At 59.6% G+C, this 55880-nt stretch carries 58 protein-coding genes (2 of these 58 cut by a window edge); 27 read left to right on the top strand and 31 right to left on the bottom strand.

Annotated elements, in window-relative coordinates; genetic code table 11:
* Nucleotides 1–147 carry the 3' portion of a hypothetical protein gene (locus tag E6W33_RS18205; RefSeq protein ID WP_136418731.1) on the top strand. Its footprint begins 72 nt before the window's first position, so 147 of the gene's 219 nt are visible here — the last part of the coding sequence; its start codon lies off the left edge, out of view; it ends in the stop codon at nt 145–147.
* Between the two features lie 110 nt (nt 148–257).
* Here the strand turns inward: E6W33_RS18205 and E6W33_RS18200 are convergent, their stop codons facing one another.
* Nucleotides 258–917: a DsbA family protein gene (locus E6W33_RS18200; protein ID WP_136418730.1), complete on the bottom strand. Its 660-nt coding sequence runs from the start codon at nt 915–917 to the stop codon at nt 258–260.
* 282 nt (nt 918–1199) lie between these two features.
* On the opposite strand from E6W33_RS18200, the gene E6W33_RS18195 reads away from it, so the two are divergent.
* Nucleotides 1200–1910, top strand: a complete 711-nt coding sequence (locus tag E6W33_RS18195; protein WP_136418729.1) for a hypothetical protein — start codon at nt 1200–1202, stop codon at nt 1908–1910.
* A 49-nt stretch (nt 1911–1959) separates the two neighbouring features.
* Here the strand turns inward: E6W33_RS18195 and E6W33_RS18190 are convergent, their stop codons facing one another.
* From E6W33_RS18190 to E6W33_RS18175, 4 genes are all read right to left on the bottom strand, one after another.
* The gene (locus tag E6W33_RS18190; RefSeq protein ID WP_136418728.1) at nt 1960–2415 is read right to left on the bottom strand and encodes a DoxX family protein; all 456 of its coding nucleotides are present in this window, start codon (nt 2413–2415) and stop codon (nt 1960–1962) included.
* A gap of 4 nt (nt 2416–2419) precedes the next feature.
* Entirely contained in the window at nt 2420–4057 is a 1638-nt protein-coding gene (locus E6W33_RS18185) for a DUF692 family multinuclear iron-containing protein (RefSeq protein ID WP_136418727.1), read from the bottom strand.
* A 20-nt stretch (nt 4058–4077) separates the two neighbouring features.
* Nucleotides 4078–4335 (bottom strand): DUF2282 domain-containing protein, encoded by a 258-nt coding sequence (locus tag E6W33_RS18180; RefSeq protein WP_136418726.1) that lies wholly within the window; start codon nt 4333–4335, stop codon nt 4078–4080.
* A 188-nt stretch (nt 4336–4523) separates the two neighbouring features.
* The gene (locus tag E6W33_RS18175; RefSeq protein ID WP_136418725.1) at nt 4524–5531 is read right to left on the bottom strand and encodes a hypothetical protein; all 1008 of its coding nucleotides are present in this window, start codon (nt 5529–5531) and stop codon (nt 4524–4526) included.
* Nucleotides 5532–5864: 333 nt separating this feature from the next.
* On the opposite strand from E6W33_RS18175, the gene phaP reads away from it, so the two are divergent.
* Nucleotides 5865–6416, top strand: coding sequence for a TIGR01841 family phasin (phaP, locus tag E6W33_RS18170; protein ID WP_136418724.1), 552 nt, complete (start codon nt 5865–5867; stop codon nt 6414–6416).
* A 92-nt stretch (nt 6417–6508) separates the two neighbouring features.
* Here phaP and E6W33_RS18165 read toward each other — a convergent pair whose 3' ends face one another.
* On the bottom strand, nt 6509–7078 hold the full coding sequence (locus tag E6W33_RS18165; RefSeq protein ID WP_136418723.1) for a carboxymuconolactone decarboxylase family protein: 570 nt from the start codon (nt 7076–7078) through the stop codon (nt 6509–6511).
* 95 nt (nt 7079–7173) lie between these two features.
* Between E6W33_RS18165 and E6W33_RS18160 the strand changes: the two genes are divergently transcribed.
* Entirely contained in the window at nt 7174–7521 is a 348-nt protein-coding gene (locus tag E6W33_RS18160) for a helix-turn-helix domain-containing protein (RefSeq protein WP_136418722.1), read from the top strand.
* A gap of 3 nt (nt 7522–7524) precedes the next feature.
* Here the strand turns inward: E6W33_RS18160 and E6W33_RS18155 are convergent, their stop codons facing one another.
* From E6W33_RS18155 to E6W33_RS18115, 9 genes are all read right to left on the bottom strand, one after another.
* A complete protein-coding gene (locus E6W33_RS18155) occupies nt 7525–8958 on the bottom strand; it encodes a 3'-5' exonuclease family protein (protein WP_136418721.1) in 1434 nt (477 codons plus the stop codon).
* Between the two features lie 125 nt (nt 8959–9083).
* Entirely contained in the window at nt 9084–9302 is a 219-nt protein-coding gene (locus tag E6W33_RS18150) for an RNA-binding S4 domain-containing protein (RefSeq protein ID WP_136418720.1), read from the bottom strand.
* 50 nt (nt 9303–9352) lie between these two features.
* A complete protein-coding gene (locus tag E6W33_RS18145) occupies nt 9353–10216 on the bottom strand; it encodes a neutral zinc metallopeptidase (RefSeq protein WP_136418719.1) in 864 nt (287 codons plus the stop codon).
* Between the two features lie 95 nt (nt 10217–10311).
* Complete coding sequence (gene yegQ, locus E6W33_RS18140) at nt 10312–11676, bottom strand: tRNA 5-hydroxyuridine modification protein YegQ (RefSeq protein WP_136418718.1); 1365 nt, start codon at nt 11674–11676, stop codon at nt 10312–10314.
* Between the two features lie 108 nt (nt 11677–11784).
* Nucleotides 11785–12765, bottom strand: a complete 981-nt coding sequence (locus E6W33_RS18135) for a GGDEF domain-containing protein (protein WP_348983166.1) — start codon at nt 12763–12765, stop codon at nt 11785–11787.
* A 31-nt stretch (nt 12766–12796) separates the two neighbouring features.
* A complete protein-coding gene (locus tag E6W33_RS18130) occupies nt 12797–13171 on the bottom strand; it encodes a SirB2 family protein (protein ID WP_136418717.1) in 375 nt (124 codons plus the stop codon).
* Nucleotides 13172–13471: 300 nt separating this feature from the next.
* On the bottom strand, nt 13472–14374 hold the full coding sequence (locus E6W33_RS18125; protein WP_136418759.1) for an endo alpha-1,4 polygalactosaminidase: 903 nt from the start codon (nt 14372–14374) through the stop codon (nt 13472–13474).
* A gap of 295 nt (nt 14375–14669) precedes the next feature.
* A complete protein-coding gene (locus E6W33_RS18120; protein ID WP_136418716.1) occupies nt 14670–16541 on the bottom strand; it encodes a leucine-rich repeat domain-containing protein in 1872 nt (623 codons plus the stop codon).
* 58 nt (nt 16542–16599) lie between these two features.
* Nucleotides 16600–18876: a leucine-rich repeat domain-containing protein gene (locus tag E6W33_RS18115; protein WP_136418715.1), complete on the bottom strand. Its 2277-nt coding sequence runs from the start codon at nt 18874–18876 to the stop codon at nt 16600–16602.
* 296 nt (nt 18877–19172) lie between these two features.
* Between E6W33_RS18115 and E6W33_RS18110 the strand changes: the two genes are divergently transcribed.
* Nucleotides 19173–19442 (top strand): hypothetical protein, encoded by a 270-nt coding sequence (locus E6W33_RS18110; protein ID WP_136418714.1) that lies wholly within the window; start codon nt 19173–19175, stop codon nt 19440–19442.
* A 95-nt stretch (nt 19443–19537) separates the two neighbouring features.
* Here the strand turns inward: E6W33_RS18110 and E6W33_RS18105 are convergent, their stop codons facing one another.
* The 4 genes from E6W33_RS18105 to E6W33_RS18090 form a co-directional block, all read right to left on the bottom strand.
* On the bottom strand, nt 19538–20167 hold the full coding sequence (locus tag E6W33_RS18105; protein WP_136418713.1) for an alpha-ketoglutarate-dependent dioxygenase AlkB: 630 nt from the start codon (nt 20165–20167) through the stop codon (nt 19538–19540).
* A gap of 45 nt (nt 20168–20212) precedes the next feature.
* Nucleotides 20213–20650: a PaaI family thioesterase gene (locus E6W33_RS18100; RefSeq protein WP_136418712.1), complete on the bottom strand. Its 438-nt coding sequence runs from the start codon at nt 20648–20650 to the stop codon at nt 20213–20215.
* Between the two features lie 70 nt (nt 20651–20720).
* Nucleotides 20721–21185: a cupin domain-containing protein gene (locus E6W33_RS18095; RefSeq protein ID WP_136418711.1), complete on the bottom strand. Its 465-nt coding sequence runs from the start codon at nt 21183–21185 to the stop codon at nt 20721–20723.
* Between the two features lie 53 nt (nt 21186–21238).
* Entirely contained in the window at nt 21239–21649 is a 411-nt protein-coding gene (locus E6W33_RS18090) for a MarR family winged helix-turn-helix transcriptional regulator (protein ID WP_211097372.1), read from the bottom strand.
* 188 nt (nt 21650–21837) lie between these two features.
* Here E6W33_RS18090 and E6W33_RS18085 point away from each other — a divergent pair, with 188 nt between their 5' ends.
* Nucleotides 21838–22896: an alpha/beta hydrolase gene (locus E6W33_RS18085; RefSeq protein ID WP_247869688.1), complete on the top strand. Its 1059-nt coding sequence runs from the start codon at nt 21838–21840 to the stop codon at nt 22894–22896.
* A 10-nt stretch (nt 22897–22906) separates the two neighbouring features.
* Here the strand turns inward: E6W33_RS18085 and E6W33_RS18080 are convergent, their stop codons facing one another.
* Nucleotides 22907–23575 carry a general secretion pathway protein GspB gene (locus E6W33_RS18080; RefSeq protein WP_136418709.1) on the bottom strand — a complete coding sequence of 223 codons (669 nt, stop codon included), beginning with the start codon at nt 23573–23575 and terminating at the stop codon, nt 22907–22909.
* A 3-nt stretch (nt 23576–23578) separates the two neighbouring features.
* Nucleotides 23579–25276: an ExeA family protein gene (locus E6W33_RS18075; RefSeq protein ID WP_136418708.1), complete on the bottom strand. Its 1698-nt coding sequence runs from the start codon at nt 25274–25276 to the stop codon at nt 23579–23581.
* Nucleotides 25277–25429: 153 nt separating this feature from the next.
* Between E6W33_RS18075 and E6W33_RS18070 the strand changes: the two genes are divergently transcribed.
* Nucleotides 25430–25963 (top strand): DUF3617 domain-containing protein, encoded by a 534-nt coding sequence (locus E6W33_RS18070; protein ID WP_136418707.1) that lies wholly within the window; start codon nt 25430–25432, stop codon nt 25961–25963.
* Nucleotides 25964–26002: 39 nt separating this feature from the next.
* Entirely contained in the window at nt 26003–26329 is a 327-nt protein-coding gene (locus tag E6W33_RS18065; protein WP_136418706.1) for a hypothetical protein, read from the top strand.
* Nucleotides 26330–26339: 10 nt separating this feature from the next.
* Here E6W33_RS18065 and E6W33_RS18060 read toward each other — a convergent pair whose 3' ends face one another.
* On the bottom strand, nt 26340–27506 hold the full coding sequence (locus E6W33_RS18060; protein ID WP_136418705.1) for a CHRD domain-containing protein: 1167 nt from the start codon (nt 27504–27506) through the stop codon (nt 26340–26342).
* A gap of 400 nt (nt 27507–27906) precedes the next feature.
* Here E6W33_RS18060 and E6W33_RS18055 point away from each other — a divergent pair, with 400 nt between their 5' ends.
* Nucleotides 27907–29055 carry a YbfB/YjiJ family MFS transporter gene (locus tag E6W33_RS18055; protein WP_168798688.1) on the top strand — a complete coding sequence of 383 codons (1149 nt, stop codon included), beginning with the start codon at nt 27907–27909 and terminating at the stop codon, nt 29053–29055.
* 13 nt (nt 29056–29068) lie between these two features.
* On the opposite strand, the gene E6W33_RS18050 is transcribed toward E6W33_RS18055, so the two are convergent.
* A complete protein-coding gene (locus E6W33_RS18050; protein WP_136418703.1) occupies nt 29069–29734 on the bottom strand; it encodes a metal-dependent hydrolase in 666 nt (221 codons plus the stop codon).
* Between the two features lie 152 nt (nt 29735–29886).
* Here E6W33_RS18050 and E6W33_RS18045 point away from each other — a divergent pair, with 152 nt between their 5' ends.
* Complete coding sequence (locus E6W33_RS18045) at nt 29887–30249, top strand: hypothetical protein (protein WP_136418702.1); 363 nt, start codon at nt 29887–29889, stop codon at nt 30247–30249.
* Between the two features lie 540 nt (nt 30250–30789).
* Nucleotides 30790–32022, top strand: a complete 1233-nt coding sequence (locus E6W33_RS18040) for a malic enzyme-like NAD(P)-binding protein (RefSeq protein ID WP_136418701.1) — start codon at nt 30790–30792, stop codon at nt 32020–32022.
* 3 nt (nt 32023–32025) lie between these two features.
* Here the strand turns inward: E6W33_RS18040 and E6W33_RS18035 are convergent, their stop codons facing one another.
* A complete protein-coding gene (locus tag E6W33_RS18035; protein ID WP_136418700.1) occupies nt 32026–33183 on the bottom strand; it encodes a GGDEF domain-containing protein in 1158 nt (385 codons plus the stop codon).
* Between the two features lie 82 nt (nt 33184–33265).
* Nucleotides 33266–33886, bottom strand: coding sequence for a methyltransferase domain-containing protein (locus tag E6W33_RS18030; RefSeq protein WP_168798687.1), 621 nt, complete (start codon nt 33884–33886; stop codon nt 33266–33268).
* Between the two features lie 320 nt (nt 33887–34206).
* Here E6W33_RS18030 and E6W33_RS18025 point away from each other — a divergent pair, with 320 nt between their 5' ends.
* The 4 genes from E6W33_RS18025 (at nt 34207) to folE (ending at nt 37474) form a co-directional block, all read left to right on the top strand.
* On the top strand, nt 34207–35310 hold the full coding sequence (locus E6W33_RS18025; RefSeq protein ID WP_136418698.1) for a hypothetical protein: 1104 nt from the start codon (nt 34207–34209) through the stop codon (nt 35308–35310).
* A 140-nt stretch (nt 35311–35450) separates the two neighbouring features.
* Complete coding sequence (locus tag E6W33_RS18020) at nt 35451–35855, top strand: hypothetical protein (RefSeq protein WP_136418697.1); 405 nt, start codon at nt 35451–35453, stop codon at nt 35853–35855.
* 104 nt (nt 35856–35959) lie between these two features.
* On the top strand, nt 35960–36667 hold the full coding sequence (locus tag E6W33_RS18015; RefSeq protein ID WP_136418696.1) for an RNA polymerase sigma factor: 708 nt from the start codon (nt 35960–35962) through the stop codon (nt 36665–36667).
* 237 nt (nt 36668–36904) lie between these two features.
* Nucleotides 36905–37474, top strand: a complete 570-nt coding sequence (gene folE, locus E6W33_RS18010; protein ID WP_136418695.1) for a GTP cyclohydrolase I FolE — start codon at nt 36905–36907, stop codon at nt 37472–37474.
* A 22-nt stretch (nt 37475–37496) separates the two neighbouring features.
* Here the strand turns inward: folE and E6W33_RS18005 are convergent, their stop codons facing one another.
* The 4 genes from E6W33_RS18005 to E6W33_RS17990 form a co-directional block, all read right to left on the bottom strand.
* Nucleotides 37497–37964 (bottom strand): hypothetical protein, encoded by a 468-nt coding sequence (locus tag E6W33_RS18005; protein ID WP_136418694.1) that lies wholly within the window; start codon nt 37962–37964, stop codon nt 37497–37499.
* A 1-nt stretch (nt 37965) separates the two neighbouring features.
* Nucleotides 37966–38886 carry a hypothetical protein gene (locus E6W33_RS18000; RefSeq protein WP_247869687.1) on the bottom strand — a complete coding sequence of 307 codons (921 nt, stop codon included), beginning with the start codon at nt 38884–38886 and terminating at the stop codon, nt 37966–37968.
* A gap of 3 nt (nt 38887–38889) precedes the next feature.
* On the bottom strand, nt 38890–39675 hold the full coding sequence (locus tag E6W33_RS17995; RefSeq protein ID WP_136418693.1) for a hypothetical protein: 786 nt from the start codon (nt 39673–39675) through the stop codon (nt 38890–38892).
* A gap of 183 nt (nt 39676–39858) precedes the next feature.
* Nucleotides 39859–40356 carry a DUF6160 family protein gene (locus E6W33_RS17990; protein WP_247869686.1) on the bottom strand — a complete coding sequence of 166 codons (498 nt, stop codon included), beginning with the start codon at nt 40354–40356 and terminating at the stop codon, nt 39859–39861.
* 616 nt (nt 40357–40972) lie between these two features.
* Between E6W33_RS17990 and E6W33_RS27880 the strand changes: the two genes are divergently transcribed.
* From E6W33_RS27880 to E6W33_RS17955, 7 genes are all read left to right on the top strand, one after another.
* Nucleotides 40973–43702, top strand: a complete 2730-nt coding sequence (locus E6W33_RS27880; protein ID WP_168798686.1) for a LuxR C-terminal-related transcriptional regulator — start codon at nt 40973–40975, stop codon at nt 43700–43702.
* Between the two features lie 405 nt (nt 43703–44107).
* Nucleotides 44108–44872 (top strand): C39 family peptidase, encoded by a 765-nt coding sequence (locus E6W33_RS17980; protein ID WP_136418691.1) that lies wholly within the window; start codon nt 44108–44110, stop codon nt 44870–44872.
* 48 nt (nt 44873–44920) lie between these two features.
* Complete coding sequence (locus E6W33_RS17975; protein WP_136418690.1) at nt 44921–45940, top strand: transporter; 1020 nt, start codon at nt 44921–44923, stop codon at nt 45938–45940.
* A gap of 28 nt (nt 45941–45968) precedes the next feature.
* Nucleotides 45969–47582, top strand: a complete 1614-nt coding sequence (locus tag E6W33_RS17970; RefSeq protein ID WP_247869685.1) for an outer membrane protein transport protein — start codon at nt 45969–45971, stop codon at nt 47580–47582.
* 42 nt (nt 47583–47624) lie between these two features.
* Nucleotides 47625–48161: a DUF2059 domain-containing protein gene (locus tag E6W33_RS17965; protein WP_136418689.1), complete on the top strand. Its 537-nt coding sequence runs from the start codon at nt 47625–47627 to the stop codon at nt 48159–48161.
* 92 nt (nt 48162–48253) lie between these two features.
* Nucleotides 48254–49411 (top strand): AraC family transcriptional regulator, encoded by a 1158-nt coding sequence (locus E6W33_RS17960; RefSeq protein ID WP_136418688.1) that lies wholly within the window; start codon nt 48254–48256, stop codon nt 49409–49411.
* An 8-nt stretch (nt 49412–49419) separates the two neighbouring features.
* Nucleotides 49420–49728 carry a hypothetical protein gene (locus E6W33_RS17955; RefSeq protein WP_136418687.1) on the top strand — a complete coding sequence of 103 codons (309 nt, stop codon included), beginning with the start codon at nt 49420–49422 and terminating at the stop codon, nt 49726–49728.
* 19 nt (nt 49729–49747) lie between these two features.
* Here E6W33_RS17955 and E6W33_RS17950 read toward each other — a convergent pair whose 3' ends face one another.
* Nucleotides 49748–50599, bottom strand: coding sequence for an SMP-30/gluconolactonase/LRE family protein (locus tag E6W33_RS17950; protein ID WP_136418686.1), 852 nt, complete (start codon nt 50597–50599; stop codon nt 49748–49750).
* 307 nt (nt 50600–50906) lie between these two features.
* Here E6W33_RS17950 and E6W33_RS17945 point away from each other — a divergent pair, with 307 nt between their 5' ends.
* The 4 genes from E6W33_RS17945 to E6W33_RS17930 all read left to right on the top strand — a co-directional run bounded on the left by E6W33_RS17945 (nt 50907) and on the right by E6W33_RS17930 (nt 54586).
* A complete protein-coding gene (locus tag E6W33_RS17945; protein WP_136418685.1) occupies nt 50907–52064 on the top strand; it encodes an ATP-grasp domain-containing protein in 1158 nt (385 codons plus the stop codon).
* A 149-nt stretch (nt 52065–52213) separates the two neighbouring features.
* The gene (locus E6W33_RS17940) at nt 52214–52456 is read left to right on the top strand and encodes a GlsB/YeaQ/YmgE family stress response membrane protein (protein WP_136418684.1); all 243 of its coding nucleotides are present in this window, start codon (nt 52214–52216) and stop codon (nt 52454–52456) included.
* Between the two features lie 129 nt (nt 52457–52585).
* Nucleotides 52586–53239 carry a dienelactone hydrolase family protein gene (locus E6W33_RS17935; RefSeq protein WP_211097371.1) on the top strand — a complete coding sequence of 218 codons (654 nt, stop codon included), beginning with the start codon at nt 52586–52588 and terminating at the stop codon, nt 53237–53239.
* A 156-nt stretch (nt 53240–53395) separates the two neighbouring features.
* Complete coding sequence (locus E6W33_RS17930) at nt 53396–54586, top strand: acetyl-CoA C-acyltransferase family protein (protein WP_136418682.1); 1191 nt, start codon at nt 53396–53398, stop codon at nt 54584–54586.
* A 77-nt stretch (nt 54587–54663) separates the two neighbouring features.
* Here the strand turns inward: E6W33_RS17930 and E6W33_RS17925 are convergent, their stop codons facing one another.
* Complete coding sequence (locus tag E6W33_RS17925; RefSeq protein WP_136418681.1) at nt 54664–55176, bottom strand: DUF1993 domain-containing protein; 513 nt, start codon at nt 55174–55176, stop codon at nt 54664–54666.
* A 175-nt stretch (nt 55177–55351) separates the two neighbouring features.
* Here E6W33_RS17925 and E6W33_RS17920 point away from each other — a divergent pair, with 175 nt between their 5' ends.
* Nucleotides 55352–55880, top strand: partial view of a class I SAM-dependent methyltransferase gene (locus E6W33_RS17920; RefSeq protein WP_136418680.1) — the 5' portion only. Its footprint extends 284 nt past the window's final position; 529 of the gene's 813 nt are visible here — the first part of the coding sequence; it begins with the start codon at nt 55352–55354; the stop codon falls past the right edge of the window.

Below are 55880 nucleotides of genomic sequence, written 5' to 3'. Positions count from 1 at the left end.
GCTCCCGCAACGCCGGCTGCTCCGGCAGCTGCCGCGACTCCGGCGGAACCGGCAGCCAAGCCGGCCAAGAAGGTCAAGAAGGCGAAGAAGGCCAAGCACGTCAAGCATGTCAAGCACGCCAAGGCCAAGAAAGCCGCTGCCAAGTAAGCAGCGAAGCAAGCTGCAAGCAAGGCCCTCCGGGGCCGCACGCCGAACAGCAAAAAACCCGGCGCCACGAAAATGGCGCCGGGTTTTTTTATTGCCGCAGGAAGTTTCGATCAGCTCGGGCTGCCCGCCTGCGGCTGGTTCTTGTCCACGATCTCCTGCAGCAAGTCGATCAGTTTCGGCATCGAGACATAACCGGCCGTGACCATATCCAGTTGTCCGTCGCGTTCCAGCACCAGGGTCGGAAAACCGCTGACGCCCCAGCGTTCGGCCTGCAGGAAATCATCGCGCGTGGCCGTGATCGCGGCGTCCGAATTCCAGACTGTCAGGAAGGTCTCCTCATCCGTCGGAAATCCGGACTCGCTCAAGGCCTTGACGACAATCGATGCCAGAACCTTGCCCTGCGTCACATCCTGTCCTTCGGAATAGAAGGCGCGCTGGATTTCATGGAACGCGAACAGCGACGCTTTCGGCGCCAGCATGCGCGCTGCGACGACTGCCCGGCACGCCGGCTCGGTGTTATAGATAAAGCCTTCGCGTGACAAGCCGTCGTAGGAAAACGGCAGGCCGGTCTGGTCGGCCACCTTGTGCCAGTGTTCCAGCAGCGATTCCTTCAATGACGCATCCATCGGCTTCGTCGCATACGGCCGCAGTCCGCCGACCACGATTTCGATCGGCATGCCGGGCAAGCCTTCCAGCAGCGCCGCGAGCTCAGGCCCGAAGCCGTAGCACCAGGAACACATCGGATCGGCTATGTAAATGAGGCTCGGCATAGGGCTCTTTCTTTGAGTTGATAAGGAATGTCCAGCTTGCATACTACCCCGGCGTGCATCGCGTTCTAACGCCGAGTATCGCCCGAAATCCGTCCCTTTTCCGCGAAATACGCGCAAAATCCGCCGCCGCTTCCTGAACTAACTTCATGGACAAATGATCTACCCGCAAGAGGCCGGTGTCGTCGCATGCCGGTGATTCGGTATGCGCGGGCCTCGCACCCCTGTTTTTTTGCGAAATGGGTTCTACACTGAATTATTTGCAGGCGACTCTTGGAGAGCTTTATGCGGAGCGATTACATCCAGCGATTTGGTACCGAAATTGATGACGCGCATGAAAAATCACGCAAGGAAGTGATGCGGATGATTGAATCTCACGGCTCCCGGCCGATTTCCGACCTGGCCGAGATGAGCGAGGGCGAGCGGGTAAAGTGGTTTTTCTGGAATCTGCACGAAAATCTCGACGAATTCCGCAAGCTGGAACCGACGCTGATCGGGCAGGTCACCTGCACGCAGCTGACGGTGGCCGACGGCCTGTCGATGGCCACCGAAAAAGTGGGCATGGAAAAGAACATCACCCTGACCTGCCGATGGCATCTGCGGCTGGCGTATGCGACCTTCCAGAACGAGGAAGCCTTCCCGATCGGCGAGGGATCGGTCGAGCTGTCCGTCTCCAACAGTTTGCCGTCCAAGCCGCCGCTGCAGAAGAACCAGAAGGGCTACATTGAATCCGACAGCTCGCTGTATCCGCACCAGCTGTATCTCTACGGCTGGGTCACCGAGCCCGTCTGGGATGAAATCAAGCCGCACTTGTACAGCCCGACGCCCAACTGCCATACCGATTTGATGCTGCGCGACAACTGCCTGTTTCCGGTGAAGCAAGGCTTCGGTTTTGTCGCCGGCCCGCCCGGAGCAGTCGGCATCACCAACCTCGAATTCCGCGTCTCTTCCCATTCCGCCGATCGACGGGGGAACAGGCGTACCGAGACGCTGTAATCTCGATCGGTCACCACTGCCGGCCGGGCATCGAGCCCGGCCCGGGCTGCTATTTCCGCGACAGCCAGTCATCCAGCGAAATCCGTCCCGCCCCAAAGCCAACCAGCACCAGCAGCAGCGCACCCCAATAGAAGTGGTCATTGATCGCTGCCGGGCATTCAAATGTGAACAATGCCGGATACGACAGCACTGCCATCGCATTGACAACAAACAGGCCCAGCGCGGCGGGCCGCGTCAGCAGGCCGAGCGCGAGCAGCACCGGGAATACCAGTTCGCCCGATGCGCCCATCCATGCGGCCAGCGCGGGCGGCAGCAGCGGGACGTGATATTCATACTGGAACAGCGCAAGCGTCGCGTCCCAATCGCTGACCTTCACCATGCCGGCCTTGAAGAACTGCCAGCCGACGAACAGCCGAATCGCCAGGCTCAGCAGTGAGCCGGCCCAATCGGTGATCCGTGCATCGTATCGGATCACGTCGCGGTGCAATCGCAGAATCGATTCCATCCTCTCACTCCTTCACAGTGTGTTCGTTCAATTCGATATCGACCAGCACTTTATGCCGCAAGCACTGCTGCAGATATGCGCCAAAGTCGAAATCCGCATCCACCGCAAGCGCCGCATCGAGCGCCGTACCCAATGCGTGCCCTTGCTGCAGCGCCATCAGCGCGGCATGCTCGGCCTGCGTCAGCGGCAAGACACCGGCCTTCCATTGCGGCCGCACGATCAGCGCATGACTGGCATGCGCAATCTCGCGCGGAAATTCCGCATCCAGGTCTGTTTGGTGCGCCTGCCATAGTTCAACCACGGCCCAGGTCGAGGCGAACAGCCGGCATGCCGGATGCAGGATGAAGCGCGCGCCATCGAGCTGTTCGGGCTGCAGTTGCATCAACTTCCCCGGATCGATCGCATCCGCATTCGACGCATAATGCGCGCGGTGCAGCATCCACTCCAGGCGTGCCATGTCCGGGAAATACGGATAGTCGGCCACATGCGCAAACGTTTCGAGGAAGTGCGGGAACTCCGCACCGAACTGATTCAGGTCGCCCACTCTGGAGGGATAGGCCTTGCCATAGGCGCGCACGAGGGCAGTGAAGAACTCCTCGCCGACCAGTGTCTTCAGGACCGGATAGGCGGACGACAATGTCTTGTCCCAGTTGCCGGTGAGGTTGCCGCGATACAGGGCAAGACGCTGTTCCGCAAGCTGCGCATCGCCCTTGAACAGGGGCAGCACCAGTACTTCGGTCTTCGCGTCCAACAGCGCATTGGAAAATGCTTGTTGCGACAGCGCGATCCTTTCGGCTTCCATGCATTGCTGTACGGCGTTCGCGATATGCCGCGCATGCTGCGCTTCATCGAGCAGCACATCGAGTGCAGGAATGTCGGTATCCCATTCGATCAGGGTCGCTACCCGGCCGAAGCGTCGTACGGCCTTTTCATATAAATCCCATACCGAATCCGCCACACGGTCGCCGTGATGATCGATGACCGCATCGGGCGTTACGAGGTGCCCCGCCAGATGCATTTCGACCACGCTGGCCGGTGCGATCGACGCCATCGCCGCGATCGGGTCTTCATTGTGATTGCAAAGATTGACGTAGAGATTATTGATGTCGAGCAGAATGCCGCACCCGGTGCGCGCTGCGACCGCTGCAAGGAATTCCGCCTCGCTCATCGCATCATCGCGGTAGCGCAAATAGGTCGACACGTTTTCGAGCAGGATCTGTCTTCCCAGCACTTCCTGGATGCGATCGACGCGTTCGCAGATCAGCGTCAAGGCTTCGCGCGTCAATGGCATCGGCAGCAGATCGTTCAAATGACGGTCGTCCACCGCGCCCCAGCAAAGATGTTCGGATACCAGCGCTGGTTCAATGCGCAAAACGAGCTCGCGCACCTTCTCCAGATGGCGTTCGGAAAACCCGCGCGCCGAGCCGATACCCATGCCGACGCCATGCAGGCTAATCGGATAATCCTCGCGCAAGCGCTGCAGCACATGCGCATCCCATCCGCCTGCCTCGACATAATTTTCCGTATGGGCCTCAAGCCAATCGACCCTCGGTCGCTTGTCGAGAAATTCGCGGTAGTGCGGAGCCCGCAAGCCGACTCCGAAACCCAGCCGTGCAAGCGATGATTGGTCAGAATGCGGCATGGCGCGGCTCCGCACTGATATTACTTCGACGCGCTCATCTTGCCGCCCATCTGGGTGCAAGTGCCTTTGGCGACGAGTTTGAATTCAGTCGGATCCTTGTCCTTCTTGGCCTGACCCGCACAAGAATGCGTGCCGGTAACGCTGGCGCAATCGTTCTGGCCGGCCTTGGCGATGCCGAAGCATTTCTCCTTGTCGCTGTCGGCGGCATGGGCGGTGCCGAGACCGGCGATGCAAACGGTGGCAAGGGCGGTAGCGAGCAGGGCGTGGCGTTTGTTCATGGAACTCTCCTTCAATCAATAAAAATGGATCGGATATATAAAGAGCCGGTGATCCGGCTGAACAGTAGTCGCGCCAGATCCGGATTACTTACAACACCACCATTATTTTTTTCAGGAGAGCCGGCACCACCCAATGGACGGATGGTGCCGGCAGGGGAGCAGGGAGTGAGGAATGACGCGGTGCCGCTTTACTGGTTCGGGAACAGCCTGCCTTGTGCCAGCAGGATCAGGGTGCGCAAGCTGAGGAATGCGATAACCGTCGACGCCAGCACCAGCGCCAGGATGCCGATCCAGAGCGGCCAGCCGCCGCGGTGGACGGTTTCCAGCATCACGCTGGCCAGTGCTGCCAGTGGAAACGAGAACGACCAGAAGCCGATCGAGAAGGGAACCTTGGTCCACCAGTGATAGCGCACCATCACGCCGACAAAAGGACCGATCGACAGTCCCAATCCGATTGCCAGCGCTTCACCCGGCAACTCCGGCCAGATGGTCGCTGCCGTCAGGGTTGCAATGGTGGGCGGCGCCAGTTCCACGCCTATCGTAGGGCGCACCGCCTCCGGCATAGGGCCTTCAAACAAGGTGCTGAGAATGCGCGCTTCGAGCAGCGCCCAGCCCGATATCCCGGTGCCGAACAGCAGGGCGCCCCATCCCGGATAATGCAGCGCGCCCAGCGTCATGCCGCCGATCAGCGCGCCGCCGACGACAGGCAGGTAAAGTGCGGGTGTGACGGCATTGGAAGGCATCTGGCCCGTGGCGAGCACGGAGACGACGGGTAGCGCGATGATCAGGTTCAAGCCCAGCGCCAGCAGCGTCAATACCAGCCATACGTCCTGCCCGGGCTGCTTGAATTGGATGACGGCCAGCAGTATCGACAGCGGTATCAGTGCTTGCAGCGATCCGTGTACCGGATGCCTGTACTCGCGCATCACCGCCTTCGGATAGAACCTGCACTTGAGGATGTACAGCAGCAGGGATGCGCCCCAGATGGCGGTCACCGGCCAGATCAGCAGTTCACTGACATCTGCGGCGAAATCCCATCGGTAAGCGGCTGCCCGGCGCCATGCTGCGAGCAAGCCGAACAAGCCGACCGAGATTGCAAACAAACCAGCCGGCAAGCGTTCCAGCCATGAAGATTTCTGAGGGCTGTTTGCGCCAAACAGATAATAGAGGCGGGCGCGCGGATTTTCGTTGTCCATCTTTGCCTATCCCTGATAATTCGTTTCCGATGACTTCCGGGTGGACGAATCGACTGTACTTCGACGGAATTTTCATTTCATATTAGCCGGATTTTCAACAATGCGTATTGAAATGGTACGAAGAGAATGCGTCTTCATGACCAAGGATTATGCAGGTGACATCGAACATTATCAGGACGTACAGAATCGGGAAATAAAGTTCTGCATCGCACAAAAAGATGCTTGTACTTGCGGCGGTCGATCTCTAGAATTGTCGATGCTGCTTCGCAGCAAAGTTTGACAACATTTTTCGTCACGCCACCCGCTCGTTTGCACCACCGTTCAGGAGTTTTCATGTTTCCGATTCAAGACCAGATTTCCGTAGCAACCAAAGCCAACCTCGAAGCCAATCTCGCGCTGTACACCTCCCTCACCAACAAGGCGCTCGAGAGCGTCGAGAAACTGGTCAATCTGAATATCGCCACGGTTCGTATGTCGATGGAAGAAACTTCCGCCGCAACCCGCCAGATGCTGACCGCGAAGGATCCGCAGGAATTCCTGTCCATCCTCAGCTCGCAAGCCGCGCCGAAGTTTGAAAAGGCGGTCGCCTACGGCAACCACTTCGCCAGCATCACCGGCGCTGCCCAGGCTGAATTCACCAAGGCTGCCGAAGCGCAGGTTGCGCAAATCAGCCGCAAGATGAGCGAGCTGGTTGAAGAAGCAGCAAAGAAGGCGCCGGTCGGCTCCGAAAACCTCGTTACCATCGTCAAGACAGCGATCGGCACCGCCAGCAACGGCTACGAGCAACTGACCAAGACCGCCAAGCAGGCAGTCGAAGTCATGGAGTCGAACATGACGACAGCCGTGAACAGCTTGTCGCAAGTTGCCGCGGTCACCAAGAGCTGATGCGCTGACGCGTTTCAAACCTTGAGGAACGGGCCGCATTGCGGCCCGTTTTTCTTTGGCGCGGATGAATACCGGCGTACCGGTTCGTTCGTCTACGATGCAATGGCCGCAAATCGCGCGGCATCCGGCTCGAGTACGACGCGGAAGGCATTCGTCATGTACGAGATCGTGTGGTAAGCGCCAATCAACGCAACCAGCTCCAGCAATTGCTCCGGCGTGAAGTTGTCGGCCAGTTGTTCCCACAGCATGTCCGATATGCAGGCGCTATCGTGCAATTGGTCCGCCAGTTGAATCAGCAAGGCCTCGCCGTCAGTCCAGGCGTCGCTGTTGTCCGCGGCTGGAAGTGTCGCGGCAATCTGCTCCTTGCTCAATCCCGCACGCTTCCCAAAAAACGCGACATGCACGCCCCACTCGTATTCCGAGTTGCAGCGCGCGCAAGTGCGAAGAATCACGAGCTCGCGTTCGCGCAAGGATAGCGTACCTGGGTCAAGCAGACTTCCGGCAAAGATGCGTTGAAGGACGCGCGGATTGCGCGCCATCGTCCGAAACAGGTTGAGGGGCTCACGACCGGGCGGCATGATGCGCGCGAACGCGTCTGCAATGGATGCATCGTACGGCGCTTCCGCCGGGGCAATGCGTGGCGATGCGGGGAGTAAACTCATTATGTTCTCCTGATGGTGAATGGAAAGCGCATCCGTCTGGACGGAAAGCTACGTTTACTGTAGCATACGGCTACGGTTTATGTAGCGGAGGGGAGATGGCTTTACCGAAACCTGGAGTGCCGGTGCGCGGATCGCGTACTGGTCGCCCGATCATGGTGCTGCTCGATTTGCTCGGACGGCGCTGGGTGTTGCGCATACTGTGGGAATTGCGCGACGAGCCGCTGACATTTCGCGCGTTGCGCGAACATTGCGACGACATGTCGCCGACGGTGCTCAACCAGCGTCTGCGCGAACTGCGTGACGCGGACATCGTTGTGCTTGAAGAACCGGGCGGCTATACCTTGAGCGGGCAGGGGAGACAGTTGCTGGCGTCGCTGATGCCTTTGCATCAGTGGGCCGAGCAATGGCAGAAGAAGCAGCTGGCGAAGGCGCGCGGCAAGTAGGACTTATCGCGCGACGCGCGCAGCTTGCGAGGAATGGAGCGGACGCACTTCCACCTTGCCGAGTTTCAGTGCGCGCGACAGGATCTTGTAGTTGTCGAGATCGAAGTCCGGGCGGGCAGCGGCTTCCAGCAGCAGCTGCTGCACATCGTGTTCTTCATGCACGGTGCCGAGGCTGCTCCAGTGATCGACCACGTGCATATCACGCCGTCCATCGGCGCCGGCCTCTACGATAGCAACCGGACCGCCATAGGGCCAAGACTGGATGCGGATGGAAGACAGCGCCTGCAGCAGGCGTTCCTGCTGTCGATCGGGCCGGCCCCTGTCGACGCACTCCTGCATGCAGCGTTGGGAAAGGCTCCCGGCACAGGGCTGGCCGGGCTGCGGACGATGCGCAAGTCCGAGCATCGCCAGGCATAATCCGTGTTGCTCGGCCAGCGCACGCAAGGCCGTTTGTGCCTTTTCGCGCGATGTGAACAGCCCGTGCAAACCTTGCGCCTTGCAGAAATCGACATCGCGTGCGTACACGAGGAACGGGCGCAAGGCGCCGGACGCATCGGGGCGCAATTGCCACGAACACAGCTCCGTTTCGCGGCGCTGACCGCAGTCATGCACCGGTTGCAGGCCCTTGCTCAACTGCGCGTGCAGCAATTGCGCGCCGACGTCTCCCGCCGTCTCATGCCATTCCAGCCGACGGACCTGGCGCGCCAGGTGCATGTCCTTGTACGACGGATGGTCGGTATGAAAGTGGGACAGGACGCGCTGGCGCAGATGCGCGGCCTTGCCGACATGCAGCGGGACGTCATGTTCGCCGTAGAACACGTAGACGCCCGGGCCGTCGGGCAGATCGTCCAGCTGATCGGGATCGAGATGCGCGGGCAGGTTGGGGCGATGCAGCAGCTGCTGAATGGAATCGAGCAGCATCTCGGCGGGCAGGGTTGCTTCCAGCTTGCGCCAGAATTGCCATAGCAGGTCGGCATCGGCCAGCGCGCGATGGCGGGTGTGCGCTGCCAGTTTGTGGCGCTCCACCAGCGCGTCCAGGCTGTGCTTGATCTCGTTGGGAAACAATTTTCGCGACAGCTTCACCGTGCACAGCACTTCGCAGCGCAAGTTCGCGTCGAAGCGCTTGAATGCATGGCGCAGAAAACCGTAGTCGAAACGCGCGTTGTGCGCGATGAACAAACCATCGCTCAGCCGCCGTACCAGCTCGTCGCGCACCATGTCGATAGTCGGCGCATCGCGCACCATGTCATCGTTGATGCCGGTTAGTTGCTGGATGAAGGGCGGGATCGGCATTTCCGGATTCACCAGTGTCGACCAGCGCTGCACGCCGGCGGCAGAGACCTCGACCATGCCGATCTCGGTGATGCGGTCGCAGAGGGGATTCGGCCCGGTGGTCTCGAGGTCGATGAAAATCAGTTTGCTGTAGTGGTTCAACATGAGGTCGCCATTCCGCGATGAAGTGCTGGCGACGCACAACGCCGATCACAGCAAGGAATGAAAATTCTCCGGCGGAGCGCCGAAGAAGGCATAACCATGTATTGACTGTGACTGCCGGGAAAAGTTCAGCCGGCAACAACGCGAATGCGCACATCGCCCAGCGTGACGACTTGTCCTGCGCGGATCTTGGCGGTCTTGCGCAATTCGAGCTTGCCGTCCACCGATACCTCGCCGGCTGCGACGATCGCCTTGCCGGCTCCGCCGCTGTCGCAAACGCCAACCAGTTTCAGCAGCTGGTTGAGTTCGACGTAGTCGCCATGAAGGCTGAATTCGAGGGATTGCATCTTTTTCCTTGTTGGTCTTGCGTGGCGAGAAGAGGCTGCATTGTAACGGATCAGAGCTGCCGCGCCTCGAAGGTATTGCAGGCGCCGACCTTCCCGGTTTCGATGCCGCGCTTGAACCAGTGCACCCGCTGCGCGGAGCTGCCGTGCGTGAATGAATCGGGCACCACTTCGCCTTGCGATTGACGCTGCAAGGCATCGTCGCCTATGGCGCTGGCGGCATTGAGCGCGGCTTCCACATCGCCGGCTTCAAGGATGTCGCGCGTCCGGTCCGCGTGATTGGCCCAGACGCCGGCAAAGCAATCGGCCTGCAGTTCCAGCCGTACCGATAGCGCGTTGGCCTGCCTTTCCGAAGCACGTCGCCGCGTGTTCTCGACCTTGGCCGAGATACCCATCAGGTTCTGCACATGGTGACCGACTTCATGCGCGATCACATAGGCCTGCGCGAACTCGCCCGAGACGCGAAAGCGTTCGCGCATGAGCCGGTAGAAGCTCAGGTCGATGTAGATTTTCTGATCGCCCGGACAATAGAACGGTCCCGTCGCCGACACGCCGGTGCCGCAGGCAGTCGGCGTGCTGCCGGAGAACAAGACGAGGTGCGGATCGACGTAGCTTGCGCCTTGCTCGCGGAACAATTCGGTCCAGGTGTCTTCGGTATCGGCCAGAACCGTCGATACGAATTTCTTCATCTGGTCCGACTCGGCGGATTGCTGCGGCGCTTGCTGGACCGTCGAAATCTGCCCCTGGCCGCCCGTCAGGATGCTCAGTATGGTCATCGGGCTGACGCCCAGGAAATACGATGCGATCACCGCGATCGCGATGGTGCCCAGGCCGACCGAGCGGCCGCCCAATCCGAAGCCGCCCGCGCCGCGACGGTCTTCCACGTTCTCGCTTTCGCGATTGCCTTCCCACTTCATGCCTTGTCTCCATTATGCAAACATCTGTTCAGCATAGACGGTTTGCGCCAAACAAGCAGCGGGATCTGCACTTCGCGAAGTGCGTCAGGGCAAGATCAAAGCAGGCGTGCCAGCAAGGCCTTCTCGTAGCGTGCATCCAGCGGTATGCGGACACGGTGTCCGCTGCCGGCGGCGACACGTAGTGGTTCGCCTTCCTGCGTGCGCATGTCGGCAAGCGTCACGACCTGATTGCCGGCAGGGTGGATGATCTCGAGCCGATCGCCGACCGAAAAACGATTCTTTACTTCAACTTCCGCCCAGCCATCGACGACCGATTGCACATCGCCCACGTAATGACTGCGATGCACTTCGGATACGCCGCTCATGTAGTTCTGGTATTCCTGCGTATGGTGGCGCTGGTAGAAGCCATCGGTATAGCCGCGGTTGGCCAGGCCCTGCAATTCGCCAAGCAGGCTTTCGTCGAAAGGCCGCCCCGCGACCGCATCGTCGATTGCGCGGCGATAGACTTGCGCGGTGCGTGCGACGTAGTACAAGGACTTGGTGCGGCCTTCGACCTTCAGCGAGTCGACGCCGATCTTCACCAGGCGCTCGACATGCTCGACCGCGCGCAGGTCCTTGGAATTCATGATGTAGGTGCCATGCTCGTCTTCGAGTATCGGCATCAACTGGCCGGGACGACCGGCTTCCTCGATCAGGTAGGGGCGGTCGGCCAGCGGATGCCGCGGCGTGTCGCCCAGCGCGGCGAAGGACTGGTTCGCTTCTTCCAGCGCCTGCTGGTAATTGAACTGGATGGCTTCCACTGGTACGCGGGCGATATCGCCGCTCGCATCTTCCGAGGCATTCATTACCTTGTAGTCCCAGCGGCAGGAATTGGTGCAAGTGCCCTGGTTGGGATCGCGATGATTGAAGTAGCCGGACAACAGGCAGCGTCCCGAGTAGGCGATGCACAAGGCACCATGCACGAAGACTTCGAGTTCCATGTCCGGGCATTGCTGGCGGATTTCCTCGATTTCGTCGAGCGACAGTTCGCGCGACAGGATCACGCGCGTCAGACCCATGCGCTGCCAGAACTTCACGTCGGCCCAGTTCACCGCATTCGCCTGTACCGACAGGTGGACCGGCACTTCCGGCCATTTGTCGCGCACCATCATGATCAGGCCGGGGTCGGCCATGATCAAGGCATCCGGCTTCATCGCGATCACGGGTTCCATGTCGCGCAGGTAGGTCTTCAGCTTGGCGTTGTGCGCAAAGATGTTGCTGGCGACGAAGAACAATTTGCCACGCGCGTGGGCTTCGCCGATACCCGCGGCGAGTGACTCCAGCGACGAGAATTCATTATTGCGGGCGCGCAGGCTGTAGCGCGGCTGGCCGGCATAAACGGCGTCGGCGCCATAATCGAAGGCGGCGTGCATTTTTGCCAGGGAACCGGCGGGCAGGAGGAGTTCGGGAGAGCGGAGCATGATGCGATATCCAGATCGAGCGGAACCCGACATTATACCGGGCAGGAAGTCGCTATATTCTTGATAACCTTGCAAGTCGTGGCTATGCCAGACCAGTTTTGACCAACCCTACATCGCCACCCGGTCCCGCCCATCCTCTTTCGCCCGGTACAAGGCTGCATCGGCGGACGAAATCAGCGCCTCGGCATTCTGCCCGGGCTCCAGCATCGCGACGCCGAATGAAGCGGTGATGTGCGGCAGGGGTTTCCGCAATTCGCTGAACACGGCTGCTTGTCGTACGCTGTCGCGCAGCCGCTGGGCGACCAGCAAGGCGCTTTTTTGATTGGCGGCAGGGAGAATGACGATGAGTTCCTCGCCGCCGAAGCGGGCGGCGAAATCGGTCGGGCGCAGGCCGGAGCGGATCGCCTTCGCAGCAACTTGCAGCGCGTGATCGCCGGATACATGGCCGTGTTCGTCGTTGAATTGCTTGAAGTGATCGATATCGATCATGATCAGCGACAGCGGGCTGTTGACGACATGTGCGTTTTCGACCATGGCCGGCAGGTTGTCGTTGAGCCATGCGCGATTGTGCAGACCGGTCAGGCCGTCGACCATCGACAACTGGCGATAGAACTCGCCGACCTTCTGGCGTCGGCGCAGTTGCGCGTTGGCGGCGCGAATGCGGAAAGACAGCAAACGCAGCAGGTTGCGCGCGACGCCGTTGGACTCGTCAACCAGCTTCCACAGCGTATCGGCAGGAATGACCAGCAAATCCGAGTCCATCAGGGTGCTGATGTGGTCGGAACTGGCTTCGCCGTCCAGCACCGACAGCTCGCCCACGCATTCGCCGGGCAGAATCCTGGTGGCCGCCGCATCGCCCGGAGCAGCGTGTGCGTCCATATGTGTGAGACTGAGCGCGCCGCTCAGCACGATATAGAGTCGTGCGCCTTTCTCCCGCGATTCCTGCACCGGCTGGCCGGCTTGCAGGTGTATCACCGGACAATCGGCCAGCAGGGCGGCGATTTGTTGATGCGACGTTCCCTGGAATAGCTGGATATCGCTGAGCGCGTATCCGGATGCTTCGAAAGTGGTGTGTGGTTCCAAGGTCATTTCGCTCGCTGTCTTTTCCGAAAACCGGCTCTTACCACCACACTTGCCGGGTCAATGCCACTTTCACGATATAGCCGAACAACATCAGCGCAATGACGAATGCCACCGTGCGGATGCCTTTGGTCTTGCCGCGCTTGATGGCCACGGAGCCGACGAGAATGTAGGCGATCAAGGCGAGTACCTTCGCGGTAAGCCAGTTCTGCACGAAGGGGTACTGGCCGCTCCATACCACCATCGTCAGTGCGCTTGTCAGCAGAACGGTGTCGATCACATGGGGCAGGATCTTCAGCGGACGCCGGTTCAGCAGCGGCGAGTCTGCCAGCATCAGCATGCCGCGTGCGAGGAAGAGGAGGCCGCTCAGCGCGGCGCAGGTCATGTGGAGGTATTTGATCGCCAGGTAGCTCATCGATTGTCGCGTGCCTTGGGTTGCATCATGCGTTGAGTCGTGCAAGTCGGGCTACATTCTATCAATGTCGGCCGGCGGCGGCGATTTTCTTCTGATTTAAAAAACGGATGGGCACTTTCATGCCCATCCGGGCCATCTCGATACGTGACGAACTCGTTTCATCAATAGGATGGTTCGCGTTCGTGCCGGAATCGGTGCTGGCAAGACGTTTGACGCGTCAAATAGCGGTGCCTGTTTCGATAGGCAGAACGCCACGCAAACAGGTCGGGCGTAAACTGCAGGACGAGAGCAAGATCCGCTTCAATCGCAGGAATATCGGAATTTATCGTCAAGATACAAGGGCAATACCAAGGTCCGGATGTCGGCGGATCGTGCCGCCTGACACAGGCCGGTCCGCGCGCCATTGACATTGTCCCGGTACTTCTTTGCGTATTCCGCGTTGAATACCGGTTTGCCCTGGTCGGTGAACGCGGTGTACACGTCGCATTCCTGATACTGGTGGCACTGCTCATTGATGGCGAAGTCGAAATAGGCGGCCAGTTCTTCTACCTGCTCGACATCGTTCTTCAACGCAACCACCAGACCGCGTGCGTGCGCTTCTGCAGCCAGGAAGCGGTTGTAGTCCAGTTGCGTGGACGCGTTGAGCGGAAATCCGGGGTCGTTGGTGTACCCGTCGACGTTGTCCGGCTCCACGCCATCGCAACCCTTTGCCTTGGCGAGGTCCAGGCGCTTCTGCATGATCTGACGCACATTGGCCGAACGCGTATCCAGCCAGCGCTCACCAGCCCAACCCGACAATGCGTTGCCCTTGTCGCTGGCGAGGAACTGATTGAAATCAGGCCGCCAGTTTTCGGAGCTGCCGGCCGAGAAGTAGCAGACCACGTGTCTTCCCTGCGCCTTGAGCGAGTCGATCGTGGATTGTGGTGCATCGAACAGGTCGATGTCGTAAACATTCACCGCATAGCCGGTATTGATTTGACCGCGGAGCTGCCATTGCCATGTGTCGTTCACGGCAGGAGTCCATGCGCTTGAACTGGTCGTAGTGGAAGAGACCTGGACGGCGGTAAGTGTTTTCGATGATGCGGTGGAATCAGAAGATGCGACGCCGGAATCGGGGCCGCTGCCGCCACACGCGGCAAGAGCAGCGGCACATACTGCAGATAGTGCGAAGCGAAATGGTGTGGAACGCAGCGGAGCGAACATGGTGGATTGTCCGCCGAGGCGTGCGCTAATGCGATGTGTCATCCAATTAGTCAACATGGATATCCTTTCAGTGAATGAATCGACGTTTCATCGTCGATTGCCGTTCCGGGTTCCGGGGCGTTTCCCTCGCAACCGGCGCTGGCCAAGCTCAGCCCGGGAAGGCTTTGCTCGCATTGGATAAGGACTGCAAGGCGCGATTCCCGTTGTCGAACCAAACGACGTGCTGTGAAGCAGAAGTTAGCATCGAACGCGCCTGAGGCAATTTATACAGAAGTATGGCGGTACGCTTCCTGATTCACGCTTCCCCAGCAAGGGCAGCGGGCTTTTCCTCGGCGTTCAGGGCATTCTCCTTGAAGGCCTTCCAGTTGGGAATGATGTGTTCCTCGATATAGGCTGCGGTCTGCCAGGCAGGTATGTTTTTATGCTCGGCCTGAATTAACTCCTTCAAGCGCAAGCGAAATGCCTTCTGCAGTTGTTTGTCATCGTGGCGCAGATCCGGATCCTCGGCGAGCAGTTTCGGCAAGGACTTTTTTGCTTCGCCATAAATGGCATCGCGCGCCTGTTCGGACAGCGGCGCGACCGGGATGATGGAGCCCTGGCTGCTCTTTTCGTCTGCATCAAACGGGATCGAAACCACCGTCATGACTTCTTCGATCTGGCGCGTATCGCAATAATCATGTGCGAAGGCGAGATGATCGGTGAGCAGGCGTATTCCCTTGTTGAATACCGCATCCTGCCGCTCGGCAGGGACGCTGTCTCGCACTCGCTCGATATGCAGCACCACGTAGGACAACACGTGACCGGGAGAGTGGTGGAAATCATTAAACGATGCTTTTCTCAAGCCGAGCGCTTTTTTGAACATCGATGTGGCCACCGCGCTTGCTTCGTCGATGTGGGGGTGATCATTGGCACAAGTGGTCAACGCTTCGGTCAGTCTCGTTTGAATGGCACCGATCTGTGCGCGCTGTTGATCCATGGTGCCGCGCAGATCTTGCGGGAAGTGCGCGGCAAGCAGATCGATTCTCTTGCCGAAGAAAGTGGTCAGGCGCCAGTTGTGCGCCCTCGTGTTCGCCAGCTGATCGAGTTCGTTGACGCCTTGTTCAGCGTAATCGGGCAGGATCAGTTGCGGCACAGCGTGGCCTTGCTGGCGCAAGTCAATGACGCGACGGTTCGCATCGGCGATGGCTTCCGGCAGGAGCGGGTTGCCTTGCAAATTGATTTCCCGAGCGCCTGCACGGAGCAATGTGTCCGGAATTTGCGTGAAGCGGTTGTCGCGCAAGTCGAGACGACGAACGTCTCGCAAGTACTGGAAATTGTCCGGTATGTCGTCCTGGCTCAGATCGCTTTGCGAAAGAGTGATTCTCAGGTCGGCGGAAATGCAATCCATGTAGAGGCCGCCGCGCCGGTTCAATGGCTTTCCCGCTTCACACCAGTCGCCGATGAACTGAAGCATGGTTTGTGGAGACAGGAAGTTTTTGTGCAGGTCCAATCTGCGGAGATGCGGCAAGCGGCACAGCCCGTCGGGCAGTGTGGTGAGATGGTTGTCAGTGAGATCGAGCTTTTCAAGAAGTGGCAGATCCTTGATCTCGTCAGGCAGGGTGATCAGCTGGTTGCGCCAAAGAGTGAGGCGCCGGAGCCCCTTCAGATCGCCGATATTAGGCGGCAGATCGGCAAGTCGATTACCATTGAGATTGAGCTCTCGAACTTCTGCCAAATATTCGATGCCCCGTGGCACGGTACTGAGTTGATTGCCACTCAGATCGAGCACTTGTAGCAGCGTCACATCGCCTTGACAGTCCTGCAGCGATTCCGGGGCATATCTCGCCAGCCACGCAATGGGAAGCCTATGTCGGTAGGCGGTGGTCAATGTTGTCCAGTTCGATTTCAGCAAGTCAGAAAGCATTTCCCTGGGAAACGCCTCTCGGTTTTCATCGATGGCTTTCCAGTCTTTTTCAAGCTGATTCAAAAAGTAGTGCCGTTTGATGGCTTCGGGCATGCCGATGTGGAATGTCCGTCGCTGAAAAATCACTGGTTGCTCGCGGGAGAGGCGAGCATCTCCTGCCGCGTGATGATCGCGGGTATGCGTAATTTGTGAAGCCGGCAGAGGCTGAGTGATGCGGCGCATAAAAATTTTGTGAACAGGAATGGCGAGCGAAAAAGCTTGCAAGAGTATCCTCGTCGGCGTTGGCGCCTGACTCTGCGTCCGCTACGTTTTCAATCGTTTGTCAAGTGGTGGCGGCAGGCTTCTCCTCGGTGTCCAGGGCATTTTCCTTGAAGTACTGCCAAAAGGGGATGAGGTCCTTTTTGAGATAGTCCATGGTGTCCTTGGCAGTAATGCCTTTGTGCTCGGCAGGGATGATCTCCGTCAAGTGCTTGCAGAAGGCTTCTTGCAGACGCGCATCGTCGTCGTGCTCTTGCAGACGCGCATCATCGTCGTGCAAATGAGGATGCTGGGCCATAAATTGCGGCAAGCTTATTTTGGCTTTGTCAAAGACGATTTCGTTTATCTCGGACTGCGGTGGCCTGTAGCTGATGGCAACGTCCTCTTCATTAAATAGAGAAATTACCTTGATGGTATCTTCGATCTGACGCGCATCGCAATACTTCACACCATTTTCCTGAGCTTCCGCCAATTGGGTCGCGAGAGTGTTGATGCCAGTGCTGAACACCTCCTCTTGCTTGTCGGGTGCGGCGTTGTCACGTACCCGCTCGATATGCAGCATCACAAAGGACAGCACGCGGCCGGGTGAGTATTTGAAGCCTTCGGCATAAGCGAAATCGTTGGCATAAGCATTACGCAAGCCGAACGATTGATCAAACATCGAGTTGGCAACCTCACGTGCGGCTTTGATGTCGGGGTGGTCGGAAGCATAGGTTCCTAATGCTTTGTTCAGTCGCGATTGAATGGCGCTGATATCGCCCAACTGTTGATCCTCGCTGCCGCGTAACTTGTCTGGGAATTGCGCGACAAGCTGATCGAACTGAATTCTGTGGAATTTCTGCAGACGCCGGTCGTGCGTATCTCGCAGGCGATCAATCTGATCAGGATCGAAGTATTCAGGCAGAAGCAGTTCCGGCGCGGCACGGCCTTGCTGGCGTAACTCTTTGACACGACGCATGGCATGGGCGATGGCTTCGGGGGAGAGCGGATTGCCAGTCAAGTCAATGTGCTTGGCGCCGCAGGTCAGAAGTGCATCGGAAACCTGCGTGATTTTATTGTCGCTCAAATCCAGACGATCAAGTTTCGGGAACTGACCCAGCCCCTCGGGCCACGACCTGAATTGATTGCCGCGAAGATTCAGCTCTCTAAGCTGCTTCAAATTGCCGAAATCCGGTGACAGGGTGGAGAGTTTGTTCCAGGAAAAATCGGCCCATCGAAGCCGCTTCAAGTTGCCAAATTCCGAAGGCAGGGCCTCGAGCTTATTGTTGGCGAGATCGGCATTTTGGAGCTGCGTCAAATTACCGAATTCCGAAGGCAGGACGGTAAGTTTGTTGCTGGCGAGCGTGACATTTTGAAGACCCGTCAAATTGCCAATTTCTTTGGACATGGCGGTGATTTCGTTACCGCTAAGATGAAGCGTTTTTAGTCCGGTCAATGTGCCGATGTCGTCAGAAACGGTGGTGAGTCGGTTAAAGGAAAGGTTCAGCGTTTCAAGTTGCTTCAACTTACGGATTCCCTTGAACGCGTCAGTGATTTGGCTGCCTATAAGATCAAGCACTTTTAGTCCGGTCAAGGTACTGAACCTGTCGGACACAACGGTGATTTGGTTATGGGCAATATTGAGCTCTTTCAGTTGCGTCATTTCCTCCAGAGCCGGAGGCAGGTCCGAAAAATTGTTGGCGGAAAGGCGGAGCTTGCGTAGGTTTTTTAAATTGCCGAATTCGGGGGGGATGCTGGCAAGCTCGTTGGAGCCAAGATCGAGTTCTTCAAGGCTTCTCAGGTTGCCGATTTCAGGGGGTATTTTGTCGAGTTTGTTGTTCCGGAGATCGAGCCGTTTAAGGCCCGGAAAATTACCGATTTCCGCTGGCACGGTCTTGAGTTTCGATGACAGGTCGATCTTCTGGCACCGGCTCGAAATATCATGAATATCTTGCAGGATGTTTTCCAATCGATGAGGAAAGGCAAGTCCCAACAAGGTGATGGGAACGCCTTGTTTGTGTGCGGTGACCAGATGTTCCGGATCCGATTTCAGATCGTCCGAAAACGTTTGCCGGGGAAACTTCTCTTTCACGTACTTGTTGTCCGTCCGTATTGCCTTCCATTCTTTGTCAAGCTTGTTCAAAAAGTGATGCCGATTGATGGCCTCTGGCATGTTCATGCCGAGGACACGACGCTGATACCTGTCCTGTGATGCGCGTAGTTGCGTTGCGACGGATTCGGTAGCCCGTTGGCGCTGATCGGGAAGTTGAACGGCTTGTGCATTCGGGGCGCGCTGGCCGGGGAGTTGGCCAGCCTGTGTATTCTGCGAGCGCTGACCGAGATGTAGCAGGTTGCGAAGCATAACGGCTTCTCTCTGGCAAAAAAGCTTCGTGATTGACGTTTTGAAAACGGTTTTAAGTCACGGCAGAGATCGCAGTAGTCATTGCAAGATATTGCGGCAAATAAATTCTCCACTTCTTCCTGAGTAAGGATTTGCCATGCTTGGTTCCATGGAAATTCGGGGCGTTTGCGCCATGAAACCGGCAACAGGGCTATTCACAGACCCAATATCTGATATCGGCAATCGCAATTGGATTTATCACTGTTGCGTCACTACACTGCCTTTAAGCAAGAGACTTTATTGAAGAGGAATACATCATGTCTGCGCTGACATTTGGATCACATGCCCCGGCGGAGGCCGGTGTCACTTACGCACAGAACGTCGGACGTGCCGCTCGCGCGCTGCTCGCCGCATTGCTCGCCGTGCCGGCGCGGAAGCAAACAGCCGCTGATGAGGCTGCCGCATCGGCCCGGCACATCAACGGCGAAGACACGGCGCTTTTCCGCCTGTATCGTCTGGCAAGCCCGTATGATGCGATCATGCCGAACCTGCAGCAGGAATTGATGGTGATGGCGGGTCGCGACTGAGCGAAAGATCGGTTTTTCCCGGCAAACGGCGGTTGCTGCCAGTTGTTTGCCGGCTTGCTTGAACGGCACTGCATGATTGCATGCATGCCGTTTTTTTATTTCTGGCGCAGAATCGTGCGAAACGTCAGATTGATTCTTGCCTTGCGCGCGTCGCGCTCCTTGACGATGGCATGTTGCCAGAACCTTTGCGTCGCGCCTTCCATCAGCAGCAGGCTCCCATCCGTCAATGCAATCGATACCGGTTTCAGATCTTTCCTGGTCTTGTGGCGGAATCTGAATGTGCGCGTCTCCCCGAGGCTCAATGAGGCAATGACTGGCATGCTGCCGAGCTCCGGTTCGGCGTCGCTGTGCCAGCCGACACTGTCCTGTTCATTGCGGTACAGGTTGAGCAGCACGCTGTTGAACCGATGTCCGGTTGCCTGTTCGATATCCTGCTTGATGCACAGGAGGGTGTCGGTCCACGGATGCGGATTCAGCAGCACGCCCGAGTAGGCGTAGCTGCTTCCGGCATCGCCATACCAGGCCGACAATCGCGGTTGCAGATGCGCCTTGCCCCACAAGACGATGGTTTCCTGTTGCCAGAGAATTTCATGCAGCAGGAGATCCATCAGCTCGCCGGAAACAGGCGGCCGATAGAAAGCCTGCATGAATCTCACTTGCGCATCCGGCATCGGAATCGATTCCGGTGCGCTGCTGCCTTCGAACAAGGAAAAGCTGTCGCTCATTGCGCGCTCACGACGCCTGAAAGGGTAAACAGGCAGCGAGGCACGCTATTTCGGCCACAGGATCATCTGCGTGCAACGAAAGGTCGCGATCAGCTTGCCGGTGTCGCGGTGCCTGACGAGTGCGTCCCACACCTGGGTAGTGCGTCCGGCATGGACCGCTTTCGCTTCGCACTCGATCACGCCTTCGCGCGCGGTGCCGAGAAAGTTGCTCTTGAGTTCAATCGTGGTAAAGCTCGTCGCGCCTTCCGGTAGATTGGCGATGCACGCATAACCACAGGCGGTGTCGGCCAATGTCACGACGCTGCCTGCGTGCAGATAGCCGTTTGGCGCAAGGTGCGTGGGTTGGACGGCCAATTCGGCGTTGAGCGTTTCCTTGCCGACGTCGGTGACGACGATGCCGAGCAGTCCCGGCAGGAAGTTCTTTCCACGGTGGTTGAAGGATTCGGCGTTGAGAGTGTGTTGGGTGTGTTGCGAGTGTTGCATTTCATGCCTTTGCATCAAATGGAAATTGTGAATGACGGATCGGATTGCCGGCCCCTTCGTACCTTTCGCATCAGGCCGGCCAGCTCACTTTTTCCGGGCTGACGACGCCGTCTTCAACGTTGTTGGCATGCATGCTGCCTGCCATGGCCTGAATGACGATGTAGTACAGGTCTTCCTGCGAATGGTTGCGCCAGGTGCGCACACCTTCCGGCGCAACGCGGATGACGGTGCCTTCACGTACGTCGATGACCGTATCGTCGATCAGAAACTGTCCGCTACCCTTGAGGAAAATGTACAACTCCTCGTGCTCGCGATGCTGATGATAAAACGGAACGCTCTGCCCTGCAGGCAGCTTGTTCAATGATACCTCCATGCTCGTCATCCGCAGCGCTTCCTTGAGAAACAGCTTGCCGGGAAAGCCGCGACCCTTGCCCAGCGGATGAAAGAACTGATAGTTGTGCAGGTCTGTCAGCGCGCCGACCTGTGCTCCGGAAAAATTCGTTCCTTGGGTGACATCCAGATTTGTAGTGTGCATTGCCTTCTCCTATTCATAAATATATGTATATACACATAAAGCGCTAAAAAAAATCAGCCCGCGGTTTTCTGAACCAAATGAAAGACCGCTCGCGTCAATCCATCCAGATCTACGTCCGACGCGAGCTGTGCGAATTCCTTCTGCGCTTCCTTCCATAGCGGAAGCGCTTGCTGCAGGCGGTCTTCGCCGGCGCGCGTGAGCTTCCAGTGACGTTCACGGCGGTCTTCACCGGGACGAGCCTCTATCCACTTGTTCTCTTCGATGATCTTCAGCGTGCGCGTCAAGGTGGTGCTGTCCATGGCCAGGGCCTGTGCCATCGAGCCGGTCGTCAGGCCGGGACACGCGCTCAACAGACGCAAAATGCCGAACTGCGTGATCTTGACCCCGGAGGGTTTGAGCGTCTGGTCGTACATCTGCGTCACGATGCGCGAGGCCTGGCGGATCGAGCCGGCGTAGCAGGGCATTCTGAAAGGTTTCACGGCATGCGATGAAGAGAAACAGGATGGATGCAAGATAAATGCATATACATCTAATGTCAAGTTGCCGCCTATGTTGCCCGAGAGAGAGATTCAAGGATGGACAAAGCAATATTGAACTTCATGCAGCAAGCCGCCTTCCAACAGAGACGTCAAACATCGCCTGGAGTGTACGAATGAATTTCCCTTCGCAGCAGGAAGTCACACGATTTACCGGTCGCCGCACGGAAAATGCCGGCATGCGCCGCAATACCTTGTTGATCGCCGCCGGCGCCGCACTTGCGGCGGCAGCACTTGTGGTTCGCCAGCGCACGCTCGAAGCGGAGCGCGACAATCCGCCTTTGGGGAAATTCATCGAAGTCGAAGGCATCCGCCTGCATTACGTGGAGCGCGGCGAGGGGCAGCCGCTCGTCCTGCTGCATGGCGACGGCAGCATGATTCAGGATTTTGAATTGAGCGGCCTGATCGATCTCGCAGCGAAGAAATATCGCGTGATCGCCTTCGACCGTCCGGGTTATGGTTACAGCGAGCGTCCGCGTACGACAGTGTGGACGCCGCAGGCGCAGGCGGAACTGCTGCACTTTGCATTGCATCGGATGGGAATCGAGCGACCTATCGTGCTGGGTCATTCCTGGGGAACGCTGGTTGCGATTGCGCTGGCATTGCAATCGCCCGACTATGTGAAAAGCCTTGTCCTTCTCTCGGGCTATTACTATCCGACCGCGCGACTGGATGTGCCGCTTTTGTCGCCGCCTGCGATACCGATCATCGGCGACCTGCTGCGCTATACCATTTCCCCGCTGATCGGGCGCATGATCTGGCCGGCCATGAAGCGCCGCATCTTCAGCCCGGCGCCGATACCGGAACGGTTCTCGTCCGACTTCCCGGTATGGATGACGCTGCGCCCATCGCAACTGCGCGCATCCGCCGGCGATGCCGCGATGATGATTCCCGCAGCGTACTCATTGCATGACCGCTATCGCGAACTCGCGATGCCGGTAGTGATCATGGCGGGCGACGGCGACAAGCATGCAGACATGCACGTGCACTCGGAGGCCTTGCATCAGGACATACCGCACAGCACCTTGCATGTGACGCGAGGCGCGGGTCATATGATTCATCATCTGGTACCGGAGGAAGTGATGCGCGCCATCGACGAGGCGGCGGAAGCGGCCAGCGTCGAGCACCGCGTAACGGGCAAAAATGTTTTTCCGGCGTCGGTCCGGCTGAACTAGCGCCGCGCGCTTAATACGACGCGCGGTAGCGATATCCCTTGTAGTTCAGCACCATCCCGTTGGGCATCAGCTTCTCCAGGCGCAGCCCAGGTACGACCTCGTCGCCTTCATGCAGCAGCGTCTTGTTGATCAAGACGGTGCGGTCCGCCTTGCTGCTGGAATAGATGTAGCCGCCGATGGTGAGCGAAGGGATCTCTCCTTGAATTTGTGCCGGCAGCTCGCGCAGCGTCGCGACAGCCGGCTCTTCGGGCGCCTTGGGTGCCGGTGCGGGCCTTGATTCGACAGTCTTCGGATGCGTCTTCCGGCCCGGCGTCTTGTGCGCAATGCTTTCCCTCGCCGATGCAGGCGGCTCCGCTGCGGCCTCCTTCGGAACCGGCGCAGGGAACGCAGCAGTCTTGGCTGAGGAGGCTGGGGCTTTCTCTGCAATCTGCACCTGCGGCGCTGGCACGACAGGGACCGTTGCAGCAGCAACCGGTTTCTTCTCCTGGCTCGCACCAAACCACGCGCCGCCTGCGGCCGCAATGGCCAGGGCGGGCAGTGCAATCCACCATCGCCGCGGCCAGCGGGAGGCGGAGCGTTCGCCGCGTCCGGCGAGAACGGACGGCGAGTAGGATGGATTCGATACGCCGATCCGGCGTTCCGCCTCGGCCCTTCTGAGCGCATCGAGAATATACGACATTGATTACTCTCCCGATACCGGATATTCACGCAGGTGCGGCTCGACGATGCCGGCGATGCGATTGATGAACATGACCGTCACCGGACCGGCAATGCCGTCCACGAACAAGCCATGCGCGCGCTGGAACAGGCGTACCTGATTCTGCATCGCCGGTCCGAATGCCTGGCCGGCGGCCGGCGCTTCAAGGTCGTTGACCTTGGCGAGCTGGGTTGCGATCCAATCGACCTCCGGTCCGATGCGGCCGAGGCCCACTGTACCGGCGAAGCCCTCCGGGGCACGCCACAAGGTGATGAATTCGCCGCGGAAGTGACGTGTCAATTCGGTCAGCGTCACATTCTGTACCGCGTCGCCCACCCGCAGGCTCGCTCCGGCGTCGCCGAGGCTGGTCAGCAAGGCGTAGGAAACCTTGTTCTCGGCATCGTAAAGCTTGAGGGCAGCGGGGCGGTCCAGCTTCCTCAGCTCGGCGAATCCACTGTTGCTGCGATGGCAGCGCAAACCGCTGTCCCTGGCCGTATCGCATGGCTCGTCGCCCGCAAGCGTCACATTCCACAGCGACGACAGTTCGCGTACGGCATCCTGCTCGCTGCCCAGTCCGGCGAGGATGCGACCGTCCTGTACCGAGATGATGGGCTCCCTGTTTTTTTCGGTTTCGACCGGCGGTGCGGCGGAGGCCGCGGGCTGCACGATTTTTTCGGGGACGGGAGCGGGCGCGTCCTTGTGCTCGACCAGCTTGACGCGTTCGTCGGCAGCCGGGGCGGACCATCTGGCGCGCACCTCTTTCAGTACCGATTCGTCGCTTAGCGACCATGCGGCGCCGCCAGCCAGTAAAGCGGCGAGCAAGCCGAGTGCTGCCGCGCTCCAGTGCCGCCGCTTGCGGGGCGTCTGGCTGTCCTGATTGATGAACAGCTCGCCGGATGCGTGCTCGATGGTCTCGCGATCGATTTCATGCGCACCGTTTGCGTACGCGCCAAGCATCGCCCGATCGCACAACAGGTTGATGCGTCGCGGAATGCCGAGCGTGAGCCGGTGGATCTGCTTCATCTGCGGCTGCTGGAAGGGCGCCGCGCCGGTCAGGCCGGCGGTCGTGAGGCGGTGCTGGATGTAGCTGGCGGTTTCCTGTTCCGACAGCGCCGAGAGGTGGTAGTGCGCGATGACGCGTTGCGCCAACTGCTCCAGCTCCGGACGCAGCAGCATCGCGCGCAGTTCCGGCTGGCCGATCAGGATAATCTGCAACAGCTTGCGCTCGTTGGTCTCCAGGTTGGTCAGCAGACGCAACTGCTCGAGCACGTCGGGGGAAAGATTCTGCGCCTCATCGATGATCAGTACATTGTTCCTGCGCTCGGCATGCGCCGACAGCAGGAAGCGGTTGAGCGCATCGATGTAATCCTTGACGCCACCGCCCGGTTGGCACACGACATGGAATTCTTCGCAGACCGCCTGCAGCAGCTCGATGACGGTCAGCTTGGGATTGAAGATATAGGCGAGGTTGCAGTTGCCCGGCGCCTGTTCGAGGAAGCAGCGGCAGATGGTGGTCTTTCCGGTGCCGATGTCGCCGGTCAGCAGCACGATCCCGCCGCCGGCGTCGACGCCGTACAGCAGATGCGCAAGCGCCTCGCGATGGCGCTCGCTCATGAACAGATAGCGCGGGTCCGGCGAAATCGAGAACGGCGTCTGTTTCAGCCTGAAAAACTGTGTATACATGACAAGGGCAAGGCTACCACAAGTGCATGAACGAGGGGCTGCGCTCAAGCATATTCCAGGCCTTCCGATGCGGCTTTGATAGAATGCAATACACGACGCGGGCATCCGCCCGATCCTGTGTTCACCCTCTTTTTCACCATTCCGGGAGACCTCATGCGCACACTCACTGCCTCGCTGTTGCTCTGTTCCATGTTGTCTGTTTCCGTTACTGCACTCGCTGCCGGCCAGATGAAGCCCGGCCTGTGGGAAATGAAAATGACGTCGGATGAACTGAAAAACATGCCGAAGATGCCGCCCGAGCAGATGGAGCAGATGCGCAAGATGGGCGTGAATGTACCGCAGATACAGGATGGCGCAATGGTAACCAAGGTGTGCATCACCAGGCAGATGGCCGAAGCCGACCAGCCTCCCGCCATGAATCAGAAGGACACCGGTTGCCAGTCGAAGAATTATCAGCGCAGCGGCAATACCTACAGCGTCGATGTGGTCTGCAATGGCCAGCAGATGAAGGGCGAGGGCAAGGCGAAAGGTACGTTCTCGGGCAACGAGAGCTTTACGTCGACCTATGATTTCAAGGGAACAATGCATGGACAGCCCGTCAACCTGCATCACGAGACCAGTGGCAAGTGGCTGGCTTCCGATTGCGGCGCCGTGAAGCCGGTTGGCGAGATGATGCCGAAGAAGTGATCGCTTGCCGCGCAGGGATTTTCCGGACAGAGGACAGCGATGGGACGCCGCTACCACTATCACGTGTACGTGGTTGAACTCTCGAAGGATGTTCTGTACGAAGGGCGCTTCCGGAAATCCAATCCCGACTACATCGAGGGCAAACCCTGCGTGTATGTCGGCATGACCGGACTCAATCCGGACCTGCGTTTCGACAAGCACAAGGCCGGCATCCAGGCTAACCGCTACGTGCAGGAATTCGGGCTGCGGCTGCTGCCCGAACTGTACGAGATGTATAACCCCATGCCTTACAGCGGCGCGCGCGAAATGGAAGTCGAACTCGCGATCGGCCTGCGCGAAGCCGGATACGGCGTGTGGCAGGCCTAGCCTGCACGCTTCAGAACCCGAGTCCTGCTCCCGAACTCATCCCCGTACTCGTCCCTGTGCCTGTTCCCGACATGCCGCCCGGGATGCTGATGGTCCCGGTCGTACTTCCCGTCGGCCCGAAGCTGGGGGGAGTGAGGGCGCTACTGCCGGATGTGCCCGTACCACCGATATTGAGCGGGTTGGCGAGGCCGCTCAAGTCGCCGGTATTGCTCGCCTGAATCAGGTGTCCGATAAAGTGCTGCTGCGGTACGATCTGTCCGCGAATTTCTCCGTCCGGAAACGCTGCACTATGTACATTGAAGTAGAGGTTGCCGGCACGCAGCGCGTCGTACTGGGCTGTCGTGAGCGTTGTGCGAGCCAGCCAGACCGGGCTTCCCGGCCCGGCGGAAACCAGCGAGACGATGATCGGCCCGGCAATGCCGGGGGCGCCTTGATGAATATGCGCGGCGGTTCCCGCGATACCTGTGGTGGTGAGCGCAGCGATCATTTGCCGCGTGTTCGGATCGATCACGATCGTCCCTGAACCGTGCGCGCTGCTGACGTTGGGCGGCACTTCCTGTGATCCGCGCAAGGCGGAAAGAAAATTCGCGATGGATGGAAGCGCGGCCGGGACGTTGGCGCTGGTGCTCGTAGTGCCGGTATTGACGCTGGCGGTCCGATTGGCGTTGGGGTCTTCCGACAGGATCTGGCCGCGGATTTCCCCGTTCGGAAATGCGGCACTGTGCACATTGAAATAGTAATTGCCTGATCGCAGCGTGTTCACCTGGTCATCCGTCAGCGTGGCGTGCGTGGTCCATATTCCGCTGCCGGGAATGGTCTCGCTCAGTGGAAAAACGATCGGGCCCGCTGTGCCTGGCGGACCCTGGTGGATATGCGCGGCCGTGCCGGTAATGCCGGTCGTCGTCACGATCGCCGTCATCTCGCGCGTGCTCGCATTGAGTACCAGGGTTCCCGATCCCAATGCGACACTGTTTGTGGGCGGTGTCTCTTGCGGGCCGGACAGCGAGGCCGCGAAGGCATCGCCCAGCTCCCGTTCCGCTGCCTGAATCGAGGCGGACGTCGTGGAGGTATTCGTTGTGACCCCGCTGTCGCCGCCACCACCACCGCAGGAGAGTAATGCAATTGCCGCGATGGCAAGACATGCATGGGAAATGAACCGGTTGCTGAAGAATTTCATGGAGGGCCTCCTGACCGTGTCGGGCAGATGCACACATTTCGAAGCAGGGCGGCAACGGTTGATGAACGGTGTTCAACGCGACCGGTCGATGACATCAATGTACGTGTCAGGCCCACGCGCATTTTTCCCTTCGGAACACTGATGAACGTCGATATGCCGGAAAGAACACCATGCGAAGCGGCGACGCAGCGAATAATCTTGAGATGCAGTCCTGGCAGCGGAGTTCAGAAGGAAGTATTGAGGCAGTCGCAGTGTGCGCCCGCCACCGGCTTGTGTGCATCGGCGCTGCGCCATGCCGGCAATTCCGCGCAGCTGATTTTTCCAAACCGGAAGGCCAAGGTAGACTTGCGTCATGCACAACGAAAAAAACACACTTGCGGCTCAGTCACGCGCGCCTGGCATGACTTCCTCACCGCTTGCGAAAGCGCTGGCCGGGCTTGCCGCACTAGCCGTAGCGATGGGCATCGGGCGATTCGCCTTTACGCCGATATTGCCGATGATGCTGCAGGATTCCGGCTTGTCGATTTCCGATGGCGGGCTGCTGGCGTCCTCCAATTACATCGGTTATCTGCTTGGCGCCTTGAGCGCGATGGCAATACGCATTCGCCCGGAGCGGGCGATCCGCGCCGGGTTGCTGGCAATTGGAATTACCACGCTCGCGATGGGCTGGCACATGCCGTTCGCGGTCTGGCTGCTGCTGCGTCTGCTGGCCGGTGTGGCGAGCGCCTGGGTGCTGATTTCGGTGTCGGCATGGTGCATGGAGACGCTCGCGGCTTATCAGCGGCCGTTTCTCAACAGCCTGGTATTTGCCGGCGTCGGAAGCGGGATTGCGACTGCGGGCCTGCTGTGCATCGTGCTGATTCGGCTTGCCGCGCATTCCGGCCAGGCATGGTTGACGCTCGGATTGCTGTCCTTGCTGGCAACGGCAGCGAGCTGGCGTTTCTTCCCGCCGCATGAAGTGCCGATGGGCAGTGCGCAGGCTGCTGCACATGGCCGCTATCCATGGACGGCGGATGCCATACGCCTGGTCTGCTGTTACGGCATTTTCGGTTTCGGCTACATCATCCCGGCGACGTTTCTCCCCGTGATGGCCAGAAATGCGCTGCACGGTTCACCATTGTTCGCCTGGTCGTGGCCGGTATTCGGTGTCGCGGCGGCGCTGTCCACGCTGACGGTGTCCATCCTGCTCAGGCACGCGAGCAATCGCGACATATGGAAGACAAGCCATATCATCATGGCGGCCGGCATCGCACTGCCGGCGCTCTGGCCGGGGTTGCCGACGATTTTCGCCGCCGCCCTGTGCGTCGGCGGCACCTTCATGGTGATTACGCTGGTAGCCTTGCAGGAGGCCAAGCGCATCGCGGGACGCAACGCCACCGTGCTGCTTGCTGCGATGACATCAGCGTTTGCAGCAGGTCAGATTGCCGGGCCCTTGACCATTTCGGCGAGCGTCGGCGGCAATGGCGGTTTTGCGCCGGCCTTGATCACGGCTGCAATTCTGCTTGTGGCCGGCGCGCTGGTGCTGACGAAGAAGCCGGCCGATGCATGAGGGGTGATGGCGCTCACGCGGCTTCCGGCAGCGCGGATGCGGCCGGTCGCTTGCACGCCCACCACGCGCCGCCAACCAAGGCGGCGTGTGTCGCCAGCAATTCGAGTGCGACCATCTCGGCTTGTGCCGGTTGCAAGATCAGACTCGATACCTGAATGGCGCTCATCAGGATGGCCAGCACCAGATATCGTGCGCGGTTTTCCGCAATACGCCCCAGGCAAAGCAGCACGCCCGCCCACAACAAGGCCAGCTCCAGCAACAAGGCGAAAGCGCGGTAATTCCACCATCCCAGGCCCACTTTCACATCATCGAACCACAGGGGCAGATCGGGAACATGCACCAGCAGGTCAAGCAGCCAGTGCGAGCCAACCGCCATCCCGACCACCGCCGCCGTGCGCAAGCGCGCCGCAAGCGAGGAGGTGAAGAGCCAGAACAGGAGGGCGGCGCCAAGCGACCAGATGATTGCCGCCGCCAGACTGTGCGTGTACGGCATGAAATAGAGATCCAGTCCGTTGGATGCGGTAAAGCCCGGTATCACACGCAGCTTTTCAACGCCGAGAAGGACCAGCACGCTCCAGCACAGGTCGACCAGTTGGCATGCGATGAAATACGCCGGCAGCGACACGGCGGGCGCGGCACGCCTGGCCGCAAAGGCAGCGGAATAATGGCCGATGAACATTGTTCGTTGGCTCCGGAAAACATTGTCGACTTGTTACGATAACACAGGCGTGGCATCCGATAATTGCTGATCGGAACGATTAGTGGCATATTTCGAAGGAGTGGCGGGTCGCCTGTCCGGACTGCGTCGAATAAAAGTAAAAAGGGAAGCGGATGCTATTTCTGAAGAGTACTTCGGCGCCGGTTGCACCGGGTGTGTATGCAGTGGATGTTGCAGCCAAGCCACCGGGAAAGACCTACATGATTTACGTCGCGGTGGATGCCAGCGATCCGCCGGCCGGTTTCATCGAAGCGGTGGAGTCGATGGGTTTCAAGCAGGTGCTTTCCAAGCCTTATACGCATCACGACGGAAAGAAAATCGTCGACCTGCATTTCCAGAAAGCCGGCTCCGATATCTTTGAAGGCTGGACCGACGGCGAACGCGAAGCCAATCTGAAAAAAATGGAAGAAGTTTTTGCCCGCTTCAACGTCACGATTCATCCGCGTGTCATGTCTCTGGCCGAAGCATTTCGGTGAGCGCGCAAGGGCGTCGTCTTTGCACAAAAGCGATGCCATGCAGACCATAGTGTGCTAGGCTATACGCTCTTTCGGGCCCGTCCATCAGCAAGTTGAGCGGTGCCCGCAGGAGAATGCTGTTTACCTCCTTTCCCCTATCAGCGGGAGAGACCAGGAAATGTCGCAACGCACTTTGCGACATGTTGCCTCCCTACGGAACGCCAAAGACTACCCGCCTTTGTGCACACCGCAAACGATGGCAAGAACGTTTGCACGAGAGATCCCCAGTGTTGCGTCTCTGCTTCGCGCCCGCGCGCGAGCGGATGTCGTTTGCTTACTCCAAGACCCGTCGGGCTGGAGTTCGCTTGCGACATCGTGAAGCAATCCGAAGTCCGCACCAGACGGGCCACAGATGCGTTGACATACAACGAGCCCGTTCGAAAACCGTGGCGTCGCCGGCATCCCGGCAGGCGCGGTGCCGCGCATGGCGGCGCATGTTGCGGCTTTCGAACGTTCTCTTACAAGAACTGCTGACGATTACCATTTACTGACAACGACAACATGAATACGCTGGAAAAACAAGCACTCCAATATCACTCCGCCGGCCAACGCGGCAAGCTCGCCATCCAGGTCACCAAGCCGGTTGCCACGCAGGCCGACCTGGCATTGGCCTATTCGCCCGGCGTCGCGGTCCCTTGCGTCGAAATCAACAAGGATCCGGCCAAAGCCTATGAATACACCGCAAAGGGAAACCTGGTCGGCGTCATTACCAACGGCACCGCGGTGCTGGGCCTGGGCGACATCGGCGCGCTCGCCGGCAAGCCGGTCATGGAAGGCAAGGCGGTGCTCTTCAAGAAGTTCGCGGGCATTGATTCCTTCGATATCGAGATCGACGAAACCGACCCGGAAAAGCTGGTCGAGATCGTCGCCGCATTGCATCCGACCTTTGGCGGCATCAACCTGGAAGACATCAAGGCGCCGGAATGCTTTTACGTCGAGCGCCGGCTGCGCGAACGTTTGTCGATCCCGGTTTTCCATGATGACCAGCACGGTACAGCGATCGTGGTCGGCGCCGGCTTCCTGAATGCGGTGCAACTGACCGGGCGCGATGTCTCCAAGGTGAAGGTCGTCTGCTCCGGCGCCGGTGCGGCGGCGATGGCCTGTCTCGACATGCTGATCGATCTCGGCGTGCGCCGCGAAAACGTCTATGTCTGCGACAGCCGCGGCGTTCTCACCACCGAGCGTGAACTGACGGAAGAAAAGCGGGCCTGGGCACAAGCGACATCGGCCAGAACCCTCTCCGACGTGATCGGCATGGCCGATGTCTTCCTCGGCGTGTCGGGCCCCGGCCTGCTCAAGCAGGAGGACGTGCAAAAGATGGCTGCCAAGCCGATCGTGTTCACGCTCGCCAATCCCGAGCCGGAGCTGCGGCCGGAACTGGTGCGGGAAGTGGCGCCGGATGCGATCATCGCCACCGGCCGCTCCGACTATCCCAACCAGATCAACAATGCCTTGTGCTTCCCCTACCTGTTCCGCGCCGCACTCGACTCCGCCGCGACGACCATCAACCAGGCAATGAAGCGCGCCTGTGTTGTTGCACTGGCTGCAATGGCGCGCGACGACGAGCAATTTGGCAAGGAGTACATCGTGCCGACCTTGCTGGACAAGCGCTTGCTGACCGGCGTCACACCCCTGATTGCTACTGCCGCGTTTGAAAGCGGTGTTGCGCGCAGACAGCTCAATGAGCAGGAGTACCGTGTGCAGCTGGAGGCACTGGCGAAGACGCTCCTTTAAACCTTATGCATCCGTGCTGACAACGCGGTCGCGGCCGCCATGTTTTGCGCGATACATGCGCTGGTCGGCAATCTCGACCAGCGCCTTCCAGTCGGCGCTTGCATCGGCAATACGCTCCGCAATTCCGATGCTGGCCGTGATGCGCAGGTTGTCCGGGCGCACGCCGAAACCGATTGCCCGCAATCGCGCAACTGCAGCCTCTGCTTGCGCCAGATCGGTATTGGGCATGATCACGACAAATTCTTCCCCGCCCCAGCGGGCGAGCGTGTCGCCGCGACGAAGGTTGGCGCCGATGATCTCCGTGACGCCGATCAGAACCTGATCCCCGGCTTCATGACCGAAGCTGTCGTTGATGCTCTTGAAGTGATCGAGGTCAATGAAGGCAACCGCCATGGGCGAATTGCCGCGGCTGGCGATATTGAATTGCAGGTCCAGCATTTCCTCTCCGCTCTTGCGCGAAAACACGCCGGTCAGCGGATCGCGATTGGCCTGGCGCACCAGCGCGATCATGAATGCCAGCTGGCTGATGCCGGCCAGCATCGATACCCCGGTGATCAGCACCAGCAGCCAAAAAGCGCCGGCGAACGGTGACCAGCCTGTCGCGGCTGGATCAAAAAAGACGGACACGCCTTGCGCAAGGAGGATCGGACTGGCGATCAACAAGTTTTCCAGAAGCGTGAGCGGAAAGATCGACAGCCCGGAAAGGAGTACGAACGGCAGGAAAGCGTAACCCGTGCTGATCGCTGCTGAAAATCCGCTCAAATGATAGCTTGCCAGCAGCGTATGCGAACCGATGTAAAAGACAGTCGGAATGAAGAACAGCATTGCCAGCGCCCGATGGGCGTTGGGCAGATTGCCTCTCGGATGAAACCAGGCGAGCAGGGCGGCAAATGCGACCGATGCAAGAACGCGCATCAGCGCCAGGCCGAGCCAGAGCGAAAAGGGAAATGCCAGGAAATCGACCACGCTCCATAAGGGAGTCACTACCGCGAACAGGAAGGCGAAGAGTCGGACGCGATTGACGATCAGCATCGCACGCCGGCGTGTCAGCAGGGGGGAGTGCTCGCGCGAGAACGCCAGCCACGCGAGTTTCGGTTGATTCAATTCTCCCGGCATGAGGCCGGTGAGTCGATGCCACAGGACATCCGTGATGCGCTTCATTATCGTTGGAGATGCCTGGCAAAAACAGTATGTGCCGCGCAGTGCATGCGCGGTATGCATCCTGCGGAAACTGAAGCAGGGTTCAGGAATTGCGAATGACCACCAGCCTCGACAGACCGAGGAAATTCACTTTCTTCACCGACAGGATCTCCCAATTGTACTTGAGGATTTGTTCGTCATAACAAAAGTCGGAGCGGAAGCCGATCTTGTTGGAGAGCTTGCGTACAGCGCGTTCCAGGAACCACCAGAAGCGGCTGCCGCTGAAGTGGTTGAGAATCAGGATGGTGCCGCCCTTGCGGCATACGCGGCGGATTTCGGCGACCAGGCGTTCCGGATGCGGCGTCACCGACAGTACGTAAGGAATCGCCACGCAGTCAAAACAGGCGTCGGGAAAGTCCATTGCTTCTGCATTCATGGCCGCCAGATGGATATTCCGGCCCGCAAGTTTCGCCGCGCGCTCGCGCGCGATGTCGAGCATTTCGTCGGAGATGTCGATGCCGACCACGGCGGAGCCGGCAGGGTAGCGCGAGAGCGTCAATCCGGTGCCGACGCCCACCTCGAGTATCGACGCCGGTCGCACTGCGCAGACGGCCTGTGTCAGTGCGCGTCGTCCCGGTTCAAGCACTGCGCCGAACAGGCGATCGTAATGGGGAGCGTAGAAACGATAAGCGCTGACAACGTTGTCGACTGATATCGGGTTCATGGGCCGTTGATTGTGATTGTCGAACTGGAATGTAAGACCATTGGACATCTGAAAGTTCACTGCCCGTGCATGACAGGTCCTTGCCGCACTGATAACTTCTGTTTGAACCGTATCTGGCAGACGTCGGGCAGAAAGGCCGAGAAGCCGGGATCCGCGCGCTGTCCACCCCGGTTTTCCCGGCTTCAATACGTCAAAATTACCTTGAATATGGCTTGTTAAGTTGATATTTATCAAGAATAATCGGGCGTTCGTTATCAGATAAATAACGAAATTCGCATGAGAAATTCAATATCAACATATCGCTCGAAGGGGAACAATCAATGATCAAAACTGTAATAGCCGGCTTGCTGACGGCGTCTCTCGTTCTTGGATGTGGTGGAGGTGGCGATGCTGCAACCAGCACATCGTCGACCAGCACGTCATCATCGAACACATCGTCAAACGGCGCCTCCTCGACGGGCACATCCTCGGGCAATACGACCGGCGGTTCCGGAACCGTCACAAGCATTCCGACCAAGGCTGGCGATTCCTATACCTACAGCCGGACGGACACCTCGGCCGCCAGCAGCACTGCGACAACATATTTCACGACGCGCGAATACAATGCTGTTAACAGCGATGGATCGGTCTCGTATACCGAAACCTATTCGAGCGGTTTCCTTGCTTCCGTCACCAACATTTCCACGACTGGTGCCATCACCAGCACGGGCAGTGTCGGATCTTCCACACCCACATGCACATTCACCGGCGTGAATGCCGCCAGTGTCGCCCCCTTTGCTGTCGGCCAGAGCTGGGACAACAACTGGACACGAACCTGCGGTACGACCGTCGTGACCGGCAACAACAAAGGGTCGATCGTGGGCATGGAATCGGTCACCGTTCCTGCTGGAACCTTCAATGCCTACAAAGAGGTGTATACGGTCACCACGCAGCAGACCAGTCCGTCCAACCCGACGATCAACATCACCAGCTACACTTGCTGGAGGGATGCCGCCTTGAGAAAGCGCGTGAAGTGTGAATGGAATTACGCGACGACGGCAGCAGGATCATCAACCCAGGCCGCGGTATCTTCCTCGCGTTACGAGCTCAACAGCTATATCGCAAGCGCTTCGTCGTCCAGCATTCCGTCGGCGTCACGGTTTGCCGGTTCGTGGATCGGAAGCTTCAATGGTTCCGACAGCGGCACATGCTCGAATATCAGCATTTCGACCAGCGGATCGGTTTCGGGAACTTGCGTCGGCAATCTCTCTGGAACGTTCTCGGTCTCGGGCACGGTGAACTCGCAGGGCGTCGCCAGCTTCAGCTCCGGGACGACGAGTAACGGCGCGGTCTTTACCGGGCAGTTCCCCTCGACGGTTGCCGCCAACGGCAGCTGGTCTGGCGGCCCGAGCACGGGCGGCAACTGGTCCATCAGCCACAAGTAATCGCGGCAAGGCGGAAGCGCAACTCATTCGCTTTCGCGCCTCGCCTGCAGCGGCTGGCGACATCGTGCTCAACGGCTGCATCATCAAGCACGCTGCCTCGCAATATGGGAAACTAGCCTGATATCCCAGCGAGAACCGCGATGCACACCAACGACAAGACCACGGACGCGCAGACTGCGCAGCGTCCGTGGATCGATCTGAAGACGACCTACGACGTCGAAGCCTGGATTGACAATTACAACCGGGAACTCCAGCGCGCCATCGAAAAGACCAACGCGACCGGCTACGGCATCTGCTTTTGCCTCGGGCACGGCGGCGAGATCTTCATGCACACCACGGGCGAGGGCGATATCTTGCTCGATGTGACGCCCGAAGCCGAGTGGGCCGTCCCGGTCATTTCTGCGGCAACGAACATGCTTGCGCCGCCGGGCCAGATATGGGCCATGCCGGGGACAGCGCTGACGCAGCTTGTGCTTGGTCTGAGCAGCCTGATCGGATCGACGAGGATCGTGCTGCAGCACGATTTCAGGATCAGGAAGTACTGAAACGCCTGGCGGGCGTCGCTTTTTGCGGAAATCCTGCAATCCGGGAACGCGCTGAGGATTGCCGTCATCTAATGCCTTGAACTCAACAAAAACGCAGAGGGGCCATGCCACAGCCAATCAGGACGACCGTCGACAAGGACATCTCCGATGTCGAACTCGCAAGCAGGATCGCAGGCGGCGACCAGCAGGCATTCGAATTTCTGATGCGGCGCTACAACCGCGTGCTCTACCGCACCGCGCGCAGCGTGCTGAAGGACGACGCAGAAGCGGAGGACGTGCTGCAGGACGCCTATCTGCTGGCGTATCGACGCATCAATCAATTTCGCGGTGATGCGAAATTGTCCACATGGCTGACGCGCATCGTGGTCAATGAAGCGATTGCGCGTTCCCGCAAACGCAGCCGCAGGGCGCAGGTGATCAGCCTCGATGGCGAGATCGAATGGGATAGCGAGGCCGCAGAGGCAAACATGAATGAAGCCACCCCCGAACAACCGGAACGCGCTGCGCTGCGCGCCGAGGCGCGTCGCTTGCTCGAAAAGAAAATCGATGAATTGCCGGAGGCGTTTCGCACCGTGTTCATGCTGCGTGCGCTGGAAGAGATGAGCGTCGAGGAGACTTCGGCCTGCCTCGGTATTCCGGAAGCGACGGTGCGTACGCGCTTTTTCCGGGCCAGGGGGCTGTTGCGCGAGTCGCTCTCGCGCGAGATCGACTTCGCCTTCGAAGAGGCATTTTCTTTCGACGGCGCGCGCTGCGATCGCATCGTCAACGGTGTGCTGGCGCGGCTCACGGATGCACCGTCGGACGAGGCCTGACGCGTCATGGCGCTGCGCTGGGGGATGGCGCGGCGAGTGCTATCATGCGCCCAACAGGAGTGGCAATGCCTGCTTTTTCAGCCGCGAATGGAGCGCCCGCACGGCACATGGATCAATGTGCAGCCGGCGCGCAGGGCGGATCTTGCACGCAACGCGGACGCAGCATTCGAGCGCAGCGGCTGGTTGCAAGACGTGCATGCCACCCGCACTCTATTTCAGAAACGAAGGGATCACATAATGGATGAAAACAATTTCTCCGAAAAAGACTGGCGCCGCCTGCTGCGTCACCTGGGCGAAGACCCGAGCCGGCAAGGACTGCGCGACACGCCGGCGCGCGTTGACAAGGCATGGCGCGACTGGACATCGGGCTATGACAAGGATCCGGCCGAAATCCTGAAGGTGTTCGAGGACGGCGCGGAACAATACAATGAACTGATCGTGGTGCGTGGCATTCCGGTGTACAGCCATTGCGAGCATCATCTGGCGCCGTTCTTCGGGACGGCGACGGTTGGTTACACGCCGAACGGTAAAATCGTCGGACTCTCGAAGCTGACCCGGCTGGTGGAGTGTTTTTCCAAGCGGCTGCAAGTCCAGGAGCGCCTCACGATCCAGATCGCCGAAGCCTTGATGACGCATGTGCAGCCCTTGTCGGTCGGCGTCGTGATTCGCTGCCGTCATATGTGCATGGAGAGTCGCGGCATCCAGACCCCCGGCGAGGAAACCGTGACCTCGGCGCTGCTCGGCGAGATGCGCACCAATCTCGGTCTCAGAACCGAATTCCTTTCCCTGGCGCGCGAGAAGGATTAGCGCCTGTCTTCGCTTCGTTTGCTCAGTTCGCCCAGAATCTGAGCTCTCCCGTCATCGATAAGGAGCCGTTGAGATTGGTGCGGCCAAGGCTGTCGGTGACGGGCGCCAGCGGGTTGGTCTGCACGCTCAGCGACTCGTAGCCGAAGTTGGTGTACTTCACGGATCCCGGCAATCCCAGCGCCACATAATCACCGCCGCCGTCCGTCCGCTTGTGCACGCTGATGGTGACCGTCCCCATATCGACAATGCCACGCAGGTTCTTGATGACCATGTAGTTGGTCTGTCCGTCGACCGTAAAACCCATCGAGATGCGGCTGTCGGTGACGGGGTCGGGCACGGTCGGATCATTCAGCGAGAGGTGAATGGCGAAGCCGACTCCATCCGCGCCGCTGACTTGCGACAGTTCGGCGTCGTCCAGCGGAACGGGTGCCTGCGCGAATGCGGCGCTTGCGCCGGCGGCGAGGAATGCGGCGAGCAGCGTCTTGAGCATGTCAGGGTCTCACCTTGATGTCCAGGTACTGAATCTGTATCGAGCCGATGCGGCTTGATCCGAGATCGAGGTTGCCGGTGATGTCGCTGCGGAAGGAAACGTTGTCGATCTGCAGGCCGCCCAATGCAGCGCCACTTGCATCAGGCCAGTCGATGCCGACGTGCAGGCGCGGATTGCCGCCGGCGTCCGTTACCGCATTGAAGATGCCCGGCTGGGTCGCCACGTCGGCGATGCGCCAGGGTGTATTCAGAAAATTGCCGTTACTGTCGACCGCGCCGATTTTCACGCCGCGGATATTCATTTGTTCGGCAACGCTTGCGGGTTCGGTCTGGGTGATGTCGTCCCGGCCGCGCGGACGCAGCAGAATGTTGCCGATATCTGCGCGCAGGGCGAGGCCGAAAGCGATTCCTTCGCCGCGTTGCGGCGTGGTCCATTGCATGCCGCCGCCATAGAACACCGCATCCTTGAACACGGCGCTGCCGCCTTCGAAGGCAATGCCGTCCGCGTTGACTCCCCAGTCGAACGCCGCCTGCCATCGCTTCAGGCCATTGGCGTTGAGCGGATTGGAAAGGCTGATGACATCGGCCATGCCGGGCGCGCCTTTTACCACCGCCAGCCGGTAGGGATCCGCAAATTCGCTGGCGGTATCGTCCGAGCGCGAAAGATACGGGCTGCCGATATAGGCGCTCGCCGTCGAGGGCGAGGGCGCGTAATAGGTGTACCGTGCGTCGCCCGACAAGGAGAAATTGGACAGGTCGAAACTCAGCCCGTCACGGCCGGTGACCGACGACAGCGCCACATCGTTGAGTGGCTGCAGTCCCTCGGCGCTCGCCGATGCCGGCACACCGCACAGCGAAATCAATCCGCAGAGCATGGCGACAGCATGGCCGGCCGATATTGCGGTCAGGTCGAGTGCACGCATGCGTCAACGGGGATACGGAAGGTTGGGAGGCGGCGTGCCGGTCGTATTGATGGCGGCGAGGCGGTCGCGCCAGTTCATCCAGAAGCCTGCTTGCGCGACCTGCGGCGCAGTGAGACCCGCAGGCGGCTGGAATTGCACGGGCGTCTTGAGTACTGCCATCCAGAAGTCGCGGCTGGGACCGTTTGCATCGCCGGCCCGAACGCCGCCCAGTTGCGCCAGCGTGAGGCAAGGTGCGGTGCAACTACCGTCCCAGCGCTTGCCGCCGTCCGGTGCGGTGCTGGAGTCCAGCATGCCGGCGGCGCCGCCGTCAACGAGCATCGAACCGCTCAGTGTATTCAGTGTCAGGCCGACGTCGCCCTTGATGCCGTCGAAACCGAAGCGAATGCCGACGACCTCGCGTTGGGCGGCATTCGCGACATTGCGATAGATGAATTCAAGGTAAGGATTGGTGATCTGCACCAGGCGCTGATCGTAGGTGCCGTCGCTGCGGCCGAACTGCAGCAGCGGCATGTCGATGTCGGCACCCGTGCCGTTGCGTGCTGCGTAGTTATACTCGCCGAGGCGGATGTTGCGGAAATTGGCGTTCAGCGTGACGTCCGCGCCCAGTGCGATGCGGGTGAAATCGAATCCGTCGAAGCTGCTGTTGTTCAGTACCAATAATCCCTGGGCGTGGGTCGACGACATCTCTTGCTCGGACATGGCGCGCAGTTGCGCCGATGCGGTACCCGCGCAAAGCAGCGTGGAGAGCGCTGCGCTCATCAAGACAAGAGGAAATCGTTTCACGCTCATGATTGCGAAGCAGTCGGTGTGTCCGGCGGAGCAGTGCCGCCAGGCGATTTGCCGGGAGCGCGCTCTTCACCGATCCGTTAGCCAACCATCGGGATCGATGAAAAGCGCTGCTGGAAAACCCCCGGCATGACACCGGGGGGAGGCCGCTAGATCAGGCCAGTCGCTGTTGCCAGCGGCTGCTGATTAGTGTGCCCACATCCAGACGCTGGTGCCGCGCAGGTCGATCTGGTTCATTGCCATCTTGCCGAAGGAGGCAGTGCTGCCACCCATCGTGACGCTGTCAACCGACACGCTCAGCAGAGCCGGAGCCGGCAGCGTCACGTGGGTTGCAGCCGGAATAGCGATCTGGACCACGTCGCTTGCCGGATTGAAGAAGTCGCCGCTCACACCGGATGCGGTGCGAATCGCACCGAAGGTGGTGCCGCTGATCACGTCGATGGTGGCTGCAATCAAACCATTTGCCTTGATGTGATTGAAGTTGATGTTTGCATTGTTGTCGGTCGTGTTGGTGTACTGGAACGAACCGATGTCAACGTTCAGGTTGGCAGCGATCGACACGCCGTCCTGGCCGGAAACTTGGCTCAGGCTGTCATCTTGCATCGGGGTCATGGCCGAAGCGGCCACAGCGAATACGGACAGAGCAGCGGCAATTGCGGTCTTCTTGATCAGTTGCAGTTTCATATATAGTCTCCAATTCGATAAAAAAATTTATTCAAAAGGTTTTTTTCTTCATTTGCCGCTAACGCTGGCTCCCTGTTTCTTGTGGAAACATTTTTGCGCTGCCCGGTCGGCGACTTGCACTGCCATCCGGACGTGAAATCCAGCGCCGTACAGCTCTTAATATTTCAACAATACTAAGAGCCTTCATAGTAGGGCAACACGACGCGGAAACGGTGTACGGCGCCCTTACCGCCGAAGCCAAAACATTGGCCGCGAGAGCCAAGCAGAAAAAAATTTCCCCATCGAAATGAAATGCGATCGCTGCATGATTCAGCCACCGTCGTCGCCGGAATGAAATGACATGCACGAGTACGCCGACATGCGCGTGGTGCAGTGCAAGAAAAAGTACGACCGGTCGGTAATTAGAGGAAGTCCTCTATTGGTCTGCTGACAATCTTATGTAATCTCCTATTTTTCTTCGCGTCATTTGAGTGCTATACGGAATCGCAACCGTGCATCGCTCGACATGTTGCAGCGTCCACTTCTTCGGGTAATCTGAATGGCAGCAATACCTACTACGCCTTGGGAAAAGCCCACGGTTCCCCGATCGCCGCCATCCAAATTCAGGCCACCGGCGATGGGAGCGCCGTTCGTCGCGCGCGATCGTCTTACCGAGCGCATCCGTCAGGCGGCAGGCGCAAAGCTGATTCTCGTACAGGCCCCGGCCGGATTCGGCACGACCACACTGTTGCGTGATATCCACGATCTGTTTACTGCGGTCGGATATGCGATCGTCTGGCTGACGCTCGACGCGGGCGACAACGACCTTGACCGATTCATGACTTGCCTGAGCCAGGCATTCGCGCAACTGGATCAGATCCCTTCCGCGCTGGCGGCGGCATTGACGCCGAGTGAGACGTCGCTTGCACGCGACAGCGACAGCTTCGATTTGATGGAGGCCGTCGCGTCGACCCCCTTGCCATTCATGCTGATCCTCGACGAGTTCGAGCATCTGCAGAATCCGGCCGCGATTTCCGTCGTTCAGCAATTGATTGAACTGCTCGGCCCGCAACAAAAGATCGTGATCGGTTCGCGCGAGCAGACCGCGCTCAGTCTCGGACGCTTGCGCGCGCGTCAGCAGCTTCTGGAAATCGATGCGGGGCAGCTGCGCTTCACGCTGGAGGAAACGCGACAGTTCCTGTGCGAGAAGCGCGGGCTGAAGCTTGACAGCCAGGATGTCGAAAAGCTGCATCAGGTCACCGGAGGATGGGCGGCCGCGCTGTGGCTGTCCTCGCTGGCACTGGAAGATAACGAGGATCCCAAGCGCTTCATCCGGACCTTCTCCGGATCCAATACGGTGGTCGCCTCCTATCTTGCCGAGGATGTGCTCTCGCAGAAACCGAAGCATCTGCAGGACTTCATTTTGCAGACCAGCATCCTGCAGAAATTCACCGCCGAAAGTTGCAATGCAGTGACCGGTCGCAGCGACAGCAAGGAGTTGCTGCAGGAAGTCGAGCGTTCCAATATGTTCATGACCGCGCTGGACGAAGGGCGCAACTGGTTCACCTATCATCCCCTGTTCGCGGGCTTCCTGCGGGCGCAGCTGGAACGCCAGTACCCGGGGCTCTGTCCCGTCTTGCACCGCCGCGCCGCGAACTGGTATATCGAGCAGGGGCGCGCAACGCATGCCATCGATCATGCAATGGCCTCGCGCGATAAAGAGCTGGTACTGGAGTTGCTCAACAAGCATGCCGAGTCGCTGTTCCTGCAGGGGCGCGTTCGCTTGCTGGTGCGCTGGTTCGACGTGCTGGACCGCGCCAGCCTGGCGCGGCATCCAAAACTGATGTCGGTCTATACGTGGTCGCTGATTCATATCAACCGGAGTTCCGAAGCGCTCACGCTGCTGGAAACGGTGACCAATCCCGACGGCGTGTCGCCGCTGCCGCATCCGAACTACAACGTGTTGCGCACCTTCACCCTGGTGATGATGGATCGCATCGAAGAGACGGCGCCGATGTGGGACGATCCGCACATTCTCGGCAGTGCCGCACAGGAACCGTTTTTGCGCAGCATGCTCATGATTGGCTGCGCGTATTACTACGCTACGATCGGGCGCTTTCAGGATGCGCGCCTGCTGCTGGACCAGGCGACGCAGGAGCAGCAGGCGGTGGGACCCTTGTTCAGTATCGCGGTGGCAGGCTATGTGCGCAGCATGCTGGACCTGGCGCAAGGTCACTTGCGCGCTGCGGTGGCGCGTTTGCTGGCCTTGATCAGCGACGAGTCTCAGATGCGTTTGCGGATCGCCGGCGCGTTGATGGGCTTTGGCGCCAACCCGCCGGATTTGCGGCAGGGCGGCGACAGCGGTTTTGCGAGTGTCTATCTTGCCGAAGTGTTGTATGAGATGGATTCGCTGCACGAAGCCAAGCGCCTGTTGAAGCAATACCTGCCTCTGGTCAAGGACGCGGGCATTCCCGACCAGCTCATCGCCAGCCATCTCATCCATGCCCGCATCCTGCGTTCCGAAGGCAATGTGAACGATGCCTTGCAGACCTTGCTCGAGCTGGAACAGCTTGGCATGGAGCGCATGCTGCCGCGCATGGTGGACATTGCTCGGCTGGAACAGGCGCGCATGGCGATCCTCGATCAGAACATCGAGTCCGCCAAGGCCTTGCTGGCCTTGGTCGGCTGCGCGCCCGCGTGGCAACGCCGCAAGCTGCAGATGATTGCGGACGATATCGAAACGCCGATGCTCGCCAGCGCGCGTCTGCAATTGCATTGCGGCCAGGCGGCGCATGTCCTGCCCTTGCTGAAGGAACATTTGCAGGACGCGTACAGCCGGGGTCGCTTGCGCTACGCATTGCGCGTCAAGGTCTTGTACGCCTTGGCGCTGTCATTCGCCGGCCAACGCAACCCGGCAATGCGCGCGATACGCGAAACCCTGCAAGACGCCATGTCCGAAGGCTTCGTGCGCGTTTTCAAGGATGAAGGGCCGGCGCTGCTGGCATTGATCCGCGAGATGCTGGAGGGCACGAAGGATGTCTCGAACAACGAGAACATCGCGCTGCGTTCATTCGTTGAGAGAATCCTTCGTTCTTCGCAGGGAACCATGTTCGCAGTGCCACTCCCTTCGCATAGCGACGGCGGACAGGGCAAGGCGCATGCTGCGCTGGAAAATGAACTGACGGGCCGCGAACTGGACGTGTTGATGCTGCTCGCGCAAGGCTATGGCAATCAGGTGATTGCCGAAAAGCTGTTCGTCTCCGTCACCACCGTCAAGACACACTTGCGCAACATCAACATCAAGCTCGGCGCGCACAATCGTACCGAAGCCATTTCGCTGGCGCGCAAGCTCTGCATCATTTCCTGAGCAAGCGCGACGCGTTCTGACGCGGCAGCCCATCCAATTTACCGAAAGAAATATTTGCGGCACGGAGCACCGACTCCGGCCGCAACTGCGCAAATTCGCAACGCAATCTGCAGCGCGAGGCGTCCCTGCACCGCGCGTGCATGACACTGCTATTTCCATCAAGAATCTATCTGCATCCATCAAGCAAGCAAATGCGGCCAGCTTGATGCCGCGCAATCCAATCTCGTCCGATCGGATGAGTTCGCGTTAGCAAGTCCCTCGTACATTAAAGCCACTTCGCAACGTGCCCAAAACAACAAGATTTGCGGGCCATTCAGTTCGAACAGAAGCGAAGTCGAGCGCGGGACACATCGCGACGCCGGACACAATTCACGTTTGAGGAAAAGACATGAAGGGGACAGCCACATGTTCATGATTGCGCTTGGCGCCATCGCCTTTTTGATTGCGGGTTCGGGAGCGACATCCCGCTTCGAGCCCGTCGATCGCCCCAAAGAGCAATTCGAATTGCCGCTCACCGCCGTCGGCGGCGGCCCCATCACCGAATCGGTCACACTCGAACCGTTTTCCGAACTGAAGTATCGCCACATCGTCCGTCAGGCGTTTGACTACAGCTGCGGCTCCGCAGCACTGGTGACGATCCTCAATTACCACCTCGGATTGAAGGTATCCGAACAGCAGGCGATGGAAGGCATGCTGGAACGCGGCGAGAAAGAAAAGATCATCGAGCGTCGCGGCTTTTCCCTGCTCGACATGAAGCGCTATGTCGCCTCGCTCGGCATCAACAGCGCGGGCTTCCGCGCCGAAGTGAAGGACTTGCGCGAGCTCGACCATCCGGCCATCGTGCCGATCGATTACGCCGGCGCCAAGCACTTCGTCGTGCTGCGCGGCATTCGCGGCGAGCTCGTCTACATTGCCGACCCTTCGGCCGGCAACATCGTGTTTTCGGTCGATGAGTTCGCAACGCTCTGGGACCGCAATACCCTCTTCATCCTGTATCCCCCCAAGGACCGGCCGCCGGTCGCTCAACTCGCCCTGTCCGACCAGGAACTGGGCGTGATCGACACGGACCGCGTACGGGATGTCGCTAACCTCCAGCCGTTCGGCAATACCCACATGCTTGAACGCGCTATCAACTCGGGCTTCGGCGGGGTGTACCTGCGCAGGCAATAAGGCAGGACAGGCGTCGCCACACCATCCATCTCTAAGGGAGTTGTTGTCATGAAAATTCATAAGCTATTAGGCTTGATTGCCGCTGCATTGGTGTTGCCTGCGCATGCTCAGCAAGAGTCGACTTCGGCGGCGAGCGACGCGCCCGGCACGGCGGCGGCACGCGAAGCGCTCAAGCAAAAGGAAGGCGATACCGACCAAACCACCTTGCTCAAGCAGACCCTGACCGCGGTGGACAAGCAGTACTCGCTGATCAAGCGCGGCAAGATCCAGGCAACCTACGACCTGAACTACACCTACATCGGCCAGGAAAAGATCAACGCCAACTTCAGCGACGGCACGCTCACGCTGTTCAATATCGAGAACGACAGCTCGCATGCGATCACCAACACGCTGTCGGTCGACTACGGCCTGCGCGACAACCTGACCGGCAGCTTCAGCCTGCCGCTGGTGAGCAAGTATTCCGAAAGCCCGACCAGCTCTGGCCTGTCCCACTCGCTGGGCGACATCGGCATCGGCGCACGCTTCCAGCCGTGGGAAGCGCACCGCGGCAAGCCGTCCACCACCTTCACCGCAAACCTGCGCCTGCCGACCGGCCGCAGCCCCTTCAAGGTCGATCCCAACCAGAGTCTCGCTACCGGTTCCGGCGTGGCGACACTGACCGGCGGCCTGAACGTCAACCACATCGTCGATCCGGTGGCCTTGTTCGGTTCGTTTAACGTTTCCTATAGCACCGCAGCCAAGCACCTGTCGCAGCGGCGCGACGGCAACCTCGTGCTTAACCGCGTCGACCCGGGCGCGAGCATCGGTTTCGGCCTGGGCTTTGCGTATGCGCTGTCCTACGGCATCTCGACTTCGGTCTCGATCCAGGAAACGATTTCGCGCGGCACCAAGCTGCATTTCGATAACGGCAGCGTCTATCGCACCAAGACACAGACCGCGGGCGTTTTGAGCCTTGGTCTCGGCTATCGCGTCTCGCCGAAGACCACGCTCAATTTCACCGCCGGCATCGGCCTGACGGCGGATTCTCCCAACTTCAGCCTCGGCATGAGCATGCCGTTGTCGTTCTGATCGAGGTGGCATAGCGATGAAAACTCGCGTGACAAGGCGCCGATCGCGCGCCGGGCTGATGACTGCAGTCTGTCTGCTTGGCGCCGGCGGGCTGCCGGCAGCGCATGCGGCGCTTACCGAAAATCTGGTCACCGGTGTCGTCGCCATGTCGCTCGGCAATGCGGTGACGGCAGACCCGCCCGGCATTGAATCGATCCATTTCAATCCTGCGGGCCTGACGCGCCTGAAGGGCGAGCAGCACACCCACAGCTTCTTTGCGGCGTCGATTCGCACCAGTGCGTCCTTCCATCAGCCGGACGACTTCGACATCGGCGGATTCAAGCAGGATCCGATAAACGGCACGCATACCGGCGAGGAAAGGCAGCGGCTGTATATTCCCGGCATCGGCCTGCTTGGCGCGCGCCTGCCGGCGGCGGTCGCCGGCGGGCCGGGGTTTTCGTTCAACAAACCCGATTCGCCCTTTACCTACGGCACGGCGACCTATGTGACGCAGGCGATGAGCGTCACGCGGACCGATCCGAACGATCCGGGAAATTTCGACGGCAAGGTCACGCACATACAACGGATGGTGCTGGCGTCGCCCGCGGTGGGCTACAAGGTGTCGGACACCTTGAGCGTGGGCGTTGCGGTGCCGCTGGCGCATGCGGCCTTCGTGCTGAATACCGACATGCGCATGCCGAATACCTTGATCGGCATCACCGGCCAGTTGCAGAACGGCTGGTGCCCGAAGGACGGCGGCAACCTGCTCGATACGCTCGGCCCCGGCTTGTGCAGCGGCGGCGAGGAAGGGCGCCTGAATCCGTTCAAGCGCGCGGCCAACATGAAGATCGACATGACCGCGCCGGTCGATCCAACCATCAACCTCGGCATCCTGTGGGAGCCGAAGGACTGGTTTGCGCTGGGCGTGGTGTATCAGAGCGGATCCAAGACCCGCTATAGCGGCCGTTATGAATTCAAGACCGATCCGATGATCCGGCGCTTCGTCGAAGGTCTCTACAGCAGCCTGATGGGGCCGATCATCGCGGCGACCCTGGGCATGCCGCAATCGGTTCCCGAAGTCCAGAGCGGCAACATGAGCGCCACCATTCCCTTCCCGGCGCACATGCAGGTCGGCTTCAAGTTCAAGCCCACCAAACGCGTGCAGTTCAATGTCGATGCGAATTACACCGACTGGGGAAGCTGGGATGCGATGACACTCAAGTTCGACCAGAGTATCAAGCTGCTCGAAGTGGCGCGCATGTTCGGCATCAACGACTCCACGCAGCTGCGTCTGCCGCGCGGCTACAAGAGCGTGCTGCACTGGGGATTTGGCCTGCAGACCCAGGTCACCGACAAGTTGCTGCTGCGCTTTGGCTACGAGCCGCGCAAGAGTTCGATCCCGGCCGACAAGCTCGACCTGGTGGCGCCGCTGCCGGATACGAAACTCTACAGCATGGGCTTCAATTACAAGATCAACCCGGACACCGACATCAACGTGACGGCCAGCTACATGAAGGGCGATTACAACGTGCCCGCCGGCAGCAGCTGCAACATGAACTGCACCAATTTCTTCAACATTGTTTACAACCCCTATGCGGGATTGGATGTGGCCGGCGGGATTCGCGTCCGGTATCTGGGTTTCAGTTTGACCAAGCGTTTCTAGTGTCGCGTGCAGAGCGCGACCGATTTTCAGAGGAGTATTTCCATGATCAGATCCATTGTTGCCATCACCGTCATGATTGCTGTGAGCGCGGCCAGCGCCCAGACCGCGATTCCACCCGCCAAGAAGGAGCTCGTGCAGAAGGTGCTCCAGTTGTGGCAGGTCGATGCACTCGGCGAATCGATGCTGCAACGCCCGGTGGCGGAAGCGGTGGCGCAAGCGCGCGTCGTGCTGCAAGGGCGGGTACCGCCGGACAAGCAGGACGCGGCAATGAAAGACATCACAGCAGACGCGAAGAAGTTCCTTGATGACACGACGCCGATGGTGCTCGACAAGACGCACAAGCTGGTGCCGAGCACCATCGTGCCCATGCTCGCCGAAAAATTCAGCGAGGATGAGCTGCGCCAGATCATCGCCATCTTCGAGTCGCCGGTGAAGCGCAAATTCGAGGAAATGGTGCCCGACATGCAAAAGGCGCTGGGAGAAAAACTCGCCGCCGAAACGCGTTCGCAGGTCGATCCGAAACTGGAAGAACTTCGCCAGCGCATCGGCACACGCCTGCGTACCGCCGCGATCCCCTGAGCCGTGCCCGGGAGATTCCGTGGTTGCGTCATGAATGGCGGGGCGCAAAGCCTTGTTGGTGTGAGGAGTGCATCTTCAGTGGGAGAAGCAGCATGACATACTCGTCGGCGATTGATTTGGTACGTGGCATCAAGTCCCGTCTTGCGACGCGCGGGTTTGATATCGACGCCTTGTGCAGGCAGGTCGGCCTGGAAGAGAGCGAGTGCATGACGGACGATGCGCTCACGCTCTCGGACAAGCTCAGCCATTTGTGGGATCTTGTGGTGCAGGTGTCGGGCGATCCCTTGCTTGGACTGAAAGTGGCGTCACCGCAACCACTGGACCGATCCGGCTTGATGGGGCACATCATGCGTGCGTCGCCCGATGTCAAGACCGCGATCGAGAATCTGGTGCGCTATACACCGCTGGTATCGCCGACCGTCCACAGCACCATCGAAGCCCTCGACGGACGTACGCGCGTCAGCCTGCAATTGCCCGGCGGGCAGCGTCGCGTTCCACAACAGCACTACGACTTCGTCTGGTGCCTGGTGCTGCGCACGCTGCAGTCCGCCACCACCAGCGAAGACGTGCGGCCGGTGCTGGTCACCTATGCCTTTCCTGCGCCCGAGAATGAACAGGCGTATGCGGAGGCGTACGGTTGCGAGGTGCGCTTCGGCGGAACGGTCAACAGCATGGAGTTTGACGATGCGGACCTGACGGCAACGATCCCGACCGCGTTTCCGATGGCGGCCGACTGGGCCTTGCGCATGCTGGCCGAGCTGGCGCAGTCGCAGCGCAACTGGACCTTGCGCATGCTGGCCAAGCTGGAGCAGGCGCCGCAGCCGAACAACAGCTTCAGCACCAAGGTGCAGGCATTGCTGGCCGATATGCTGCCCGATGGCGAACCGCAACGCGAGCAAGTGGCAAAACAGCTGATGATGAGCGAACGCACCTTGCAGCGCCGCCTGGCGGAGGAGGGCACCAACTTCACCAAGCTGGTCGACGATACCCGCCGCGAGATGGCGCAGCAATATCTCAGCAAGGGTGAAGTATCGCTGAAGAAGCTCAGCTTCCAGCTCGGCTTCTCCGATCCGAGCGCATTCTGCCGCGCATGCAAGCGCTGGTTTGGCCGCTCGCCGAAGCAGCTCCAGGGCGGTCGTGTTTCCTACCAGTCGATCATGGCGCCGGCGGCATCACACGCGGTGTTGCCCGCCATGTCGCTGGAGCGTTCCGAAAATGCGGCCAATTACTACTTGTACAAACCGAGTTGATGCATGCCATGAGAGCCCTGCCCGTACTCGCCATTCTTGCCTGTGCTTGCGTGCAGGCCGCGGTGCCGCCGGCGAGCGGCGCGAATCGCCAGCCGCCGGGCCGAAACGGAGCCAAGCCATTGCCGGTGCCATCCGTCGAGCAAACGCCATTCTCCAAATCCTGCACCATGACGCCGGGGATCCGGGGCAGCATGCGCGCCTGTCATATCGACTGGCAGCCGATGCCCGCAGATGCATTACGCCAGACGGTTGTCGGCGCGGCTGGATGCTCGCAGCAGAACGCGCCTGCAGGGTCCGAAGCAAGGCCGCCGGTGTGACCGACAACGAAGAACTGTGTCAAGGCAATCCGGCGCCGGGCACATCGACGCGGATGGCCTCGATTCGGCCGTTGCGTTCGGCCAGTGCGCGCTCCGCTTTCGAAACGCGACCAATGACCATGTACAAGGTGCGGCGGTCCGTATCGCCCAACGCGCAGGCAATTGCCTGACCGTTGACGCCGATCCTGTCGCAGATGGCCCCGCCTTCCCGCACGCGCAGGAATTCGGCGGTTGGCGGCGACGCCACCCAGACGGCTCCTTCCGCATCGAGGCAGATTCCATCCGGCGATGCCTCGCCCAAGTCCGCCCATACCCGCCGACCTGAAAGCGATCCGTCGTCGGCGATATCGAAGGCCGTCAGGCGCTTGCCGAATGTCTCGGCAACAATCAATGTCGCGCCATCCGGCGTGATGACGCAGCCGTTCGGGAAGAGCAAATCGTCGGCCACCACGCGCGCCTTGCCGTCGGGTTCCACCAGCATCAGCACGGTGGAACGCACCGGTTCCTTGTGCATCATGTCGAACCCGAAATTGCCGACATAGGCGCGCCCGTAGCGATCGACAACCATGTCATTGCAATGCGAGTGCGCAAACGCGCCGAGATCGGCCAGCGCCTTCAAGCCATCGCTGTCCTGCCGCAGCAGCCGTCGGTCCGTCATCGAAACCACCAGCATCCGGCCATCCGGCAACCATCCGAGTCCGGAGGGCTGGCCGGCCACGTCGGCGACCGTCTCCAGTTTGCCGTCGGCGCCGATGCGATGGACCTTGTGCGTGTAAAAGTCCGAGAACCACAGCGCGCCGTCGTGCCAGCGCGGCGCCTCGGCAAATGCGAGGCCTTCAACGACGAGTCTGGTTTGTGCAGTTGTGTTCACGCTTGTCTCCTCATGAAATCGCGGGCGCAGGCAGGAGCCGGGCAGCAGGGCAGATCAATTCGCAATGAAACCGGCTCCCTCGACTGCAGTCCTTTGATCGGGACATTGTAGCAATACCCGGCGGAAACCCGCCGGGCGCCGCAAGGTCGTTTCCTGATTGCAGGTTCAGGTCATCGCGACGAATATTCATTTGGCTCCGGAAGACGCTCGCAAGCAAGCTTGCGGATCGTCAATCGGCGCCGGCAGCCCGCAGGTACATTAACTTGCGGTAGCTATTTTTTGATAACAAGACTGGGCTGCGGAAAACATGATCAATTTCATCGTATTGGGAAAGTGCAGACGCGTCACGTCGGCGGTTTTGCAATCGATTCGCAGTTTTACCGATGCCAAATGCATTGTGATTGGCGGTCCGGAAACCGGCATTCTTCGCTGGTCGGCATTATGCAAGCGGCAGATTACCGTGGACCTGGAGGGAAAGGACGACAATCTGTTTGTCGACCTGGTCAACAGCATCGTCAGGCAACGGCCGCATGTGATCCTGATTCCCGTGGACTGCGACGCCATTCGTCTCGTCAGCCGGGTGCGCGAACGCCTCATGCTGCCGGTGACTCCGATTCCGGAGCTGGCCACGCTGAATATGTTCGATGACAAGTGGCAATTCCACCAGTTTTGCATGTCGCATGACTTGGCCGTACCGAAGACGCGTTTCGTTCCTTCAAAGGCCGATCTGGACTACGACGCAGTGGTTGAAGACATCGGAAGTCCGTTCGTGCTCAAGCCGCTCGGGCTGGCGGGCTCGACCGGCGTGTACATCGTGCATGACAAGGCTGACTTCGAACAGGCAGTCCTGCGCAACGACGCGTATGACTACGGTCCGCTGGTTGCTCAGCAGTATATCGAGGGCGACGATGTCGATATCAGCCTGCTCGCGCTGGGCGGCAGGGTTACCGCCTTCGCGATTCAGCAAGCGGGCGATTCAAGCATCGTCTTCCGACCCAGCCGGGAGCTGGAAGCCATGGCTGCCAGGCTGTGCCAGGCCAGCAACTATCACGGCGTGATGCACATCGACGCGCGTATCGAGACCGCTAGCGGCAAGGTTTATCTGATCGAATCGAACCCACGCTTCTGGGCCTCGTTGACCGCTTCGGTGTGGTGCGGATTGAATTTTGCCGCGCAGGTCATTCTGCCTGCCTATAGCACGAGCGGTGTGCGGCACCTGACTTCGGGGACGGCCTATACGAGATATCCGCTGATCCGTCCTTCCTGCTGGAAGCGAATGACCTTCGATACCAGTGAACGCGGACGCTTGCTGCGTGCCATGACCTTCGATCCCCTGGCCTTGAGCGATTTCATCAAGGAGCTTCCGGCAGCGTTCTGGCGCCTGTCAATAGCGCGCGTGACGGGGCTCGCAGGCGGCCTGCGGCGAACGCGCACCTCGCGCGCGTTCGCGAAAGACGTTGCCTGAGACAATCATGTTGCGCGGCATGCGCAAGGGCCGGCAATCTTCCTGCGGCCATCTTGAGAGCTGTCAACGGCTTTCTGACTGCATCTTCTATGTTATTGCTTGCGTCGTTCAATCTGCGTCTTGCCTGATCCTTGCTTGAGGAGAAAAACATGGAATTCCTGTGGTTCATTCTGATCGGCCTGATCGCCGGCTGGCTCGCCAGCGCCATTGTGGGCGGCGGCTTCGGCGTCCTCGGTGATATCGTCGTCGGCATCGTTGGTTCCTTTCTCGGCGGCTACCTGTTCCGCACCTTCGGTGTATCCGCCGGCGGCGGACTTCTTGGCAGCATCATCGTTGCGACGGTCGGCGCGATCGTTCTCATCCTCCTGCTGCGACTGATCCGCCGCGCGTAGCAGTCAGCGACGCTGCGATATCTGCCGTGCAGGCTGGCGCAGTGTCGCCGCAGTGTCGCTATACTGCGATGCTTGTCAACGCAAGCGAGAAAAGGGGATGCCATGCCTTCCGCAGGAAAAATGATTTCAATGACGATGAGCGATGGAGCGACGCTGGGCGTTTATCACGTTCCAGCGCAGGGCCAGCGGCGCGGCGGGCTTGTATTGATCCAGGAAATCTTCGGCGTCACCGAGCATATCCGCGAACAATGCGACGCGTACGCCGCCGAGGGATACGAGGTGCTCGCGCCCGCCCTCTACGATCGCGAAGCGCCGGGGCTGCAGGCAAGCTACAGCCCCGAAGATCGGCAGATGGCCATCAAAATAGCGCGGGAAGCGCATCCCTTCGATCTGTCGGTTGCGGATACGCAAACCTGCATCGATCAGCTGAAAGAAAAGGGGCCGGTCTTCATCACCGGCTATTGCTACGGCGGTTCGGTCACCTGGGCCGCAGCCTGTCGCTGCGAGGGGCTCGCCGCCGCATCAGCTTACTATGGCAGCATGATTCCGCAGATGGCGAACGAAACGCCGCGCTGCCCGATCATTCTCCATTTCGGCAGGCATGACCAAAGCATTCCACTCGACGGCGTCGAGAAAGTGCGCGCCTTGCATCCGGCGGTGCAGGTGTATGTCTACGACGCCGGTCATGGATTCAATTCCGACCGGCGCAGCGATTTTCATCAGGAGAGCGCGACACTGGCACGCCAGCGCACACTCGAGCTGTTCCGCGCGACCGGCGGATAGGCTGCAGGCGGAAATGTCCGGAACGTGACAGAACCGGAATTGGCGAATCGCGTATCATTCATATGTTGCACTGCCGCATACGGGGCCGAAACGACTCCCGGCACCGGCTGGCGGGCACGAAGGAATTTCCACCAACAATTTGAGCAAGGATTGAAAATGGCAAATACGAAGGATGTGGTGATCGTTGGCGCGGCACGTACCGCGATCGGCAGCTTTGGCGGCGCACTGAAGGATATTTCCGCCTGCGACCTGGGCGCGCTGGTGGTCAAGGAAGCCTTTGCGCGTGCCGGTATCGAGGCGGCGCAAGCCGGCCAGATCGTATTCGGCAACGTGATCCATACCGAGCCGCGCGACATGTATGTCTCGCGCGTGGTCGGCATCAATGCCGGCATGGTCAAGGAATCGGCCGCATTGACGCTGAACCGCTTGTGCGGATCGGGCTTGCAGGCGATCGTGACGGCGGCCAATGCGATTCAGCTCGGCGATACCGAGATCGCGGTCGGCGGCGGCGTGGAAACCATGAGCCGCGCACCGTACACGGCGCAGGCCGCGCGCTGGGGACAGCGCATGGGCGATTTCAAGATGATCGACATGATGGTGGGCGCGCTGTCCGACCCCTTCGGCGCCGGTCATATGGGGATCACTGCCGAGAACGTCGCGGAGAAATTCGGCATCTCGCGTGAAGAGCAGGATGCTTTCGCGCTGGACAGCCAGAAGAAGGCGCTGGCAGCGATCGCAGCAGGCCATTTCAAGTCGCAGATCGTTCCGGTCGAAGTGAAGGGCCGCAAGGGCACGGTACTGTTCGACACGGACGAACATCCGAAGGCCGACACCACGCTCGAATCGCTGGGCAAGCTCAAGCCCGCGTTCAAGAAGGAAGGCGGCACCGTGACGGCTGGCAATGCGTCCGGCCTGAACGACGGCGCCGGCGCCTGCGTGCTGATGGAAGCCGGCGCAGCCACGCGTGCCGGCCTGAAACCGATGGCGCGCCTGGTGTCCTATGCGGTGGCGGGTGTCGATCCGTCCATCATGGGAACGGGCCCGATTCCGGCGGTGCAGCTTGCGCTCAAACGCGCCGGTCTGAGCCTGAACGACGTGGACGTGATCGAATCGAACGAAGCGTTCGCCGCGCAGTCGCTGGGCGTGTGCCGCGGCCTCGACCTGGACCCGGCGCGCACCAATCCGAACGGTGGCGCGATTGCGCTGGGCCATCCGCTGGGCGCGAGCGGCGCGATCATCACGATCAAGTGCCTGTATGAACTGATTCGCACCAACAAGCGCTACGGCCTGATCACGATGTGCATCGGCGGCGGCCAAGGTATCGCGGCGATCATCGAGCGCCTCTGATACGCGTTCCTTGCTTCAATAAAAAAACCTGCGATTGCTCGCAGGTTTTTTTATGTCTCGGCGACGCTGCTTCTGCGTTAATAGCTGCCCACGAAGTCGCGCTTGCCGATCTCCACGCCGTTGTGGCGCAGGAGTGCATAGGCAGTCGTGACATGGAAGAAGAATTGCGGCAATCCATAGTGCAGCAGGTACACGGATTGGTTCGCGAACTTGCGTTCCCTCGGCGTTCCGGGCTGGATCACGATCTCCTGTTCTGCGCGGCCGTCAATCTGGGCGGGCGTCAGGCTGCCGATGAATGCCAGGGTCTTTGCGATGCGGGCATGCAGATCGGCAAAGCTCTGTTCAGTGTCTTCATACGAAGGCACATCCACCCCGGCCAGGCGCGCGCCCGAGCCTTTCGCAAAGTCGCTCGCGAGTTGTACCTGGCGAATCAATGGAAACATGTCGGGAAACAGCCGCGCTTGCAGCAAGGCATTCGGGTCGATTTTTTTCTCGTTCGCATGCGCTTCGGCTTTGCGAAGGATGTCGTCGAGGCTGTTCAGCATTTGCTTGAATACCGGAATCGATGCAGCGTACAAAGTGACGGACATGGTGGTTTCTCCTCGATATACCGTAACGTGTGACAGCGAACAATAACGGGCAAGTATAGCGGCTGATGGAACTTGCTGCCGGACGCGCTTTGCTCTTCCTCAAATGGTGTGCTATCTCGCGATCTATGTTGGTATATGGCCGTTTTCCGGCCGCATACATCACGACGGAGATACCATGGAGACGCATATTATCCAGCCGCATAATCTGAAGGCGGCCGCTGTATGGGATAGCGGCGGGTCGAATTATGACAAGATCAGCCAGACCATCGCCGATGCAATCGAGCATTGCGTGCTTCGGCTTGCCCCGCAAGCCGGCGAGCAGATTCTGGATGTCGCAACCGGCACGGGCTGGGCCGCACGCCGGATTGCCGCGCACGGCGCGCACGTCACCGGCATCGATCTCGGGAGCGACCTGATCGAGGCGGCGCGAGCCTTTGCCAGCGCCGCGCAGCTCGATATTGAATTCCAGATCGGCGATGCGGAAGCGCTTCCCTTCGAAAACAGAAGTTTCGATGCGGTGCTATCCACCTTCGGCGTCATGTTCTCCGGCAATCCACAGGCGGCGGCCAATGAGCTGTCCCGCGTTTGCAAGAGTGGCGGGCGCATCGCGCTGACGACCTGGAAGCCTGACAGCTCGATTAGCGATTTCTTCAATATGGTCAAACCCTACATGGCCCCACCGGCGTCGCCGGCGCCGCCATCGC

The organism is Herbaspirillum sp. ST 5-3 (genome assembly GCF_004804275.1).
Taxonomy (GTDB): Bacteria; Pseudomonadota; Gammaproteobacteria; order Burkholderiales; family Burkholderiaceae_D; genus Noviherbaspirillum.
The sequence above is the reverse complement of the archived record's forward strand: the minus strand, read 5'-3'. Positions and strand labels throughout refer to the sequence as shown.

Coding starts and splice junctions, on each gene's coding strand:
- E6W33_RS18030 (WP_168798687.1), bottom strand. CDS start 33,886: ATGAACCCGATATCAGTCGACAACGTTGTCAGCGCTTATCGTTTCTAC.
- E6W33_RS18075 (WP_136418708.1), bottom strand. CDS start 25,276: ATGTATACACAGTTTTTCAGGCTGAAACAGACGCCGTTCTCGATTTCG.
- E6W33_RS18090 (WP_211097372.1), bottom strand. CDS start 21,649: ATGCCCTGCTACGCCGGCTCGATCCGCCAGGCCTCGCGCATCGTGACG.
- E6W33_RS17980 (WP_136418691.1), top strand. CDS start 44,108: ATGTTCATGATTGCGCTTGGCGCCATCGCCTTTTTGATTGCGGGTTCG.
- E6W33_RS18065 (WP_136418706.1), top strand. CDS start 26,003: ATGGGACGCCGCTACCACTATCACGTGTACGTGGTTGAACTCTCGAAG.
- E6W33_RS18070 (WP_136418707.1), top strand. CDS start 25,430: ATGCGCACACTCACTGCCTCGCTGTTGCTCTGTTCCATGTTGTCTGTT.
- folE (WP_136418695.1), top strand. CDS start 36,905: ATGGATGAAAACAATTTCTCCGAAAAAGACTGGCGCCGCCTGCTGCGT.
- E6W33_RS17925 (WP_136418681.1), bottom strand. CDS start 55,176: ATGTCCGTCACTTTGTACGCTGCATCGATTCCGGTATTCAAGCAAATG.
- E6W33_RS18035 (WP_136418700.1), bottom strand. CDS start 33,183: ATGAAGCGCATCACGGATGTCCTGTGGCATCGACTCACCGGCCTCATG.
- E6W33_RS18000 (WP_247869687.1), bottom strand. CDS start 38,886: ATGCGTGCACTCGACCTGACCGCAATATCGGCCGGCCATGCTGTCGCC.
- E6W33_RS18175 (WP_136418725.1), bottom strand. CDS start 5,531: ATGGACAACGAAAATCCGCGCGCCCGCCTCTATTATCTGTTTGGCGCA.
- E6W33_RS18045 (WP_136418702.1), top strand. CDS start 29,887: ATGCTATTTCTGAAGAGTACTTCGGCGCCGGTTGCACCGGGTGTGTAT.
- E6W33_RS17990 (WP_247869686.1), bottom strand. CDS start 40,356: ATGAAACTGCAACTGATCAAGAAGACCGCAATTGCCGCTGCTCTGTCC.
- E6W33_RS18060 (WP_136418705.1), bottom strand. CDS start 27,506: ATGAAATTCTTCAGCAACCGGTTCATTTCCCATGCATGTCTTGCCATC.
- E6W33_RS18200 (WP_136418730.1), bottom strand. CDS start 917: ATGCCGAGCCTCATTTACATAGCCGATCCGATGTGTTCCTGGTGCTAC.
- E6W33_RS18095 (WP_136418711.1), bottom strand. CDS start 21,185: ATGCACACTACAAATCTGGATGTCACCCAAGGAACGAATTTTTCCGGA.
- E6W33_RS18080 (WP_136418709.1), bottom strand. CDS start 23,575: ATGTCGTATATTCTCGATGCGCTCAGAAGGGCCGAGGCGGAACGCCGG.
- E6W33_RS18185 (WP_136418727.1), bottom strand. CDS start 4,057: ATGCCGCATTCTGACCAATCATCGCTTGCACGGCTGGGTTTCGGAGTC.
- E6W33_RS18105 (WP_136418713.1), bottom strand. CDS start 20,167: ATGAGCGACAGCTTTTCCTTGTTCGAAGGCAGCAGCGCACCGGAATCG.
- E6W33_RS18190 (WP_136418728.1), bottom strand. CDS start 2,415: ATGGAATCGATTCTGCGATTGCACCGCGACGTGATCCGATACGATGCA.
- E6W33_RS18160 (WP_136418722.1), top strand. CDS start 7,174: ATGGCTTTACCGAAACCTGGAGTGCCGGTGCGCGGATCGCGTACTGGT.
- E6W33_RS17965 (WP_136418689.1), top strand. CDS start 47,625: ATGATCAGATCCATTGTTGCCATCACCGTCATGATTGCTGTGAGCGCG.
- E6W33_RS18005 (WP_136418694.1), bottom strand. CDS start 37,964: ATGCTCAAGACGCTGCTCGCCGCATTCCTCGCCGCCGGCGCAAGCGCC.
- E6W33_RS17995 (WP_136418693.1), bottom strand. CDS start 39,675: ATGAGCGTGAAACGATTTCCTCTTGTCTTGATGAGCGCAGCGCTCTCC.
- E6W33_RS18125 (WP_136418759.1), bottom strand. CDS start 14,374: ATGTTCGCTCCGCTGCGTTCCACACCATTTCGCTTCGCACTATCTGCA.
- E6W33_RS17935 (WP_211097371.1), top strand. CDS start 52,586: ATGACGATGAGCGATGGAGCGACGCTGGGCGTTTATCACGTTCCAGCG.
- E6W33_RS18155 (WP_136418721.1), bottom strand. CDS start 8,958: ATGTTGAACCACTACAGCAAACTGATTTTCATCGACCTCGAGACCACC.
- E6W33_RS18130 (WP_136418717.1), bottom strand. CDS start 13,171: ATGAGCTACCTGGCGATCAAATACCTCCACATGACCTGCGCCGCGCTG.
- E6W33_RS17940 (WP_136418684.1), top strand. CDS start 52,214: ATGGAATTCCTGTGGTTCATTCTGATCGGCCTGATCGCCGGCTGGCTC.
- E6W33_RS18040 (WP_136418701.1), top strand. CDS start 30,790: ATGAATACGCTGGAAAAACAAGCACTCCAATATCACTCCGCCGGCCAA.
- E6W33_RS17975 (WP_136418690.1), top strand. CDS start 44,921: ATGAAAATTCATAAGCTATTAGGCTTGATTGCCGCTGCATTGGTGTTG.
- E6W33_RS18180 (WP_136418726.1), bottom strand. CDS start 4,335: ATGAACAAACGCCACGCCCTGCTCGCTACCGCCCTTGCCACCGTTTGC.
- E6W33_RS27880 (WP_168798686.1), top strand. CDS start 40,973: ATGGGAGCGCCGTTCGTCGCGCGCGATCGTCTTACCGAGCGCATCCGT.
- E6W33_RS18110 (WP_136418714.1), top strand. CDS start 19,173: ATGTCTGCGCTGACATTTGGATCACATGCCCCGGCGGAGGCCGGTGTC.
- E6W33_RS17945 (WP_136418685.1), top strand. CDS start 50,907: ATGATCAATTTCATCGTATTGGGAAAGTGCAGACGCGTCACGTCGGCG.
- yegQ (WP_136418718.1), bottom strand. CDS start 11,676: ATGCTCCGCTCTCCCGAACTCCTCCTGCCCGCCGGTTCCCTGGCAAAA.
- E6W33_RS18025 (WP_136418698.1), top strand. CDS start 34,207: ATGATCAAAACTGTAATAGCCGGCTTGCTGACGGCGTCTCTCGTTCTT.
- E6W33_RS18145 (WP_136418719.1), bottom strand. CDS start 10,216: ATGAAGTGGGAAGGCAATCGCGAAAGCGAGAACGTGGAAGACCGTCGC.
- E6W33_RS18020 (WP_136418697.1), top strand. CDS start 35,451: ATGCACACCAACGACAAGACCACGGACGCGCAGACTGCGCAGCGTCCG.
- E6W33_RS18165 (WP_136418723.1), bottom strand. CDS start 7,078: ATGAGTTTACTCCCCGCATCGCCACGCATTGCCCCGGCGGAAGCGCCG.
- E6W33_RS18085 (WP_247869688.1), top strand. CDS start 21,838: ATGAATTTCCCTTCGCAGCAGGAAGTCACACGATTTACCGGTCGCCGC.
- E6W33_RS18135 (WP_348983166.1), bottom strand. CDS start 12,765: ATGACCTTGGAACCACACACCACTTTCGAAGCATCCGGATACGCGCTC.
- E6W33_RS17960 (WP_136418688.1), top strand. CDS start 48,254: ATGACATACTCGTCGGCGATTGATTTGGTACGTGGCATCAAGTCCCGT.
- E6W33_RS18015 (WP_136418696.1), top strand. CDS start 35,960: ATGCCACAGCCAATCAGGACGACCGTCGACAAGGACATCTCCGATGTC.
- E6W33_RS18115 (WP_136418715.1), bottom strand. CDS start 18,876: ATGCTTCGCAACCTGCTACATCTCGGTCAGCGCTCGCAGAATACACAG.
- E6W33_RS18055 (WP_168798688.1), top strand. CDS start 27,907: ATGACTTCCTCACCGCTTGCGAAAGCGCTGGCCGGGCTTGCCGCACTA.
- phaP (WP_136418724.1), top strand. CDS start 5,865: ATGTTTCCGATTCAAGACCAGATTTCCGTAGCAACCAAAGCCAACCTC.
- E6W33_RS17955 (WP_136418687.1), top strand. CDS start 49,420: ATGAGAGCCCTGCCCGTACTCGCCATTCTTGCCTGTGCTTGCGTGCAG.
- E6W33_RS17930 (WP_136418682.1), top strand. CDS start 53,396: ATGGCAAATACGAAGGATGTGGTGATCGTTGGCGCGGCACGTACCGCG.
- E6W33_RS18050 (WP_136418703.1), bottom strand. CDS start 29,734: ATGTTCATCGGCCATTATTCCGCTGCCTTTGCGGCCAGGCGTGCCGCG.
- E6W33_RS18150 (WP_136418720.1), bottom strand. CDS start 9,302: ATGCAATCCCTCGAATTCAGCCTTCATGGCGACTACGTCGAACTCAAC.
- E6W33_RS18195 (WP_136418729.1), top strand. CDS start 1,200: ATGCGGAGCGATTACATCCAGCGATTTGGTACCGAAATTGATGACGCG.
- E6W33_RS18100 (WP_136418712.1), bottom strand. CDS start 20,650: ATGCAACACTCGCAACACACCCAACACACTCTCAACGCCGAATCCTTC.